The organism is Halomonas heilongjiangensis (assembly GCF_002879645.1).
Lineage (GTDB): Bacteria > Pseudomonadota > Gammaproteobacteria > Pseudomonadales > Halomonadaceae > Halomonas > Halomonas heilongjiangensis.
Genome location: NZ_PNRE01000038.1, coordinates 1 through 57,017, shown reverse-complemented (window position 1 = coordinate 57,017; position 57,017 = coordinate 1). Strand labels below are relative to the sequence as shown.

Below are 57,017 nucleotides of genomic sequence, written 5' to 3'. Positions count from 1 at the left end.
ACGATCAGTTCGGTCATGTGCGCCTCCTGCGGGGCGGTGGTCATCATGTTGGACGAGTGTGCATTATTTAAAACGCTTCGCCAAGCCCTTCCTCGTTCGCATCCCGGCGAGACGGGATATGGGCGACACGGGACGATTTCCTGATCTCCGACCATCGGCGCGGGCGTGGCTTTCCGCTACACTAGGGCGCCGAATTCCCGGTACGCCCGAGCGTGCCGGCCGTCTTTCTTGGAGTCGAGGTGAGCCTTGGTCGATACCCTGAATGCCTGGTGGGCCCAGCAGCTGGTGCTGTGTGACTGGGCCTTCGATCCGGACCCGCTGGCGGTGGACGCCGCGGCCGCGGTAGCTCGTCTGGCGGTCCTGGGCGTGTCCGATCGTGGCGAGCTCGGCTGGCGTCTGGTCGAGACGATAGGGGGCGGCGGTGCCGCCGTCGACCCGGCCCGGATGCTGGCCGGCCTCGAGCTGGTGGCCCTCGCCGGCGGCGCCGGCTGGCTCTCGCAGCCGCGGGCACGGGACTGGGCCCAGCGGCTCGCCGGCGAGATCAGCGCCCACTATTCCAGCCTCGACGTCTGGCTCGAGGCGCTGCGCCGTGTGCGCGGTGCCGAGGGCTGGGTGCGCGGCGACGACGGCTTCAGCGATGCCTGCGAGGCGCTGGCGGTGCTCGAGCACGAGGGCGACGGTATCACCTGGGAGCGGCTCGGCGAGTGGCTGGCGATCCACGACCGGCACCTGGCGCTGTGGCCGGAGGCCCCGGAAGAGCAGGTCTGGCGCCTGCGGGCCGGCTTCTCGCCGGTGGTCGAGTGGCCGGCGGGGCCTGCCGACTGGGCAGGCCTGGAGGCCTGGCTGGAGGAGGCCTGGCAGATCCAGGGGCGTGACGACCTGCTGCGCGCCCTGCTGTGGCTGGCCGGGCAGGGCGACCGCCAGGGCTGGGACCTGGAGGCCAGTCGTCTGCTGGCGCTCGACATCGCCGCTCGGCATGACTGGCTGGAGCGGTTGAGTGGTAGCGAGCACGCCTACGGACGCGTACTGCTGGCCTTCGTCGGCCATGGCGAGCCCCTGGAGTGGGCCGCCTGGGACTGGCTGCGGCTGATCGACCTGGCCTGGGCCGGTGCCTGCCTGGGCTGGCTCGACGATCGGGAGGCGACGGATTTCGCCCTGCACGGAGCCGACCTGATATTGCATCGCTACAGCGACTGGGCGGCCGTGGCCCGGGCGTACCAGCGGGGGCGCAGCCTGTTCGAAGGCCGCGACCTGCTGCCCGCGCTCGAGGCCGACTGGAAGCTGCTGCTGCAGTCACCGGTGAGTCCCTGGCACCCGGCGTTGCAGGGCCTGATCGAGTCGTCGCTTCTCGAGCGCTCTCGCCGCGCCCTGCACGACTGGCGCCGCACGCCGCGTCACTGGGTGCTGGCCCTGGCCTCGGTGCGCGAGCCCGAGCTCGCCGTGCGCCAGGGGCCGGTGGCACCGGTGCTCCCGGCGCGGCGTGACGATGCCCGCGAGTACCTGCGTGATACCCTCGACCTGCATGCCGACGAAGGCGTCGAGGCCCTCGCTCGCTACTGGCTGCCGGCCCAGGCCCACCACCTCAACCAACTGGCCGCCGATGCCGCGCATGGGGCCCTGCCTGCCGTCGAGACCCCCTTCGGCCATCCGGCGGGGGGCGATCTCGCCCAGCGCGATGGCCTGCGTACGGCCAGCCGGCACTCGGCCACCGTCCACATGGCCGAGAAGTACGCCTTCTACCTGCAGATGGCCATGGACAGTGAGGCCTTCGATGCGGCCGGCCTCGAGGTGCTGGCCGAGGCGCTGCGCGGTTCGCTGTGCCGCTTCTATCCCGATGCACGCCGGCTGCTGGAAGCCTGGGCAAGCTGGGAGTCGCTGCTGCCCGAGGAGGAGCAGCCGCCCTTGTCCGCCGAGATTCGCTGGCACCTCGAGGATCCCGGCAGTCTCTTCCACTGGCTCGACTGGTGTCCCGGCGAGTGGCAGGAGCCGGGCCGCCGGCCCAGCCTGCCGCACTTCACCGCCATGGCGCTGGTCGGGCCGCTCAACAGCGCCGCCTGGAGCCTGCCGCAGCCGGAGAGCGAGCGCGAGTGTGCCTCGATCCGCGACTGGATCGACGGCCACTACGGCCTGCATGCGGCCACCGAACTCACCGAGTTCCTCGACTTCCTGCTCGAGGCCGGCGACCGCCAGGAGTATCAGATCAACTACGCCCCCTACACCCTCAACGATGCCCGCCTGGGCTCGGAGATCGCCACCCTGGAGTCCGGCGAGTGCAGCGAGGAGGAGGCCAGCCACCTGCTGCGGCTGCGGCGGGTACGCGACAACGAGGACGGTTGCAACGACACCGACATGGCGGCCTGGGACATCGCCCAGACCGTCGACCTGGCCATCGCCGGTCGCCAACTGGGGTGGCTCGATGAGACGGCCTTCACCCGTGTCCTCGAGAGTGCCCATGCCCTCGCCGCGGCTCACTACGCCGGCTGGGAGGAGTACGCCCGGGGCCTGTATGCCGGGTTCTCCTTCTTCATGGGCGAGACGCCGGAGCGCGAGAGTTTCCTGGCCAGTTTCCGCCAGGCGCTGGTGGCCTGGCTGTCCGGGGCGCCGCCGCTGGCCGGGCCCTGGGCGAGCCTCGACTTCCCCGGTGCCCGGCCTCGCCATTGGGCGCCGTTGCACATCGATACGCTGCCGGGAGATACCCGAACGCTCCACTGACCGGGGGCCGGGACCTCTCGCGTGCCGGAAGGCCTGTCGTCGTCACATGGGACTCGCCATCGGCCGGAAGAGTGGTTTATAGTCAACGGGTTTGATGATACGGCTCCTGTTTTCGGGAGCCCCAGCCACTCAGCGAGCCGCAGTCAGGCCGCTCTGGCAGTGATACCGACGAGGGTGTCAGGCGTCACTGCCACAGCGACAACCCGGTGGTCCGAGATGCAGCCTGCGAAGTGCTGCCCGGGACGGGTGCGGCTCAGGGAATGAGGTCGTCGCAGGATGGTCGTCACGCGATCGTGTCGTGCCCTGATGGTTATCGTGTCGCTGGCCCTGCTGGCCGGCTGTGCCGCCGCCCCTCGAGAGGGCGCCTCCAAGGCCCCCGACGACTACTTCGCCCGCCAGTTGCCGGGCTTGCCCGGGGGCTGGGATCCGATGATGTCCCCGGTGGACAACCCCGTTCGCCAGGTGCGCAGCCTGCACGCTCCGCCGCCGGCACTGGTGCGCCAGGCGCTGCTGGCCCAGCACGAACGCTGGGTGGGCACCCCCTACCGCCTGGGTGGCACCACCCAGCGCGGCATCGACTGTTCGGCGCTGGTCCAGCACGTCTTCAACGACACCTTCCGCCTGGAACTGCCGCGCTCCACGGGAGAGCAGGTGCACCAGGGCACGCCCATCGCGCGTGACGAGTTGCAGGCCGGGGACCTGGTCTTCTTCCGCCCGCCGGGGGCCTATGACCATGTCGGCATCTACGTCGGCGACGGTTACTTCCTGCACGCCTCCACCTCCCAGGGCGTCAAGCTGTCGAGGCTCGAAAGCGACTACTGGCGCCGCCACTACTGGCAGGCCCGGCGGGCGCTCGAACCCACCCAGCTGGCGCAGCGGGTCGCCGCCTCCGGCGAGGGCTGAGCGCCGGGTTCACAGGGCGTCGCGATGACCCAGCACGAAGTCGACGAAGGCCTGCTCGGCGCGTGACAGGTAGGCGCCCCGTGCCCAGGCCAGTGACAGGTCGAGCCAGGCCGGGGGGTCGAACGAGACGGCGGCCAGCTCCGGCTCGTCCACCACCCGGCGCAGGAAGGTGGTGATGCCGAAGCCCTGGCGGACGATCGCCTTGGTCAGCGGGATCAGGTTCGACTGGAAGGCGACGTCTGCCGTGAGACCCGTCTGGCGCGACAGGGCGTCGACGAACTCGCGATGGAAGTAGCCGTCCTGGAACAGCACAAGCGGCTCGCGGAAGAATGCCTCGGCGGTGACCCCCGCGCGCCCGGTGAAGGGGTGCTCCCGCGGCACGCAGACCACCATCTCCTCCCGTACCAGCCGCCGCCGCTCCAGGTGATGGCTCGCCGCGTCGTCGATCACCACCCCGAGATCCAGCTCGCCGTCGGCGATCATGCGCTGCAGGCGGCGGGCGCCGGCCTCGACCACGGTCAGGCGAATGCCGGGGTGGCGGGCCTTGAAGCCCATCAGCAGGGGCGGGAAGTAGTAGGAGCCGAGCATCGAGGGAATGCCGATGCGCAGCTCGCCCTTGACCAGGCCATGCAACTCGCGCATGGCCAGGTGGGTGGCTTCGGCCCGCTCGAGCAGTTGCCGGGCATGCAGGCGCAGGTGTTCTCCTTCCGGCGTCAGGCCGATGCGCCGCTCGTGACGCTGGAAGAGCGTCAGCTCCAGGCGCTTCTCCAGGTTGGCGATGGTCTGGCTCACCGCCGACTGGGCGACGTGCAGCTCCCGGGCCGCGGCGCTGAAGCCGCCCCGGTCGGCGACGCTGAGGAAGACCCGCAGGGCGCGCAGGTCGAAGGGTAGGCTCATAAGATAATCAGATGGCTCCTATCTTGATATTCTGTTTGGCTTATCATTGTGCGCGAGCGATCATGCCTTGCCAAGCAGGAGGGCAACATGATCGAAGTGCATTCCCGCGCCTGGTGGCGCGCCACCCTGGCCCTGTGCCTGGGTTCCTTCCTCGTCTTCATCAACCTCTACGCGCCACAGCCGCTGCTGCCGGAGCTGCGTGCGACCTACGGGATCTCTACCCTGATGGCGGGCCTGGTGATGTCGGTCGCGACCCTGGCGCTGGCCGCCTCGCTGCTGGTCTTCGGCCCGCTGTCGGATGCCATCGGCCGTGCCGGCATCATGCGCCTGACGCTGCTGGCGGCGGGGGCGCTCTCGCTGGCCCTGGCGCTGGCACCGAACTTCGAGAGCCTGCTGCTGCTGCGGGCCCTGCAGGGGTTCGTGCTGGGCGGGCTGCCGGCGGTGGCGATCGCCTGGATGGGCGACGAGTTCGAGCGCCCGGCGCTGCTTTCGGCGGTGGGCCTCTACATCGGCGGCAACACCCTGGGGGGCATCAGCGGCCGGGTCGTCGGCGGGGCCGTGGCCGAGGTGGGTGGTGCCCCGGCCAGCTTCCTGGTGGTGGGCGCCATGACGCTGGCAGGCGTGGCGCTGTTCTGGAAGCTGCTGCCGCAGGCCCGGGCCTTCACTCCGCGCCCCTTCGAACTGCGCGGCGCCCTGGCCGACCTGGCGGGCCACCTGCGTAATCCGCTGCTGCTGTCGGCCTACCTGCTCGGCGGGCTCAACTTCCTGATCTTCATCAACCAGTACAGCTACATCACCTTCCGCCTGGCCGAGGCGCCCTTCGGGCTGGGAGCGAGCCTGCTGGGTCTGATCTTTCTCACCTACCTGGGCGGCACCCTGGGGTCGACGCTCTCCGGCCGGCTGGCCCGCTCGCTGTCGCAGCCGGCCTGCATGATGGCCGGCATCCTGATCCTGATGACCGGTACCCTGGTGACCCTGGTCGACTCGCTCTGGCCGATCGTCCTGGGGCTGACCCTCAACGCCTTCGGCTTCTTCCTGGCCCACTCCATGACCTCGAGCTGGGTGGGGCGCCATGCCGAACGGGCCCGCGGCAGTGCCTCGGCCCTTTACCTGGTGTTCTACTACGGCGGTGCAAGCCTCGGTGGCCTGTGGCTGGAGCCCTTCTGGCGGTTCGCCGCCTGGGAGGGCGTGGCCCTGGGCTCCTGGCTGGTGCTGACGGTGACGCTGGGCATCGCCGGCTGGTTATGGCGGCATGAGCGCTCAGCGAGCGAGCGACAGGTCGCCGCCTAAGCCTCCCGCCTCTTCGCCCCAGATCTCGTCGAGGCGCTCCTCGCGGCGACAGGCGGCCTTGTAGAAACGGTAGCGTACCGGGTTCTTGCGGTAGTAGTCCTGGTGATACTCCTCGGCCGGGTAGAAGGCCTCGAAGTCATTGATCTCGGTGGCGATCTCGCGACCGAATCGGTCGGCCAGGGCCTCCCGGCTGGCCTCGGCCAGGGCCCGCTCCTCGTCGTTCATGGGGAAGACCGCGCTGCGGTAGGAGGCTCCCGCATCGCAGAACTGGCGGTCCACGGCGAAGGGGTCGATGTTGCGCCAGAAGACGTGCAGCAGCGCCTCGTAGTCGACCACTTCGGGATCGTACTCCACTTCGACGACCTCGGTATGGCCGGTACCACCGGCGACCACCTGGTTGTAGGTGGGATTCTCCACATGGCCGCCGCTGAAGCCGGAGGTGGTCGAGAGCACACCCTCGACCGGATCGAAGGCTTCCTCGACACACCAGAAGCAGCCGCCGGCAAAGACGGCGGTGGCGGTCTGCTCTTCGGCGAGGGCCGTTCCGGTCAGGCCGAGCCCGAGCGGGAGGGTGAGCAGGGCGAGCCAGCGGGGAGTAGTGAGAACCGGCATGGGGGTGGCTCCGATGGACGGGGGTGGTAGATTGGAGGTTGTCGTACGCCAGGGGTTCCGTACAACCCCTGTTGAATTCTACCCTTGCTGTAAGGTAGTGCGAGTGGCGGCGACACAAGGGCGAACCCGTCCCACGAGCCCATTCTCACCAGGAGCCTTCCCGTGACCCGACGTCGCCTGTTGCTCGCGGCCCTGATCGCCATGATCGTCGCGGCCTATTTTCTCAGCGGGGCCGACGAGGCCTTGACCCTGCAGAATCTTCAGGCCGAGCAGTCCCGCTTCCGGGACTGGCTGGCCGCGGAGCCACTGACGGTCGTCGGCGGCTTCTTCCTGATCTACGTGGTCATGGCCGCCGTCTCGCTGCCGGGGGCGACCCTGCTCACGCTGCTGGGAGGCGCGCTGTTCGGCTTCGGCTGGGGCTTGCTGATCATCTCCTTCGCCAGCACCCTGGGCGCGACCCTGGCGGCCCTGATCGCCCGCACCCTGGTACGGGCACCGCTGGAGCGGCGCTTCGCCCCCCAGTTGGAGCGCATCAATGCCGGCATCGCGCGCGAGGGGGCCTTCTATCTCTTCACCCTGCGGCTGATCCCGCTGTTCCCCTTCTTCGTGATCAACCTGGTGCTGGGCCTGACCCGCATGCGCCTGTGGACCTTCTACTGGGTCAGCCAGGTCGGCATGCTGCCCGGCACGGCGGTGTACGTGAATGCGGGCCGCGAACTCGGCAATCTCGAGTCGCTCTCGGGCATCCTGTCCCCGGGGCTGATCGGCTCCTTCGTCCTGATCGGGCTCTTCCCCTGGCTGGCCCGGGCCGGTGTGGCGGTGGCCAAGCGCCGTCGGCTGGCGCGGCGCTATGACCGGCCCACCGCCTTCGACCATGACATCGTGGTGATCGGCGGCGGATCGGCGGGGCTGGTGGCCAGCTATATCGCCGCCGCCGTCAAGGCCAAGGTCGCGCTGGTGGAGCGCGACCGCCTGGGCGGCGACTGCCTCAATACCGGCTGCGTGCCGTCCAAGGCGCTGATCCACGCCGCGCGTGCCGCCAGCGAGATACGTGGGGCGTCGCGCTACGGCGTGCAGGCCGGTGAACCGGAGATCGACTTTGCCGCGGTGATGGGGCACGTGCACCGCGCCATCCGCGAGGTCGAGCCCCACGATAGCCGTGAGCGCTACGAAGGGCTGGGCGTTGACGTGATGGCCGGCGACGCCCGCCTCGAGGACCCCTGGCGGGTGAAGGTCTCGACGGGCCAGGGCGAGCGGGTGCTGACCGCACGCCACGTGATCATCGCCAGCGGGGCGCGGCCTCGGGTGCCCGACCTGCCGGGCCTCGAGGCGATCGAGGTGCTGACCTCGGATAATCTCTGGCGGCTCGAGGCCCTGCCCGAACGGCTGGTGGTGCTGGGCGGGGGCCCCATCGGTTGCGAGCTGGGGCAGAGTTTCGCCCGCCTGGGGAGCCGGGTCGCACTGGTGGAGATGGGGGACCAACTGCTGCCCCGCGAGGACCGGGACGTGGCGGCCGAGGTCGAGACCCGGCTCGGCGGAGAGGGGGTCGGGGTGCATCTCGCCACCCGGGCGCGACGCGTGGTGCCGGTGGACGGCGGCCATGCGCTGGAGGTCGAGCGCCCGGGCGACGATGGCGAGGCCGTCATCGAGCGGCTGGGCTTCTCGCACCTGCTGGTCGCCGTGGGGCGCCAGGCCAACGTCGAGGGGATGGGACTCGAGGCGCTCGGCGTGGAAACACGTGGGGACGGCACCCTGGCCGTGGACGAGAGCCTGCAGAGCGTGCTGCCCAATGTCTGGGCCTGCGGCGACGTGGCGGGTCCCTTCCAGCTCACCCATGCCAGCGCCCATCAGGCCTGGCATGCCACCGTCAATGCCCTGTTCGGTGAGCTCAAGCGCTTCCGGGTCAGCTATCGCGCGCTCCCGGCGGTGACCTTCACCGACCCGGAAGTGGCGCGGGTGGGGCTCAGCGAGCGCGAGGCACGGGACAGGGGCGTCGAAGTCGAGGTCACGCGCTATGATCTGCGCGAGCTGGACCGGGCCATCGCCGAGGGCGAGACCGATGGCTTCGTCAAGGTGCTGACGGTGCCTGGCAAGGACAAGATCCTGGGGGCGACCATCGTCGGTCAGGGCGCAGGGGAGATGCTGGCCGAGTTCACCCTGGCCATGACCCACGGCATCGGGCTCAACAAGCTGCTGGGGACCATCCACTCCTATCCGACCCGCAGTGAGGCGGTCAAGGCCACGGCCGGCGTCTGGAAGAACGCCCACAAGCCGGAACGGCTGCTGGGCTGGCTGGCGCGCTACTTTGCCTGGCGGCGCGGCTCGACTCGGTTGGCGGCAATGAAGACAGTCGACGAGAGCATGAGAGGGAGTTGAAATGCTGGATCGCTGGACGATGCCGTTGACCCAGGCGCCGCTGACCTGGCTGGCCAGGTGGCTGCTGGCCCGAGGGGCGCGCCCCGACCAGGTGACGGCGGGGGCCTTTGTGGTCGGGATGCTGGCCGTGCCGCTGCTGGCGCTGGAGTGGTATCTGCCGGCGCTGGCGGTCATCCTGATCAATCGGCTGGGCGACGGCCTCGACGGCGCCCTGGCCAGGCTGGCGGGGCGATCCAGCGATGCCGGGGGGTTCCTCGATATCGGCCTGGACTTCGTCTTCTATGCTGCCGTGGTGCTCGGCTTCGCGCTGGCCGACCCGGCGGCCAATGCCCTGGCGGCGGCCTTCCTGCTGTTCGCCTTCATTGGTACCGGCACCTCGTTTCTGGCCTTCGCCATCATGGCCACCCGTCATGGCCTCACGCGGCCCCGTTTCCGGCAGAAGGCCTTCTACTACCTGCATGGCCTGACCGAGGGGACCGAGACGATCCTCGCCTTCGTGGCGTTCTGCCTCTGGCCCGCGCATTTCGCGCTGCTGGCGATACTGTTCGCCGCGGCCTGCCTGGTCACCACCGCCACCCGGCTCTGGGGCGGGTATCACACCCTGCGGGCCCTCGCGGCTTCTCCCTGAATACGGACGATGGGACCCGGAAACGACGAAGGGGCAGCCGGTGGCTACCCCTTCGCGATCGAACCCGGCACGGATCTCAGTGCTCGACGCCGCCGGCGCCATGCACGTGGCCGTGCTCGATCTCTTCCTGGCTGGCCTCGCGAACCTCGGCGATCTCGACGTCGAAGTTCAGGATCTGGCCGGCCAGCGGATGGTTGCCGTCGACGGTGACGGTATCGCCTTCCACCTTGGTCACGGTGACCATCAGCGGGCCGCCCTGGGTCTGGGCCTGGAACTGCATGCCGGGCTCGACGCTTTCTACCCCCTGAAAGGCGTCACGCGGCACTTCCTGCACCAGCTGCGGCTGCTGCTCGCCGTAACCTTCCGCGGGCTGCACGGTGGCGGTGAGCTTGTCGCCGGCGGCGCGGCCCTCGAGCTCCTTCTCGAGGCCCGGAATGATGTTGCCGGCGCCGTGGAGGTAAGTCAGCGGCTCGCGGCCTTCCGAGCTGTCCAGCACTTCACCTGCGTCGTTGGTCAGGGTGTAGTGGAACGCGACAACGGAATTTTGCGCAATCTGCATTGATGAACCTTTCGGTGAGTGCATGTAGCCAACATGGTAACGCGCTGGTCGGGGGGCTGTCAGGGGGATGGGCGAATTTCAGGATGCCCGCGTCGATCCTGAGACACATTCACGCCACCCGGTTCGGCGGCGGGAGGACTCTCGAACGGTTGCGTGCCCCAGTGGGCAGGGATACCCTTGCGTGACACCCATTTCCCCACCGCATACACCATCTTCCGGAGAGAGCCCATGACCATTGCCATGATCTGGCTGATCGCCTTCGCCGCCATCCTGTTCCTCTGCTATAGCCGCTGGGAGTCCAGCGTCAGCCCCGGCCTCGACAGGTTGCTTCCGGCGGTAATGAAGACCCATGGCGACAATCGTCTGGTATGGAGCCTGGCCCTGGCGGTACTGGGTGCCACCACCCTGGTGCGCCCGGTGGACATGCTGCTGACCGCGATCATCATCGCGCTGCTGGTGCTGATTGGCAGGAAGCTGGCCGGCTGGGCCATGAACAAGGTCGATATGTAAGCAGGGCGGGGCCCGGTGCCCCGACCCTCGCGCCAGGCAGAGGGCCCGCGGATGACTTCCGCGGGCCCTCTGTTGGTGTGGGGTGGCGTGCCTCGAGCGCCGGGAGGCGATCAGTAGGGGGCCACGCTCAGGTTGCCGCCGCTGCCGATCAGGCGTACGCGCTGGCCGGTCTGGAAGTCACGATCGGCCTTCTGGACCACGACGATGTTCTGGCCGTCGTCGCGGCGGATCTCCATCTCCCAGGCGCGAACCCGGTTGGTGGCGTCCTCGACGCGCGAGCCGGCCACGCCGCCACCGATGGCACCGGCCGCGGTGGCCAGCCGGCGACCGGAACCGCCGCCCACCTGGTTGCCCAGCAGGCCACCGATCACGGCGCCGCCGGCGGTGCCGAGCAGGTTGCCGGTGGGGCTGTCGGCCTGGATCTGTACCTGGCGCAGGGCGGTGATGGTGCCGAAGGTGACCTGCTGGCCGGTCTGGGCCTGACTGCCGCGATAGACATCACCGCCATAGGGGGAGGTGTTGGCACAGCCGGCGAGCGTCAGGACGCCGAGGGCGAGAACGGGAAGAAGACGTTTCATGTGGGACCTCCTGGGGCATTCATTCGGGCTATCGTGATGACAGCCCGGTGACATCCTGTCGCGGAATCTTGTCGTTACAGAACGCTGTTTGTTAATTAGTTTACCCAGCTCTGGTTGCTTTGACCAGCCACCCGGGGGGCGAGTGCCACCAGTGTAGCGCGTGAGTTGGGCAAATAGTGTGAAAACCGCACCGACGCCGGCCACCACAAAAAAGGGGAGGCCGAGCCTCCCCAAGGGTTCCAGTCGATCTACCGCGTTCGCGTCGGCTCAGCCGAACTGATTCATGGTGTTGTCCTTGCCACCGGCCTTGAGGGCCGCCTCGCCGTGGAAGAACTCCTTGTGGTCGTCACCGATGTTGGAACCGGCCATGTCCTGGTGCTTGACGGTGGCGATGCCCTCGCGGATCTCGCGACGCTGAACGCCCGCCACGTAGGCCAGCATGCCCTCGTCGCCGAAGTAGCCCTTGGCCAGGTTGTCGGTGGACAGGGCCGCGGTGTGGTAGGTCGGCAGGGTGATCAGGTGGTGGAAGATGCCGGCCTCACGCGCCGCGTCGCGCTGGAAGTTGCGGGTCCACTCGTCGGCCAGCCGGCCGAGCTCGGTGTCGTCGTAGTCGGCGCTCATCAGGCCGGCACGGTCGTAGGCGGAGACGTCCTTGCCTTCCTGCTGCCAGGCATCGAACACCTGCTGGCGGAAGTTGAGCGTCCAGTTGAAGGAGGGCGAGTTGTTGTAGACCAGCTTGGCGTTGGGCACCACGTCGCGGATGCGGTTGACCATGCTGGCGATCTGGCCGACATGGGGCTTCTCGGTCTCGATCCACAGCAGGTCGGCGCCGTTCTGCAGGCTGGTGATGCAGTCGAGCACCACGCGGTCCTCGCCGGTACCCGGCTTGAACTGATAGAGGCCGGAGGCGAGGCGCTTGACCTTGACCAACTTGCCGTTCTGCTTGATCACCACGTCGCCGTTGTCGATGTCGGAGGCGCTCTCGATCTCGTCGCCATCGAGGTAGCTGTTGTACTGGTCGCCCAGGTCACCCGGCTCCTTGGTCACGGCGATCTTCTGGGTCAGGCCGGCCCCCAGGGAGTCGGTGCGGGCGACGATCACGCCGTCTTCCACGCCGAGCTCGAGGAAGGCGTAGCGCACGGCGTTGATCTTGGCGATGAAGTCTTCGTGGGGCACGGTGACCTTGCCGTCCTGGTGGCCGCACTGCTTCTCGTCGGAGACCTGGTTCTCGAGCTGGATGCAGCAGGCCCCCGCCTCGATCATCTTCTTGGCCAGCAGGTAGGTGGCCTCGGCGTTGCCGAAGCCGGCGTCGATGTCGGCGATGATCGGCACCACGTGGGTCTCGTGATTGTCGATGCTGGCCTCCAGCTCGGCCGCCCTGGCGCTGTCACCGGCCTCCTGAGCCGCTTCCAGGTCGCGGAACAGGTGGTTGAGTTCCCAGGCATCGGCCTGGCGCAGGAAGGTGTAGAGCTCCTCGATCAGGGCCGGCACCGAGGTCTTCTCGTGCATGGACTGGTCGGGCAGCGGGCCGAACTCCGAGCGCAGGGCGGCGACCATCCAGCCGGAGAGGTAGAGGTAGGAACGCTTGGTGGTACCGAAGTGCTTCTTGATGGAGATCAGCTTCTGCTGACCGATGAAGCCGTGCCAGCAGCCCAGCGACTGGGTGTACTGGGAGCTGTCGGCGTCGTAGGCGGCCATGTCCTCGCGCATGATCTTCGCGGTGTAGCGGGCGATGTCGAGACCGGTCTGGAAACGGTTCTGGGCCCGCATGCGGGCGGCGTGCTCGGGGTTGATGCTCGCCCACTTGCCCTGCTGGGCTTCGCGCAGTTGAGCCAGTGCCTTGATATCGTCTCTGTATGACATGGGGCCATCCTTTTGGTCTGGAATGAATCTCTGGGTGGCGACGCCGTGGCACGGCTGATGTCGTGGCCGTCGGTATCGCCGGCTGCATCACTCGGCAATGCCTTATGCTGCACCTGCGAAGTCTCATCAGGTTCGGCCAGTTGCCAAGGGTTGTCTCTACGGCCTTGGTCGAACCCTGGGCGAGAGGCGGGTCGTTGCGTCGCCGGTACTGCGAGCCGGTCGATGAACGGTCGTTTTACCCTCGCCATGGCCTCCACTATGGCGCCTTGTGACGGGCCACAGCAATTGGCACTTGGGGGTAGGGGGCGTTGTAGTTCGACTACAGGGGCGCACCGCGGGGGGGCTTTCCTGTAGTGAATTTCCGTAGAGGAGCGAGGGGGCGGTGGCTCAGCCCCGTAGGGGAAGCAGCATGTTGCGGTGCGGAATTCCGGCGTCGAGGAACTCGTCACCGAAGGCCTGGAAACCCAGGTTCTCGTAGAAGGCCAGGGCGTGGGTCTGGGCGGCCAGCGCCACGCACGGGTGTCCGTGGCGCCGGGCCGCCTCGATGGCGGCCCGCATCAGGGCCGCACCGATGCCGAGCCCGCGGGCCTCGGCGAGCACGGCGACCCGGCCGATATGGGCGTCGGGCAGCAGCCGTGCGGTGCCCACCGGGCGGTCGTCGGCGATGGCCAGGAAGTGCAGGCAGTCGGGGTCGCGGCCGTCCCACTCCTCCTCGAGGGGAACGCGCTGTTCCTCGATGAAGACGACACGCCGGATCTCGCCGGCCGCCGCCCCGAGGGTGGCCCAGTCGCCTTCGCGGATCTCGATCTCCGGCATCCGGCGTTACTCCTCTGCGAAGTCGTCGGCCCAGCCGAGGCTACCGGCATCGAGGAGCGCGGCGAGCAGCTCGGCGGCACCCGGGAGCTCGAGCAGCCCGGCATCCAGCGGGGTGTCGGAGGCCAGTGCCCGGGCCAGAGTCAGATCGCAGCCGATGCCGTCGCCGTCGGCGAAGAGCGTCGCCCGGCCGTCGCCCAGGGTGCGCCAGGCGAAGCGTGAGCCGGGGCTGCGCAGCAGCTCCTCGCCGTCCTGTAGTGCCGCGACAAGCGCCTCGACGTCGGTAGCGGTTTCGGCGGGCACCAACTGGTCGACGTACTTGGGCTGGGTCATCACCCGGCCGAACCACTGGGCCATCTGGGCCGGCTCGTCGAGGGTCGCGAGGATCAGGGCGCGCATGCGCGCCACGGCGGCATCGTCGAGCTCCGCCGGATCCGCCGGGGGCGCCATGCCGGCATCGGCGTAGCGCCGCGAGGCGGGGAGCTGCTCGCCCAGGTAGTCGGCAAAAGACGTGATCGCCTCGTCGGCGGAGGGGGCGCGAAAGCCCACCGACAGGGTCATGCAGTCGTCGGACTGGCTGACGCCGTGGTGGGCCCAGGCGGGCGGCAGGTAGAGCATGTCGCCGGGTTCCAGCACCCAGTCGTCGTCGCCCTCGACCGCGAAGCGCTCGAGGATGCGCAGGTCGATGCCGGTGATGATCGGGGCATCGTCGGCGACCCGCCCGCCGAGCTGCCAGCGCCGCGTGCCGCTGCCCTGGAGCAGGAAGACGTCGTACTGGTCGACATGGGGGCCGACGCTGCCACCCGGCGGGGCGTAGCTGATCATGATGTCGTCGAGGCGCCAGCGGGGCAGGAAGTCGAAGTGCTCGAGCAGCTCGGCGACCTCCGGCACGTAGTGATCCACCGCCTGGACCAGCAGCGTCCAGTCGCGCTCGGGCAGCTTGGCGAAGGTGCGCTCGTCGAAGGGGCCATGGCGGACCTGCCAGGGGCCGTCGGCGCCGTGCTCCTCCACCAGCCGCGCCTCGACGCCCTCCTCGCAGGCGAGCCCCGCCAGTTCGTCGGGGTCCAGTGGGCATTCGAAGTCGGCGAAGGCGCCGCGGATCAGCAGCGGCTTGCGCTGCCAGAAGTCGCGCAGGAACTCGGTGGCGGTCAGGCCGCCGAGCAGTTGCAGCGGGGTATCGTTGGACATGTTCAGAGCCTTCTGGCCTGCTGTTCGGCGTTGCCGATATAGCTGGCCGGGGTCAGCGCCTTCAGCTCTTCCTTCACCGTGTCAGGAAGGTCCAGCGTGTCGATAAAGGCCGCAAAGCCGGCCTGGTCGATGCGCTTGCCGCGGGTCAGCTCCTTGAGCTTCTCGTAGGGCTTCTCGATGCCGTAGCGCCGCATCACGGTCTGGATCGGCTCGGCGAGCACCTCCCAGCTGGCGTCGAGGTCCTCGGCCAGGCGCGCCGGGTTGGCCTCGAGCTTGCCGATGCCCTTCAGCGAGGCCTGGTAGGCGATCAGGCCGTAGGCCAGGCCCACGCCGAGGTTGCGCAGCACCGTGGAGTCGGTGAGGTCGCGCTGCCAGCGCGAGATCGGCAGCTTCTGGGCCAGGTGGCCGAGGAGGGCGTTGGACAGCCCCAGGTTACCCTCGGAGTTCTCGAAGTCGATGGGATTGACCTTGTGCGGCATGGTCGAGGAGCCGATCTCGCCGGCCACGGTGCGCTGCTTGAAGTAGCCCAGCGAGATGTAGCCCCAGACGTCGCGGTCGAAGTCGATCAGGATGGTGTTGAAGCGGCACACGGCGTCGAACAGCTCGGCGATGTAGTCGTGGGGCTCGATCTGGGTGGTGTAGGGGTTGAAGGTCAGCCCCAGGCCCTCGACGAAGGTGCGGGCGTTGGCCTCCCAGTCGACCTCCGGGTAGGTGGCGAGGTGGGCGTTGTAGTTGCCCACGGCACCGTTGATCTTGCCCAGTATCTCGACGCTCTCGATCTGCTTGAGCTGGCGGCGCAGGCGATAGGCGACGTTGGCCATCTCCTTGCCCAGGGTGGTGGGGCTCGCGGTCTGGCCATGGGTGCGCGAGAGCATCGGCACGGCGGCGTGTTCACGGGCCAGCCGGGCGATCTCGTCGGCGACCCGGTGCATCACCGGCAGCAGCGCCTGGAGGCCGTCGGTGAGCATCACGCCGTGGGAGAGGTTGTTGATGTCCTCGCTGGTGCAGGCGAAATGCACGAACTCGGTGACCGCATGCAGCTCCGGCTGGCCGGCGATCTGCTCCTTGATGAAGTACTCCACCGCCTTGACGTCGTGGTTGGTGGTGCGCTCGATCTCCTTGATGCGCTCGGCATCCGCCACCGAGAAGTCGCGGATCAGCGTCTCGAGGCAGGCGGTGGCCTCGGCGGAGAGCGGTGGGACCTCGGTGACGCCGGCCAGTTCGGCGAGGCGCTGCAGCCAGCGGATCTCGACGATGACCCGGGCGCGGATCAGCCCGAACTCGCTGAAGTGCTCGCGCAGGGCCTCGGCCTTGCTGCCGTAACGGCCGTCGACGGGGGAGAGAGCGGTAAGGGCGGAGAGGGGCAGGGAGGCGCTGTGCATGGTCGGGGTTCCGGGTCGGTGTAAAGAGACGGTTGGGCTGGGGAAGATACGTTCAACCCAGTTGGTCCAGGGCTTTCCTGAGGGCGCCGCGCTGGAAGACCAGCTTCCAGCGGCGCCCCCCTTGCTGGTGCCAGAGCAGGGCGAAGCGAATGCCGGCGAGCAGGATGGCGCGGACCCGCTCGGGCATCATGCGGCTCTGCAGCAGCGAGGGATCGCCCTGGACCACGATGCGGGTCTTGAAGGTGGAGATCGTTTCCTGATAGGCCTCGCCGAGGCTGGCGATGACGTTCTCGTGGGTCGCCTCGAAGTGCTCGGCCTGGCCCTGGATGCGGGTCAGGCGGCTGCCCAGCTCGCTCATCATGGCATCGTTGACGCGCAGCTTGTTCATCAGCAGCAACAGCGAGAAGCCGTAGCGCAGCACCACCGGGTTGGCCTGCTTGCGCCCGATCACCGCCTCGAGTACCTCGAGGCCGCGGCGCAGGTTGTTGGGGTGGCCGCCGTAGATCGCCTCGAAGCTCTCGGGGTTGGTGTCGAGGGTGGCGTGGATCAGGGTCTCCCAGGCGCGCGACTCGACCTGGCCGGTGCGGGCCAGCTCGTCGACCAGGCTGGCGGCCTGGAAGACGCCGGCCAGTGCCAGGGCCTGCCTGGCCGCCGGGGTGTCGGGGGCGCGGTGGATCGGGGTCGAAGCGGTCATGCGGAAGACTCCGTGGCGTTCCAGGTGTCGCGGATCACGCCGCCACCGAGGCAGATCTCACCGTCGTAGAGCACCAGCGACTGGCCGGGGGTGACGGCGCGCTGGGGATCGTCGAAACGGACCTCGACGCCGCCGTCCTCGCGTACGGTCATGGTGCAGGGCACGTCGGTCTGGCGGTAGCGGGTCTTGGCGGTATAGCGTCCCGCGCCGGCCGGCGGCTCGCCGGCCACCCAGTCCATGGCCTCGGTGGCCAGGCTGTCGGTGTAGAGCAGCGGGTGGTGCTTGCCCTGCACGGCGACCAGCACGTTGCGGTCGAGGTCCTTGGCGGCCACGTACCAGGGCGCTTCGGGATAGTCGGCGAGACCGCCGATGCCGAGCCCCTGGCGCTGGCCGAGGGTGTAGTACATCAGCCCCATGTGCTCGCCGATCACGTCGCCATCGGGGGTCTCGATGACCCCCGGCTGGGCCGGCAGGTACTGCTTGAGGAAGTCGCGGAAGCGCCGCTCGCCGATGAAGCAGATGCCCGTCGAATCCTTCTTGGTGGCCGTCGCCAGGCCGTGGCGATCGGCGATGGCGCGGACCTCGGGCTTCTCCAGCTCGCCGACCGGGAAGAGGGTGCGGGCGATGGCGACTTCGGGCACGGCGTGCAGGAAGTAGCTCTGGTCCTTGTTGGGGTCGAGCCCCTTGAGCAGGCGTGGTCGGAGGTCGCCATCGAGTCGGCCGCGGGCCTGCCCCTGGCGAACATAGTGGCCGGTGGCGATCCGCTCGGCGCCGAGCATTTCGGCGTACTCGAGGAATACCTTGAACTTGATCTCGCGGTTGCAGAGGATGTCCGGGTTCGGCGTGCGCCCGGCCCGGTATTCGGCCAGGAAGTGCGCGAAGACGTTGTCCCAGTACTCGGCGGCGAAGTTGGCGGTGTGCAGCGTGATGCCGAGCTTCGCGCACACGGCCTCGGCATCGGCCAGGTCGGCCCTGGCGGTGCAGTACTCGGTGCCGTCGTCCTCGTCCCAGTTCTTCATGAACAGGCCTTCCACGTCGTAGCCCTGCTCGAGCAGCAGCAGGGCGGAAACGGAGGAGTCGACGCCGCCGGACATGCCGACGATCACCTTGCCTGGGGTGGCTGTCATGGACGCTCTCGGAATGGATGGATCGCAAATGGGCGGGGATTATACCTTATCTTGGATTGATGCTTCGAGCGTCGCTCGGCGATGCCCCGCCACGCCGAGGAGGAAGGCGGGGCATGAAGCGATTATTGACCGGCCGGCCAGTTAATACTATGTTGCCGGGATGACGAATCAGACGACGACCCGAGACCCGGAACAGACCCGCCTGCGCATCATGGAGGCGGGGGCCGAACTGTTCGTGGAGCATGGCTTCTCGAGCGTGACCATGAGCCAGCTGGCGAAGTCGGCGGGGGTGACCAAGAGCCTGATCCACCACCACTTCGGCAGCAAGGAGCGGCTCTGGGAAGCGGTCAAGGAGCGCGCCTTCGAGCGCTACTTCAGCACCCAGATGGCGATGCTGGAGGAGGCGGGCGAGCCCGATGCGGCGCTGCTGGGCGCCTCGGTGGAGGCCTATTTTCGTTTCCTGCAGGCCAATCCCGAGGTCGTGCGGTTGTTCGCCTGGACGCATCTGGAAGGCGACACCTCCTGCGGTGAGCTGGATGCGCAACTGGTCGGGGCCGGTGCCGAGTGGGTCCGCCAGGCGCAGCAGCGAGGGCTGCTGCGCGACGACGTCAATCCGACCCATGTGATCGCGACCTTCGTCATGACCTGCACCCAGTGGTTCGAGGCCAAGTGTCATCACCAGCACTGGCCGGGCATGGGCAGCGACGACGCCTTCCTGGAGGACTTCCTGAGGATCTTTCTCGAAGGGCTGTTGCCACGCCGGTGAGGGCGGTTTTTTTGGGATCGATAACTGACCGGCCGGCCAGTTCATAATGGGGCGGCCAGTCAAGAAGAGGAGGGGGCATCATGGGGCGGGGAGGGCATGCGATCCTGGCACTGGGCCTGGTCATCGGGCTGGTCACGCTGCTGGCGGGCTGCGATGCGGCGCCGGCCGAGACCGAGACCGAGTCCGTGGAGGAGGGGCGGGCGGCGGTGCGCGTCATGGAGGTACGCGCCAGTGCCCCCGAGGAGTGGCTCCGCTTTCCCGGCACCGTACGAGCCCGGGAACGGGCGACGCTGGCCTTCCTGCATGCGGGCGTGCTGCGTGAGCGGCTCGTCGCGCGTGGCCAGGGCGTCGCCGAGGGCGAGCCCCTGGCGGTACTGCACAACCCGGCCCTGGTGCCGGCCCTCGCTGCCGCCGAGGGGCAGGTGAAGGAGCTCGATGCCCATCTCGCCCGACTGCGCCGGGACGTGGAGCGGGCGCGTACCCTGCGTGGCCGCAACCTGGTCGCCGAGGAGGAGCTGGATCGGCTGGAGTCGGAGCTGGAAGCCAACACCCGGGCCCGGGAGCAGGCCGAGGCGCGGCGGTCCGAGGCGCAGGCCCAGGTCGAGGAGATGACGCTGCATGCCCCCTTCGCGGCCGAGGTCACCGACCTGTTGGTCGAGCCGGGCGACTTCGTGACCGCGGGTCAGGCGGTGCTGGAACTCTCGGGCGTCGATGGCCGGGAAGTCGAGATCCGTGTCCCGGCGGCACTCGGGGAACGGCTGGCCGCGGGCATGCCCGTACAGGTGACGCCCACCCTGCGCGAGGCCCGCTTCCAGGGACGCATCGCCGGCGTCGGGCGGGCCGGTGCCGCCCTGGCACCGGCCATCGTCCGCCTCGAGGAGGACGCTCGACTGGCACCGGGCGAGCCGGTACGGGTGCACCTGGCCGTGGCCGTGGCCGCGTCCGAGTCGCTGCAGGTGCCGCTGACGGCGGTACTCGACCCCGGCGGGCACGCCCCCCATGTGCTCGCCTTGACGGAGGACGATGTGGTGCGCCGCGTGCCGGTGATGCCGGGGCGGGTGACGGACGACTGGGTGACGATCTCGGCATCGCTCGCTCCACGCCAGCGGGTGGTGACGGCCGGTCAGGGTCGCCTGGAAGAGGGTGACCGGGTACGGGTGCTGCCATGAAGTGGTTGCTCGCGAGCCTGCAGTACCGTCGACTGGTACTGACCGTCACGGGGCTGCTGGCCCTGCTGGGGCTGGCGGCCTGGGTGGCCATGGACCGTCAGGAAGATCCCTTCTTTCCCTACCGTTTCGGGCAGGTCGTGGTGCCGTACCCGGGGGCCGAGCCGGAACAGGTCGAGCGGCTGGTGCTCAACCCGCTGGAGGAGGAGCTGGCCCAGGTCGAGGAGGTCAGCGAGGTCATCGGTACGGCACGGCTGGGCCTGGCCCACGTGTCGGTCGAGATGCATGAGCACGTCTATGACACCGATGCCGCCTGGGAGCGGATCCGCCTCGCCGTGAACCGTGCCGCGCGCGAGTTCCCCGATGGCGTGGGCGAGGCCGAGGTCAGCGACCGTGACTCCGACGCCCACGCCGTCGTGCTGGCGCTCACCGGGTCGCGGGACCTGCTCGAGCTGCGCGAGGCGGCCGAACGCTTGCGACGGGACCTGTTCCGGCTCAAGGGGATCGCCCGCATCGACCTGCTGGCCGACCCGGGGCAGCAGGTCGTCATCGGCTGGGACGATGCGCTGGCCGAGTTGACCGGCCTCGACGCCCGCGGGCTCGGCGAGCAGCTGGCCGCGCGCAACCTGACGTCGCCCGGGGGCAGCCTGTCCAGCGGGGGACGCTCCGTGGTGCTCGACCCGGTGACGGAGTTCGCTTCCCTCGACGAACTGGCCGCCACGCCGATTCGCACGGACCGGGGCGACGCCCTGCCGTTGGGCGAGCTGGCCGACATCCGCCTGTCGCCGCTGGAGCCGGCCGCCGAGCGGCTCTGGCATGACGGCGAGCCAGCCGTGGCGCTGGGCGTCATCCTGTCCAACGAGCGGGTCAACGCCGTTCGCTTCGGCGAGGCGCTGCGGGATCTGCTCGACGAGCGGCGTCCCGCCTATGCGCCGCTCGAGATCCACGAGATGTTCTACCAGCCGCATTGGGTCGAACGGCGCCTGGCCGAACTCGGCCTCTCGCTGTTGCTGGGCATCACCATCCTCGGCGTCCTGCTGTTCCTGGCCATGGGCCTGCGGCTGGGCCTGGCCGTGATACTGATCGTGCCGCTGGTGACCTTCTCCGCGCTGGCCCTCTATGCCATGGGGGGCGGGGTACTGCACCAGATCGCCGTGGCCGGCATGGTGATCGCGCTGGGCATGCTGGTGGACAACGCCATCGTCATGGTCGAGAACCTCCAGTGGCACCGCGACCGGGGGTTGTCGGCCGCGGAGGCCGTGACGCGCTCGGTGAGAGAGCTCGCCGCGCCGCTGCTGGCGGCGACCGGCACGACCCTCGCGGCCTTCGTGCCGTTGCTGCTGTCCAGTGGCAATACCGCCGACTTCACGCGCGCGATTCCGGTAATGGTGATGCTGACCCTGGCGGTCAGTTATCTCTATGCCGTCTTCGTCACGCCCGTCTTCGCCGCCACCCTCCTGAAGCCGCGACCCTCGGTGGGACGACCTGGCCTGTCGCAGGCGGGGGCGTGCATCGGGCGATTCGCGGTTCGCTGGCCGGCCTGGATACTGGTCGGTGCCGGGGGGCTGCTGGTCGGGGCGCTGGCGATGCTGCCGCTGCTCGATCACGACTTCTTTCCCGATACCGACCGCAACCAACTGGTCGTGGACCTGCACTTCCCCGAGGGCACCCACCTCGACACCACCGCCCACCAGGCCGGGGTGCTGGCGGCGGATCTGCGCGAGCGGCCCGCGGTGCTCGCCGTTCACCAGTTCGTCGGTTTCAGTGGCCCGCGCTTCTACTACAACCTGGTCGAACAGCCGCGGCAGCCGCACCTCGCGCGGCTGGTGGTCGAGGCCGAGAGTGCCGATGACCTGGCCGCGTTGATGACCTGGGTGCGGACCATGGCGCCACGGCGCCTGCCCGAGGCCCAGGTGGTGGCACGGCGGCTGGGGCAGGGGCCGCCCGTGGAGGCGCCTGTCGAGATCCGGGTGTTTGGCGAGGACCGGACGAGGCTCGCCGACGCCGCCCAACGCATCCTGACGGTGGTGCGTTCCGCCGAGGGAGCCCGCGACGCCCGGCACCGCCTCGGCGAGGGGCTGGCGACGCTGCGGCTGACGGTGGACGATGCGCGCGCGGCCGAGTTCGGACTGTCGCGCCGGGACGTCGCGACGGCCGCGGCGGGGGCCAGTCGCGGTATCGAGGTCAGTACCTGGCGAGCCGGGCGTGACCCTGCCCCGCTGCTGATCCGTTCGCCGGAGGGCGAGCGCTTCCCCACCGCCGGCCTCGAGGGTCTCCGCCTGGCCGCCGGCAACGGTCAGGCGGTGCCGCTCGGCGAGATCGCCACCCTGTCCCCGATCTGGCGGCCCGCGGTGATCCAGCACCGCAGCCTGCGGCGCATGACCACGGTGCTGGCCGAGGTGGCGGACGGCCACACCTATGCCGGCGTGCTGGATGTGATCCTGCCGCGCCTGGCCGAGCTCGAGCTGCCGGCTGGCGTCACCTACAGCGTCGGCGGCGCGGCCGAGTCGGCCGGCGACGCCAATACGGCGCTGTTCCGCACCCTGCCGGCCGGCGGGTTGCTGCTGGTCGTGTTCCTGCTGGCGCAGTTCAACTCCTTCCGCCAGTTGGGCATCGTGCTGGTCACCGTGCCGCTGGCCGTGATCGGCGTGATCCCCGGGCTGTGGCTGACCGGGCAGCCGTTCGGCTTCACCGCCATGCTGGGCGTCGTGGCCCTGGTCGGCATCGTGGTCAACAATGCGATCGTGCTGATCGATGTGATGAACGCCAATCGCCGTCAGGGCATGGGCCTGGCGGAGGCGGTGACGGCCGCGGTCGCCCGGCGCACGCGGCCGGTGCTGCTCACCACGGCGACCACCGTCGCCGGTCTGGTGCCCTTGACCCTCACCCAGTCGACGCTCTGGCCGCCGATGGCCTGGGCGATCATCTCGGGGCTCGTCGCCTCGACCCTGCTCACCCTGCTGGTGATCCCGGCGCTCTACCGCCTGGTCATGAAATGGTGAGCGGCAAGGGGTGAGGAAGGGGGTCAGCGTTCGTGGATCACGTCCATGGGAAAGAACTTGCCGGCGAGGGCGTCGCGGATCCGGCGCATCACCAGGGGGCTGAGCAGTCGCCCCTGGCGCTCCAGCTCCTCCAGCTCCTCCAGGGTCAGCCAGTGCACGGCGAGGATCGCCGGGTCCAGGTCGTTGCCCCGGTGGGCCAGCGCCATGCCGAAGAAGCCGTGGCTGTGGAAGGTGTGGCCATCCGGCGCCTGGTAGACGTAGATGCCCAGGTAGTCGGTGATGCCCACCTGCCAGGCGGTCTCCTCGCCGACCTCGCGCAGGGCGGCCTCCTTGATGCGCTCGCCCGGCTCGAGATGGCCGGCCGGCTGGTTGAACAGCGTGTGGGGGCCGCCGCGGTCCTCCTCGACCATCAGGAAGCGGCCGGCGCGTTCGACCACGCAGGCCACGGTGACATGGGGGTGCCAGCGGTTCATCGGCGGCCTCCTTTGTAACGGGTCGGACGTTGCCGGTGCGATGGCGACGCGGCGGGACGCGGCGCATGCAGGGTCTCGCGGCGCCACTGTCCCGGCGCCAGATCGTCGAGGCGCCAGGGGCCGATGGCCACGCGTACCAGGCGCAGGGTGGGGTGGCCGACATGGGCGGTCATGCGCCGCACCTGGCGATTGCGCCCTTCGCTGATGGTCAGCTCCAGCCAGGTGGTGACCGGGTGGCGCTTCGGATCCAGCGGCGGGTCTCGCTCGGGCAGTCCGCTCGTCGCCAGGCGCCGGACCTTCGCCGGCCGGGTGCGGCCATCCTTCAGCCGTACGCCGTCGCGCAGCGCCTGCAGGGCGGCATCACTGGGGCGGCCTTCCACCTGCACCCGATAGGTCTTGGGCTGCTTGTGGCGCGGGTCGCTGATGCGATGGATCAGCTCACCGTCGTCGGAGAGCAGCAGCAGGCCTTCGGAATCATAATCGAGGCGTCCGGCGGCATAGATGCCGGGCACCGCGATCACGTCGGCCAGCGTCGCGCGTCGCTCTCCATCGTCATCGTCGGCTTGGCGATCGGTGAACTGGGAAAGCATGCGGTAGGGCTTGTGCAGCAGGTAGAGTGCGCTCATTCGACCAAGGTCTTGCTACCATGGATTGTCGACAAATATGGCTCCAAGCCTACTCCGATCGATCGGGTGAATGCTATACTCCGCGCTCCACTGAACAGACCAGACAGGGGAGTTCTCAATGGGGTTCCAGAAAATCGTCGTCCCTGAAGGCGGCCAGAAGATCACCGTCAACGCCGACAACACCCTGAACGTGCCGAATGAGCCGGTCATCCCGTTCATCGAGGGTGACGGCATCGGCGTCGACGTGACGCCGGCCATGAAGATCGCCATCGATTCCGCCGTGCAGAAGGCCTACAACGGCGAGCGCAAGATTCACTGGATGGAGGTCTACGCCGGTGAGAAGGCCACCCAGGTCTATGACGCCGATACCTGGCTGCCGGAAGAGACCCTGGAAGCCGTCAAGGACTACGTCGTCTCCATCAAGGGCCCGCTGACCACCCCGGTGGGCGGTGGCATCCGCTCCCTGAACGTGGCCCTGCGCCAGAAGCTCGACCTCTATGTCTGCCAGCGCCCGGTTCGCTGGTTCGAGGGCGTGCCGAGCCCGGTCAAGAAGCCCGGCGACGTGGACATGGTCATCTTCCGCGAGAACTCCGAGGACATCTACGCCGGCATCGAGTGGAAGGCCGGTACCCCGGAGGCCGACAAGGTGATCAAGTTCCTGCGCGAGGAGATGGGGGTCACCAACATCCGCTTCCCCCAGGACTGCGGCATCGGCGTCAAGCCGGTCTCCGAGGAAGGCACCAAGCGCCTCGTACGCCAGGCCCTGCAGTATACCGTGGACAACGACCGCGAGTCGCTGACCCTGGTGCACAAGGGCAACATCATGAAGTTCACCGAAGGTGCCTTCAAGGACTGGGGCTACGAGATCGCCAAGGAGGAGTTCGGTGCCGAGCTGCTCGACGGCGGCCCCTGGATGACCTTCAAGAACCCCAGGACCGGCAAGGACATCGTGGTCAAGGATGTCATCGCCGACGCCATGCTGCAGCAGATCCTGCTGCGTCCGGCCGAGTACGACGTCATCGCCACCCTGAACCTCAACGGTGACTACCTCTCCGACGCCCTGGCGGCCGAGGTGGGCGGTATCGGCATCGCGCCGGGCGCCAACCTGTCCGACGCCGTGGCGATGTTCGAGGCCACCCACGGCACCGCGCCGAAGTACGCCGGTCAGGACAAGGTCAACCCGGGCTCGCTGATTCTCTCCGCCGAGATGATGCTGCGCCACATGGGCTGGGTCGAGGCCGCCGACCTGGTGCTCAAGGGCATGGAGAAGGCGATCTCCAAGGGTGAGGTCACCTATGACTTCCATCGCCTGATGGACGATGCCAAGCTACTCAAGTGCTCCGAGTTCGGCCAGGCCGTCGCCGACAACATGTAAGTCGCGGCATCGGGCTCGGGGCCCCCGTCCGCCGCATGGCGGGCGGGGGCCTTTGCGTTGAAGCCGCTCGAGTGAACCCCGTCGGCCCCGTGGCGTCCAATCACGGTTGAGACTCACCCTGGTGGCCGGCTTGTCGAGATGGATAGTGGCTCTTATGTTCAAGACAGAAGAGGAGGCGTGGCGTGAGTGGCACGCCTCGATCCGGGGAGGCATGACCCGCCCCCCCGAGCCTGGCGAGGAGGACGACGACGACCTGGCGGTGCAGAGCGCCGATCCGGAGCTGGCCCGTCCGCCGTTGTACAAGGTGGTGTTGCATAACGACGACTTCACCCCCATGGAGTTCGTGGTGGAGGTGCTGCAGACCTTCTTTCACATGGACAGCGAGACCGCGGTGCAGGTGATGTTGACGGTGCACACCCAGGGCAAGGCGACCTGTGGCATCTTTACCCGCGATATTGCGGAAACCAAAAGCCACCAGGTCAATCAATACGCAAGAGAGTGTCAGCACCCGCTGCTGAGCGATATCGAAGCGGCGGACTGACCCCGGACATGGTCGCGAAGGGAAATGGATGTCGGCCGTTGGGCGAGGAGACTTGCAACGGCAGCGTTTGTGCCCGATGTTGATGATGCCGGACCTCGAAAGATCCGACGCAAGCCCTAGGCGGCGAGAAGGGGACTGCCATGCTGAGCAAAGAACTTGAACTGACCCTGAACACGGCCTTCACCGTGGCGCGTTCCAAGCGTCACGAGTTCATGACCGTGGAGCACCTGCTGCTGGCTCTGCTGGACAACGCCTCCGCGGCGGACGTGCTCCGGGCCTGCGGGGCCAACCTCGACAAGCTGCGGTCCGACCTGCAGGATTTCATCAACTCCACCACGCCGCTGATCCCCGAGGATCAGAGCGATCGCGAGACCCAGCCGACCCTGGGTTTCCAGCGCGTGTTGCAGCGCGCCGTCTTCCACGTCCAGTCCTCGGGCAAGAGCGAGGTCACCGGGGCCAACGTGCTGGTAGCGATCTTCTCCGAGCAGGAGAGCCAGGCGGTCTACTTCCTCAAGCAGCAGAACGTGGCCCGGGTCGATGCGGTCAACTACATCGCCCATGGCATCTCCAAGGTGGCCGGCCACGGCCAGAGCCCCGCGTCCCCGTCTCCCGACTCCGAGGAGGCCGAGGAGGGCAATGGCGAGACCGGCGGCAATCCGCTGACCGGCTATGCCACCAACCTCAACGAGCAGGCCAGGCTCGGCAAGATCGACCCCCTGATCGGTCGTGAGCACGAGCTCGAGCGGGTGGTGCAGATACTGGCGCGCCGGCGCAAGAACAACCCGCTGCTGGTGGGGGAGGCCGGCGTGGGCAAGACCGCCATCGCCGAGGGGCTCGCCAAGCGGGTCGTCGAGGAGGACGTGCCCGAGGTGATCGGCGATGCCGTGGTCTACGCCCTGGACATGGGGGCGCTGCTGGCCGGCACCAAGTACCGCGGCGACTTCGAGAAGCGCCTGAAGAACCTGCTGGCCGAGCTCAAGAAGCAGCCCAACGCCATCCTCTTCATCGACGAGATCCATACGGTGATCGGTGCGGGGGCGGCCTCGGGTGGGGTGATGGATGCCTCGAACCTGCTCAAGCCGCTGCTCTCCTCGGGTGATCTGCGCTGCATAGGGTCCACCACCTTCCAGGAGTTCCGCGGCATCTTCGAGAAGGATCGGGCGCTCGCCCGCCGCTTCCAGAAGGTCGATGTCATGGCGCCTTCGGTGGAGGACACCATCCGTATCCTCAAGGGGCTGCGGTCGCGCTTCGAGGAGCACCATCAGCTCAAGTACACCGATGCGGCGCTGGAGAGTGCGGCGCGCCTGGCGGATCGCTACATCAACGACCGCCATCTGCCCGACAAGGCCATCGACGTGATCGACGAGGCCGGTGCCCACCAGCGGCTGCTGCCGCCCGAGGTGCGGATCGACACCATCGACGTCGACCAGGTCGAGGCGGTGGTGGCCTCCATCGCGCGGATTCCGCCGAAGAGCGTCTCCAGCTCCGACCGCAAGTTGCTCGAGAACCTCGATCGCGACCTCAAGATGCTGGTGTTCGGTCAGGACGAGGCGATCGACAGCCTCTCGGCCGCCATCAAGCTGTCGCGGGCCGGGCTCAAGTCGCCGGACAAGCCGGTGGGCAGCTTCCTCTTCGCCGGCCCTACCGGGGTAGGCAAGACCGAGGTCGCTCGTCAGCTGTCGAAGATCATGGGGGTCGAGCTGGTGCGCTTCGACATGTCGGAGTACATGGAACGCCACACGGTGTCGCGGCTGATCGGGGCCCCCCCCGGTTACGTCGGCTACGACCAGGGCGGCCTGCTGACCGAGGCGATCACCAAGAATCCGCACTGCGTGCTGCTGCTCGACGAGATCGAGAAGGCCCATCCGGAGGTCTTCAACCTGCTGCTGCAGGTGATGGATCACGGTCGCCTGACCGACAACAACGGCCGTGAGGCGGACTTCCGTCACGTGATCCTGATCATGACCTCCAACGCCGGGGTCGAGCTGGCCACGCGGCGCTCCATCGGCTTCCAGACCCAGGACCATTCCACCGACGCCATGGAGGTCATTCGCAAGACCTTCTCGCCGGAGTTCCGCAACCGCCTGGATGGCATCATCCAGTTCCACGCGCTGCCGATGTCGGTGGTGCGCAGCGTGGTGGACAAGTTCCTGGTGGAACTGCAGGCGCAGCTCGACGAGAAGCGGGTCCAGCTCGACGTCGACGATGCCGCCCGGGTCTGGCTGGCCGAGAAGGGCTACGACCCCGACATGGGGGCTCGCCCCATGGCACGCCTGATCCAGGAGAAGCTCAAGAAGCCGCTGGCGGAGCTGATCCTGTTCGGCGAGCTCTCGGAGCACGGCGGGGTGGTGCACGTCAGCGTGGAGGACGGCGAACTGCACCTCTCCACCGAGTCGGAACTGGCCGACGCGCCCTGAGCGGCGTCACGTGCTTTCGCCACGACGACACGGCGCCCTGTCTCCGGACGGGGCGCTGTTCGTTTCGTGGCCGTGAGCGGAGGCGCGGTGTGCGGCGCGCCGGGCGGGCAGGGTCAGCGTGAACGGTAGACGATGCGACCCTTGGAGAGGTCGTAGGGAGTCAGCTCGACCTTGACCTTGTCGCCGGTGAGGATACGGATGTAGTTCTTGCGCATCTTGCCCGAGATATGGGCGGTCACCACGTGGCCGTTCTCCAGCTCGACGCGAAACATGGTGTTGGGAAGGGTATCGACGACGACGCCTTCCATTTCGATATGGTCTTCACGTGCCATATAGGCGGTTCCTCGCTGATGATGATGGTGCGATGCGGCACCGAGGCGCGCAGGTGACGCCCGTGCCGACAGAATAGCGCGGTATTGTGCCGCATGCCGGGCGTCATGGCAAAAAAGCCGCGGTTCGACGCGGGGTCAGACGGGGAGGGTGCGCCGCCAGTGGCGCCCGTCGAGCACCTCCAGCGGTTGGAAGGCCTGCTTGTAGTTCATCTTGCGGCACTCGCGGATCCAGTAACCCAGGTAGACGTGGGGCAGGCCCAGGTCCCGAGCCCGCTCCACCAGCGAGAGGACGGCGAAGGTGCCCAGCGAGCGGCGGTCGAGCTCCGGCTCGGGGGCGAAGAAGGTGTAGATCGCCGAGAGCCCGTGCTCCAGCTGGTCGTAGGCCGCCACGGCCACCAGCCGGCCCTCGAGGCGGAACTCCAGCAGTCGGGCATAGTCCTGATCGAGGGTCAGGAAGGTGCGGTACTGCTCGTGGCTCGGGGGGTACATGTCGCCGTCGGCGTGGCGGGTACGGATGTAATGGGCATAGAGCGTGTAGTGCTCGCTGTCGAAGATCGCCGGGCGCACGTGAAGCGAGAGGTCGGCGTTGCGCCGGGCGAGGCGGCGTTGGTTGCGGCTCGCCACGAAATCGGCCACCGGGATACGCACCGAGATGCAGGCGCTGCAGCCCTCACAATGCGGACGGTAGAGGTGACGACCGCTGCGCCGGAAGCCCAGCAACGCCAGGGCATCGTAGACGCCTCGCCCGGGCGACTCCTGGGGATCGAGGAACAGGGTGGTGGCCTCGCGCCCCTCGAGATAGCTGCAGGCATGCGGCACGGTGAGGAAGAAGCGTAGATCCCGTACCGGCTGCCGAGGTGTATTGCTGCTCACGGCTACCCCCTCTCTTGCGTCGTATGGCGCACCGCACCGAGGCGTTCGAATGACCAGCCGGGCGGGATGATCGAGGTATCATCCGCGCTGGCTTCCGGTGCCTTGCCCAGCCACTTCTCAAGATAGCCGATGAACTCGGCCCGGGCGATGTCCCGGGCACCGAGACTGGCCAGGTGGGGGGTGTGCATCTGGCAATCGATCAACCGGCCGTCGCCGTCCTGCATGGCCCTGGCCAGGTGCACCAGGGCGACCTTGGAGGCGTCCGGTTCGCGGGAAAACATCGATTCGCCGAAGAAGACGGGGCCGAGGGCCACGCCGTAGAGGCCACCGACCAGCCGCCCATCGCGCCACACTTCCACCGAGTGGGCCACACCCAGGGCATGCAGGCGGGCATAGGCCTCGCGCATGGCGTCGGTGATCCAGGTGCCGGGCTGCCCCTCACGGGGCCCGGCACAGGTCGCGATCACCTCGCCGAAGGCGGCGTCGGCGGTGACCCGGAAGCCGCCGTTGCGCAACCGCTTGGCCAGGCTCCTGCGCACGCGAATCTCGTGAGGGAACAGCACCATGCGCGGGTCGGGGCTCCACCACAGGATCGGCTGGTCGTCGCTGTACCAGGGGAAGATGCCACGGCGGTAGGCCGCGAGCAGCCAGGCCGGGCTCAGGTCGCCGCCGATGGCGAGCAGCCCGTCGGGATCGCGCAGGGCCTGCTCCACGGGGGGGAAGTGCACGGGGTAATCGGCAAGCCAGGGCAGCATCGAGAATCGAATCCTTGCGCAGCGGGGCCTCAAGTGTGACGCTCACCGCCACGCGGCTCAAGATGCTTGCGGTCTGTGCGCGGCCCCTGTGATGGCAAGCACTTGCTCGGTATGATTGGCGCGATGGAAACGGAAGACGCCAACTGTGGCGCAAGGGGGAAGGCCGCTTGAGTGTCAAGAAGAAGGTGTCGCCGCGTCGGGTGAGTGCGGCCAACGCCAGGGAGACGGCGAAGCGCTTTGGCCTGCGGCTGCAAGGGTCGGCACGGGAAGGGGTGGCGATCATGCTGCTGGCGGCCTGTGTCTTCCTGTTGCTGGCGCTGTTCAGTTTCCAGCCCGCCGACCCGGGCTGGTCGCGCAGTGGCCCCGAGACCGAGGTTGCCAACTGGATGGGGCCGATCGGGGCCTGGCTCTCCGACGTTCTCTACTCGCTGTTCGGTGCCAGCGCCCTGTGGTGGCCCGGGATGCTGGGTTTCGCCGCCTGGTGGCTGATCCGCTCCCGGCAGGTGCACCTGGAGTGGGATGCCACCGCCCTGGCGGTACGCAGCGGCGGCCTGGTCCTGCTGCTGCTCGGGACCACCACGCTCGGCGCGTTGCACTTCTACAACCCCGACAGCCTGCTGCCCTACTCCTCGGGAGGGATCCTCGGGGAGGGGCTGGTCGGTGCCCTGGTGCCACTGGTCGGCACTGGGGGGGCCGGGCTGCTGTCGCTGGCGGCGATGCTCTGCGGCTTTCCGCTGTTCACCGGGTTGTCGTGGTTCACGGTGATGGATGAGCTCGGCCACCGCGCCCTGCGGCTCTGGCAGCGGCTGGCCGAGCCTTTCGGCTTCTCGGCTGACCGGCGCGAGCGGCGCCGGGCCGAACGTGCCGAGGCCGAGGAGCAGGCGGTCCAGGTACCTGCTGCCGAGCCCGCCGAGGAGGCGTCCGAGGCGCCGCCACGGCAGCGCTGGTGGCGGCGTCTGCTGCCCGGCCGGGCCCCCGAGCTGGCGGCCGCCGGTGACACCCGTCGTGAGCCGGGCTTCGGCAACGATGGCGATACCGAGATCCCCTGGGAGGTGCCCGAGCAGACCCCCTCCGCCAAGCGCCCGGAGGCGGCCTACAGCGCCCGCACCCCGGCATCGCCACCTGGCGGTGGGGGGGGCGGTGCTGCGGCGGCAGTGGGCGCTACGGCGGCGTCTGGCACCGCTGCCGCCCCCTCCCGGGCTCCCGAGACAAGCGGCTCCCAGCGGGAGCCGGAAACGGTGCCCGACCCCGTATTGCCCGACGATGACGAGGCACCGCCGGCCTGGAGCGGGCCGTCGCTGCGTGCCAGCCGTGACGAGGATCCCCTCGCGGCACCGGCCGCCGGCGACGAGCGGCGAAAGGCGTCTTCCCCCGATGCTGCCGACCCGAAGGTCGAGACGCCGCCACCGGCGTGGGCCTCGTCGGGGTCGTCACCGCACTCGCCGGCACGCGACAGGGGCCGTCGCGAGCCGGGCCTGGTCGACTGGCAGGACGCCGACTGGGACGACGACGGCGACGAACCGCGCCTGGGCTGGGAAGACCCGCAGGAAGAGGCCGAGGTGCCGGCCCCGAAGCCTTCGATCACCGCTGCACGTGACGATCTCCCCGCGACGGAGGCCGGGGTGGACGAACCCGAGGCGGATGGCCCAGGGCGGGTTGCCACCGCCGAGCAGGGGCGCGAGGCCGCCGACCAGCCCGATGGCCCCACCCTGTGGACCGTGGAGCATCTGCAGAGCCAGCGCCCGCTGTTCGACGAGTTGCCCGATCCCGACGGCGACCTGCCGAGCCTGCGTCTGCTGACCCCACCCCAGGCCCATCAACCCAACTACACCGACGCGCAACTGGCCGAGATGGCCGAGCTGCTCGAGGTGCGGCTTCGCGAGTATGGGGTCAAGGCCGAGGTGGTCGATACCTGGCCCGGGCCGGTGATCACCCGCTTCGAAATCAAGCCCGCGGCGGGGGTGAAGGTCTCCAAGATCAGCAACCTGGCCAAGGACCTGGCGCGCTCGCTGATGGTCAAGAGCGTGCGGGTGGTGGAGGTGATCCCCGGCCGGCCCACCGTGGGCATCGAGATCCCCAACCCCAAGCGGGCGATGATCCGCCTGCGCGAGGTGATCGACTCCGACCGCTACCAGCAGGAGGCCTCGGCGCTGACCCTGGCCCTGGGCCAGGACATCGGTGGCGGGCCCGTGGTGGCCAACCTGGGCAAGATGCCCCACCTGCTGGTGGCCGGCACCACCGGCTCGGGCAAGTCGGTGGGGGTCAACGCGATGCTGATCTCCATGCTGCTCAAGGCCACCCCCGACGAGCTGCGGATGATCATGGTCGATCCCAAGATGCTCGAGCTGTCGGTCTATGACGGGATTCCGCATCTGCTGGCGCCGGTGGTCACCGACATGAAGGAGGCCGCCAACGCCCTGCGCTGGTGCGTCGCCGAGATGGAGCGCCGCTACAAGCTGATGGCCTCCATGGGCGTGCGCAACATCGCCGGCTTCAACGCCAAGCTCGACGAGGCCGAACGGGCCGGGGCCCAGGTCGCCGACCCGTTGTGGGAACCCCAGCCCTGGGAGATGCACCAGAGTCCGCCGGTGCTCGAGAAGCTGCCCTACATCGTGGTGGTGATCGACGAATTCGCCGACATGTTCATGATCGTCGGCAAGAAGGTCGAGGAACTGATCGCACGCCTGGCCCAGAAGGCCCGGGCCGCGGGTATCCACCTGATACTCGCCACCCAGCGCCCCTCGGTGGACGTGGTCACCGGCCTGATCAAGGCCAATATCCCCACGCGCATGGCCTTCCAGGTCTCCTCGCGGGTCGATTCGCGCACCATCCTCGACCAGGGCGGTGCCGAGAACCTGCTGGGCCACGGCGACATGCTCTACCTGCCGGCGGGCTCCGGGCTGCCGACCCGGGTTCACGGCGCCTTCGTCGACGACGACGAGGTGCATCGGGTGGTGGAGGACTGGAAGCGCCGCGGCGAGCCCGAGTACATCGACGAGATCCTCTCCGGCGGCGTCTCCGCCGAGGCCCTCACCGGCCTGGAGGCCGAGGGTGTCGACGGCGACGACGCCGAGCAGGACGCCCTCTACGATGAGGCGGTGCAGTTCGTGACCGACTCGCGCCGGGCCTCCATCTCGGCGGTGCAGCGTCGCTTCAAGATCGGCTACAACCGGGCCGCCCGCCTGGTCGAGGCCATGGAGATGGCCGGCGTGGTCTCGACCATGGGCACCAACGGCGCCCGCGAGGTGCTGGCGCCGCCGCCGGTGGGGAACTGATCCCTGCGGTTGCTCGATGTGCCGCTCAACCATGCAGCAATGATGAAAGCGTCGGCGGGCGTGCAACCCGCCGAGGTTCCCTTGGTCCGAGTGACAGGATTCCATGATGGACCCGTCCAGGGAGACAGAGACGATGACAGTGAAGAAGACCCTTGCCGCCTTGGCCTTGACGTTCGCCGTACCGGTGTCGGCCCTGGCCAGCGAAGGCGCCGAGCGCCTGACCCGTATGCTGGAGCCGTTACAGACCTACGAGGCCGCCTTCGAGCAGCAGATCCTCGACGGCAGCGGCGAGCGCCTGCAGCAGGCCAGCGGCCGCATGTGGCTGTCGCGCCCGGGCAAGTTCCGCTGGGAGGTCGATGCGCCCTACCAGCAGGAGGTGGTCTCCGACGGGGAGGAGGTCTATCTCCATGACCCCGACCTGGAGCAGGTCACGGTGCAGGCGCTCGACCAGCGGGTGACCCATACCCCGGCACTGCTGCTCTCCGGCAGTGCCAGCGAGCTGACCGACAGCTATGACGTCTCGCGCCAGCAGCAGGGCAGTGCCGAGACCTTCACCCTGATGCCGAAGTCCGCCGATACCCTGTTCGAGGAGCTGAGGATGACCTTCCGCGGCGAGCGCCTGGCGTTCCTGCAGATGACCGACAGCACCGGCCAGGAGACCGCCATCGAGTTCCTCGACGTGCAGATGAACGAGGCCATCGACGACAGCATGTTCGTCTTCGAGATCCCCGATGGCGCCGACGTGATCCGCGATACCCACTAGCCCGGCTTCGCCGGGAGCTGTCAGCCATAAGCTTTAAGCTGTAAGAGAATCGCCCCCGTGGTCCTGCCACGGGGGCGATTCGATTCAGGCTGTTTTCGGCGTACGCCTCGGCGCTACGCGTCGCTGCCGTTTCCGTCCGCCTCCCTGTCGAGCGCCTCCCGCCAGGCCATGAGCTGGCCATAGCGCTTCTCCTGGCCGTACGCCGTCGGCCGGTAGAAACGCGGGTGCGGGAGCTCGTCGGGCCAGCAGTCGTGGGCGCTGCCCGCCGGGTAGCCTTCCGGCTCGTTGTGGGCATAGCGGTAGCCCTGGCCGTGGCCCAGGGACGCCATCAGCTTCGTCGGCGCGTTGCGCAGGTAAGTGGGCACCTCCAGGCTCGGCTGGGCGGCGACGAAGGCCTTGGCCTCCTTCCAGGCGCGGTCGATGGCGTTGCTCTTGGGCGCCACGGCGAGGTGGATCGCCGCATGGGCGATGGCGCGCTGGCCCTCGTAGTCGCCCAGGCGCAGGTAGGCATCCCAGGCGGCCATGACCAGCGGCAGGGCGCGCGGGTCGGCGTTGCCGACGTCCTCGGAGGCGATGGCGGCGAGGCGGCGGACCACGTCCAGCGGGTCGCCGCCACCCTGAAGGAAGCGGGCTATGTAGAGCAGCGCCGCGTCGGGTCGCGAGGAACGCACCGACTTGTGGATCGCCGAGAGCAGGTCGTAGAAGTGGTCGCCCTGCTTGTCGAAGGCGCTGGCCTGGTGGCCGAGCACGTCCTCCAGCGCCTCACGACGCAGGATCTCGCCGCCGCCCTCGGCGGGCTCGGCGAAGTCACAGGCGGTTTCCAGCAGCCCCAGGGCGCGGCGGGCGTCGCCGGCCGCGGCCCGGGCCAGCAGCCCCAGTATCCCGTCGTCCACGGCGATCCGGCGATGCCCCAGGCCGCGCTCGGTATCGCCGAGCGCCTGGCGCATCACCGTGACCAGCTCCGCCTCGGACAGCGCCTTGAGCACATGGACCCGCGCCCGGGAGAGCAGCGCCGAGTTGACCTCGAAGGAGGGGTTCTCGGTGGTGGCCCCGATCAGGGTCAGCAGGCCCGACTCCACATGGGGCAGCAGGGCATCCTGCTGGCTCTTGTTGAGCCGGTGGATCTCGTCGAGAAACAGCAGGGTGGACTGTCCCTGGCCCTGGGCGGCCCGGGCGCGATCCACCGCGGCACGGATCTCCTTGACCCCGGCCATCACCGCCGACAGATGCTCGAGGTGAGCGCCGGACTCCGCGGCAAGAATCTCGGCCAGGGTGGTCTTGCCGGTGCCGGGGGGGCCCCACAGGATCATCGAACGTACCACGCCGGTCTCGGCCATGCGGCGCAGCGGCTTGTCGGGGCCCACCAGCGCCTGCTGGCCCACGTAGTCGGCAAGCCGCCGCGGTCGCATGCGGAAGGCCAGGGGTGCGGCGTCATCGCCGGTGGTCTGGTGGAACAGGTCCATGGGCGGTCTCCCTGATGAACGGCAAGAGGATGTCCTGGCGGGGGAGGTGGACAATGCGACCTTGGTCGATAGACAGCCTCGCCGCCAGGCACTAGCTTGATACAACGCCTTCGGCGTGCCCTCCGGTATCGAGTGGGTCGCTGAACCTAGGCCAGGATGGCGAATCCAAACATGAATGCCTTCCACACATCGCTGACAGGAGAGGAGGTCATGACATGACCATGCTGACCCAGCTGCGCCGGGATCATGCCAATATGGCGCGCATGTTGCACGTTCTTCAGCTCAAGCAGAAGACCCTGTCGACCGGCGAGCGCCCCAATTTCCAGCTGGTGCGGGAGGTCGTCGACTACATCCTGGACTACATGGAGGGGTTCACGCTGCCCCTCGAGCGGATCTGCACCGAGCAGTTGCAACAGAAGGCTCCCGAGAGCAGTGACGTCACCGAACAGCTGGCCAAGGACTACCGGGGGCTGCGCGCCCGCCTGAAACGCCTGTCCGGCGACATCGACATGATCCTCATGGATGCGGTCGTGCCGATGGATCGCTTCACCGACGACCTCAAGGCCTATCTGGAGAGTCACCGGGCCTACCTGCGTGACGAACACGAATTGCTCTTTCCGCTGATCCAGGAGCACTTCGACGAGGAGGAACTGCGGCATCTCGCCGAACTGCTCCCCGAAGGGGCCGCTGCCGAGCTGGAGCGTCTCCAGGAGGCCTATCCCGAGCTCTATGCCGAGCTGCGCGAGGCCCCGGAACAGGTGACCTGAGCGTTCCGGCGTCGGCCGCTTCGGGTCGTCGCCCGCCTGAGGTAGAATGCGTCCCCATGGTCGGTCCAGAGTGCTCCGTCGGGAGCGGTCGGCCGGTAACGTACCGTCGGGACCCAGAGCGATGCCAGCCAACCCGTGTCATCTCACGCCCTTCTGTCTCCTGCCCCCCGCTCCTGACCGGGCGAGGGGCTTGCCTCGCGGGGCCTGCCGATGACGGGGCCGGTGTTGGTGTTCGACTCCGGCGTGGGCGGGCTTTCGGTGGTGGCGGCCCTGCGCGAACGCCTGCCGGGAGCGGCCCTGGCCTATGCCTGCGACAACGCGATGATGCCCTATGGCATTCGCGAGGACGGCTGGCTGGTGCAGCGCATCCTCGCCGTCTGCGAGGCGGCGGTATCGGCCAGTGGCTGCTGCGTCCTGGTGGTGGCCTGCAATACCGCCAGCACCCTGGCGCTGGATGCGTTGCGGGGGCGCCTCGCGGTACCGGTGGTCGGCACCGTGCCGGCGATCAAGCCGGCGGCGCAATTCAGCCGGACGGGGCATGTCGGCTTGCTGGCCACCAGTGCCACGGTGGGCCGCCCCTACACCCTGCGGCTGATCCGCGAGTTCGCCGCCGGCTGCCGGATCACCCGGCTCGCCGCCGATGCGCTGGTGGGCGAGGCCGAGCGCTGGGTGTGCGGCGAGGCCCCGGATCGCGACGTGATCCGCGAGGCACTCGCGCCGCTGTGGAGCGATTCCGAGCTCGATACGGTGGTGCTGGGCTGTACCCACTTCCCGCTGTTGCATGACTTCCTGGTCGAGGCGGCGCCGCGCGGCGTCGCCTGGATCGATTCCGGCGATGCCATCGCCCGCCGGGTCGCCCAGGTGATCGCCGGTCCGGCCCCGTGTCGGGGGCCGGGCGAGAGCTTCGTCACCGCCCCGGAGCCGCGCCTGAGGGCGGGGCTGGCGGCATTCGGCTTCGCCGAGCCGAGCCTGCTCCACCTCGATTGAGCGTCGCAGCATTCGTCATCCTTTCATCGCTACTTTTCTCACTACAGGAGGCCCCGTGGCCGTTCCCGTCGTCGACCCCGCCCGCTACGACCAGCAGCTCGAGGCCAAGCGCGTGCGCATCAGCCACGACTTCGCCCGCTTCTCGCCGCCGACGCTGGAGGTGTTCCCCTCGCCGCCGAGCCACTATCGCCAGCGCTGCGAATTCCGGCTCTGGCACGAGGGGGACGACCTCTTCTATGCCATGTTCGAAATGCAAGGGTCCGAGGTCGACCCGAAGGACCCGAAGAAGAAGACGGTCATCCGCCTGGACGACTACCCGGTGGCCGGTCGGCGGATCAACGAGCTGATGCCGCGCCTGCTCGACGCCATTCGCGACGTTCCCTTGCTGCGGCGCAAGCTGTTCCAGGTGGAATTCCTCACCACGCTCGAGGGCGAGGCGCTGGTCACCCTGATCTACCACCGCCCGCTGGACGAGGCCTGGGAAGCCGAGGCGCGACGGCTGCAGGCGAGGCTCGATGCGATGATCATCGGCCGCTCGCGCAAGCAGCGCCTGGTGCTCGAGCGGGATCACGTCTGGGAACGTCTCGAGGTGGACGGGCGCGAGTTCGTCTACCAGCAGGTGGAGAACAGCTTCACCCAGCCCAATGCCGAGATCTGTCGCTCGATGCTGACCTGGGCCCGGGAGGTGACCCGCGACAGTCAGGACGGCGACCTGGTGGAGCTCTACTGTGGCAACGGCAACTTCACCGTGGCCCTGGCCGAGAACTTCCGCCGGGTGCTGGCCACCGAAATCTCGCGCACCTCGGTGGCCAGTGCGCGGCTCAACCTCGAGGCCAACGGCATCGACAATGCCGTGGTGGGCCGCATGTCCGCCGAGGAGTTCTCGCTGGCGCTGAAGGGCGAGAAGGGCGGGCGGCGCGTGGCCGAGTGGGCGCTGGACGACTACGATTTCACCACGGTGCTGGTCGATCCGCCCCGGGCCGGACTGGATGAGGCGAGCTGCCGACAACTCAGCGACTACTCGCGTATCGTCTATATTTCATGCAACCCGGATACACTGGCGGACAACCTCGAGACCCTGACCAGGTCCCATGACATCCGGCGTTTCGCCCTGTTCGACCAGTTCCCCTGGACCCCTCACTGCGAGTGCGGGGTGCTGCTCGAGCGGCGGACATGAGTGCGACCTTGGTCTAGGAGGCGGAGAGAAAGTCAAGCGGTGATGCGCAACCGACATGCGCCATGAGCAAGAGGGCAAGTCGGTGGGGGCGGTCCGGGGAGTGGCGTAAGATCGAGGGCAGGGCGGCCATGGGGCCGCCGTGAACTATTCCCGGCCGCCCTTCGGCGGCCGTCGGCAGCCGAGGTGACGGATGCAGCACGTTGCGCACGACGAAGTCAGGCAGGATTTTCTCAAGCAACTGGCCGAGCGGCTGGCCAGTCGGCTGGACAGGGACAAGGCCCGCGAGGTGGAGTCCTTCGCCCGCTACTTCTACGCCACGGTGCCCTTCGATGACCTCGCCGACCGCCGCCTGGACGACATCTATGGTGCCACCCTGTCGGTGTGGCATTTCATTCAGCAGTTCGATCCCGCCTCGCCCAAGGTGCGGGTCTTCAACCCGGACTTCGAGGAGCATGGCTGGCAGTCGACCCACACCTTCGTGGCGGTGCTGCACGAGGACATGCCGTTCCTGGTCGACTCGGTACGCATCGAGCTGAATCGGCGGGGCATCACCGTGCACGCGATCCACAACGCCGTGCTGGCGGTGTCGAGGGATGCCAAGGACCACCTCGAGTGGGCCGTCTCTCCCCGTGAGGCGGGCGCCCCCGAGTCGCGCGAGTCGCTGATCGCCATCGAGATCGACCGCCATACCGACCCGGCCGTCCTCGCCGATATCCAGGCCAGCCTCCACGAGGTGCTGGTCGATGTGCGCACCGCGGTGGCAGACTTCGAACCGATGCACGATCAGGTCGAGAAGGCGCTCGAGGAGATCCGAGCCGTCCGCCCGCCGTCGATCGACCCCGAGGACCACAGCGAGGCCATCGCCTTCCTCGAGTGGCTGCGCCAGGACAACTTCACCTTCCTCGGCTATGACGCCTACGAGATCGGCATGCAGGATGGCCGGGAACGGCTCGACAAGGTCGAGGGCAGTGAACTGGGGGTCTTCCGCCTGGATCAGCCGCGCTACCGCGAGCGAATCCGCACCACGCTCGGTGTCGACGGCGACCACTATGTGCTGGTGCCCCAGCTGCTGTCGTTTGCCAAGAGCGCCCACCACGCCCGGGTGCACCGGCCGACCTATCCCGACTATATCTCCATCGATCGCTACGATGAGGAGGGCCGGGTGATCGGCGAACATCGCTTCCTGGGCCTGTTCACCGCCACGGTCTACAACGAGTCGCCGCGCAACGTGCCGATCCTGCGCCGCAAGCTCAAGTCGGTGATGGAGATCGCCGGCTTCAATCCCAAGGGGCACAACGGCAAGCAGCTGTTGCAGATTCTCGAGGTCTATCCGCGCGACGACCTCTTCCAGATCGACATCGACGAGCTGGTGCAGACGGCACTGGGCATCCTCGACATCCGCGAGCGGCGCCGGGTACGGCTGTTCGTGCGCGAGGACCGCTTCGGCAAGTTCTACTCCTGCCTGGTCTTCGTGCCGCGGGACGTCTTCTCCACCGAGCTGCGATTGCGCATCCAGAACCTGCTCTGCGAGGAGCTGGGCGCCACCTTCGGCGACTTCAACACTTACCTGTCGGAGTCGGTGCTGGCGCGTATCCAGTTCATCCTGCGTTTCGAAGGCGACCATCCCGTTGCCTACGACCTCAAGCGGCTGGAGGGCAAGGTTGCCCAGCTCTCCCGCAACTGGCGTGACGACCTCCAGGCCGCCAGCATCGAGGGGTTCGGCGAGGAGCAGGCCAATCGCTTGATGGACCGCTTCCGCGACGCCTTCCCCGCCAGCTATCGCGACGACTTCAGCGCCCGCACCGCGGTCTACGACCTGCACCACATCAGCGAGCTGGACGATGGCATTCCCCTGGCGCTCTCGCTCTATCGTCTGGTCGAGGAGGAAGGCAGCGGGGTCAACCTCAAGCTCTTCCACCGCGACCGGCCGATTCCGCTCTCCGATGTGCTGCCGATGATGGAGAATCTGGGCCTGCGGGTGATCGGTGAGCGCCCCTACGGGATCCACGCCACCGATGCCACCTACTGGATCCATGACTTCGACCTGGAGCATCACACCAGTACCGAGGTCAATCTGCAGGAGATGCGCGAGCCCTTCATCGAGGCCTTCCAGCGCATCTGGGTCGGCGAGGCGGACAACGATGCCTTCAATCGCCTGATCATCGGGGCCAACCTGGGCTGGCGCGAGGTCGCGATGCTGCGCGCCTATGCCCGCTACCTGAAGCAGATCCGCTTCGGCGTTTCCCAGGATTACATGGCCACCACCCTGGCCAACCACCCGGAGATCACCCGGGAGCTGGTGACGCTGTTCGAGCTGCGATTCGACCCCGAGGAGCGCCCCGACGAGAGCGAGGTCGAGGCCTGCCAGCAGCGCATCGTGCGGCTGCTCGATGACGTGGCCAGCCTCAACGACGACCAGTTGCTGCGCCGCTACATGGAACTGATCATGGCGACCCTGCGCACCAACTACTACCAGACGGGCGCCGATGGACGCTACAAGGACTACATCGCCTGCAAGATGAACCCGTCGCAGGTCACCGGCATGCCCAAGCCACGGCCGGCCTACGAGATATTCGTCTGTTCGCCGCGTATCGAGGGGGTCCACCTGCGCGGGGGCAAGGTGGCCCGCGGTGGGCTGCGCTGGTCAGACCGCCAGGAGGACTTCCGCACCGAGGTCCTTGGCCTGGTCAAGGCCCAGCAGGTCAAGAACGCGGTGATCGTACCGGTGGGGGCCAAGGGCGGCTTCATCTGCAAGCGGCTGCCCGAGGGAGGCGATCGCGACGCCATCCAGCGGGAGGGCATCGCCTGCTACAAGACCTTCATCCGCGCCCTGCTCGACGTCACCGACAACCTGGTCGGCGGCGAGGTGGTGCCGCCCCGGAACGTGGTGCGCCACGACGACGACGATGCCTATCTGGTGGTGGCCGCCGACAAGGGGACGGCGACCTTCTCCGACATCGCCAACGAGATATCCGCCGAGTATGGCCACTGGCTGGGTGACGCCTTCGCCTCGGGCGGCGCCAACGGCTATGACCACAAGAAGATGGGCATCACCGCCAAGGGGGCCTGGGAATCGACCAAGCGCCACTTCCGTGGCCTGGGCCTGGATACCCAGCGCGACGAGTTCACCGTGGTGGGCATCGGCGACATGGGGGGCGACGTCTTCGGCAACGGCATGCTGCTCTCCGAGACGATCCGGTTGGTGGGTGCCTTCAACCACCTGCATATCTTCGTCGACCCGACCCCGGATGCCGCCGCCACCTTCGCCGAGCGCAAGCGGTTGTTCGACCTGCCGCGCTCGAGTTGGGAGGACTTCGATGCCGGCCTGATCTCCGAGGGCGGCGGGGTATTCCGGCGCAGCGCCAAGTCGATCCCGATCTCGCCGCAGATGAAGACGGTGTTCGGCATCAAGGAGGACAAACTGTCCCCCAACGAGTTGATCCGCGCCATGCTCAAGGCCGAGGTCGACCTGCTCTGGAACGGTGGCATCGGCACCTACGTCAAGGGCAGCGGCGAGACCGATGCCGACGTTGGCGACAAGGCCAACGACGCCCTGCGCATCGATGGCCGGGAACTCAACTGCCGCGTGGTCGGCGAGGGCGGCAACCTCGGGCTCACCCAGCATGGCCGCATGGAGGCCGCCGCCAAGGGGGTGCGGGTCAATACCGACTTCATCGACAACGCCGGTGGGGTGAACTGCTCCGACCACGAGGTCAATATCAAGATCCTCATCGACGAGGTGGTCAAGCGCGGCGACATGACCGGCAAGCAGCGCAACCAGCTGCTCGCGGACATGACCGACGAGGTCGCCGAGCTGGTGATCCTCGACAACTATCGCCAGACCCAGGCGCTGGATCTCTCCGAGATCCTCTCGCGCCAGGGCATCGGTCCCTTCCGCCGCTTCATCAGCGAGCTCGAGGCCGTCGGCCAGATCGATCGCGAGCTCGAGTTCCTGCCCTCCGACGAGGAGCTTCAGGAGCGGGCCGCCAACGAGCAGGGCATGCTGCTGCCCGAGCTCTCGGTGCTGATCTCCTATGCCAAGAGCGTGCTCAAGGGCGACCTGATCGCATCCGAGGTGCCGGATGACCCGACCGTCGCGCAGCATGTCGAACGCATCTTCCCGAAGGTGCTGGTCGAGCGCTTCCGCGGCGAGATGTACGACCACCGGCTGAAGCGCGAGATCGTGGCCACCCAGGTGGCCAACGACCTGGTCGACCACATGGGCATCGTCTTCGTGCGCCGGCTGATCGATTCCACCGGTGCCGGTCGTGCCGACATCGCCCGGGCCTATGTCGTCGCTCGGGAGAGCTTCCAGCTGGCGGGCGTGTGGGAGCAGATCGAGGCGCTCGACAACCAGGTGCCGAGCCAGGTGCAGTACGGCATGATGCTCGACCTGATGCGCATGCTGCGTCGGGCGACCCGCTGGTTCCTGCGTCAGCGCCTCGGCATGACTCCCCGGGATGCGATCGCCTACTTCGCCCCGCGCCTGGCCCAGCTGCAGGAGAACATCGGCAAGCGGCTGCGCGGCGAGGAGCGCGAGGCCTGGGAAGCCCGGCGCAAGGAGCTGGTGGAGGCGGGGGTGCCCGCGGGGCTGGCCGCCACGGTGGCCGCGGCGAGCAGCCTCTATACGTCCCTCGGTATCATCCAGGCGGCGCGCCAGACCGGCGAGAAGCCCCAGCGGGTGGCCGAGGCGTTCTACGAGGTCGGCGATCGCCTGGAGCTGCCGTGGCTGATCCAGAAGATCACCGACCTCAAGGTGCGCGACAGCTGGCAGGCACAGGCCCGGGATACCTTCCGTGACGACATCGACCGCCAGCAGTTGGCGCTGACGGCGGGCGTGCTCGGCATGGAAGGCGGGCCGCGGGACCCCGCGGAGCGGGTCGACCGGTGGCTGGAGCTCCACGAGGCCATGCACCAGCGCTGGTGCCGGTTGCTCGAGCAGGTGGGCAGCGGCAGCCAGGGCGGCTTCCCGCTCTTTGCGGTCGCGGTGCGCGAGCTGGTCGACCTGGCCGAAGGCAGCCGCGAAGCCTGAGGCGAGTCGATATGGCGTGAGCGACGAACCCCGCTGGCGGGGTTCGTCGTTTCCGGGCGTCCGGGCTGCTATACTCCCGCCCGCCCGCTCGACACTGCCTGGAGATACCATGTATTCGCTCGCCCGTTCGCTCCTGTTTCGCCTCGATGCCGAAACCGCCCACGGGATCGCGCTGTCGGGGCTGGACCTGGCCGGCCGGCTGGGGCTTGCCGGGCGACTGGCCGATCCCCGGGTCGACGACCCGCTGGAGCTGATGGGGTTGCGCTTCCCCAACCGGGTGGGCCTGGCGGCGGGGCTCGACAAGAACGCCGATCACCTCGACGCCCTGGGCGCGCTGGGTTTTGGCTTCGTCGAGGTGGGGACGGTGACGCCGAAACCCCAGGAGGGCAATCCCAGGCCCCGGCTGTTTCGACTGCCGGCGCAGGGAGCCATCATCAACCGCATGGGGTTCAACAATGCGGGGGTGGACCACCTGGTCGAGCGGGTCCGGAAGAGCCGTTATGACGGCGTGATCGGCATCAACATCGGCAAGAACCTGACCACGCCGGTGGAGCGAGCGGTGGACGACTACCTGACCTGCCTGCACAAGGTCCACGCCCATGCCGATTACGTGACGGTGAACGTCTCCTCGCCCAACACGCCGGGGCTGCGCAACCTGCAGTTCGGCGAGCACCTCGACCAATTGCTCGGTGCGCTGCGCGAGACGGGGCGGGTGCTCGATCGTGACAGCGGCCGGCGCGTGCCGCTGGCGGTGAAGATCGCCCCGGACATGAGCGCCGAGGAGGTGGCGCTGGTGGCCCGGGCGCTTGCGGCCAATGCCATCGATGCGGTGGTCGCCACCAACACCACGGTGTCGCGGGAGGCGGTGGCGGGGCTCGTGCATGGCGACGAGCAGGGGGGACTCTCCGGCCGGCCGGTCCTCGAGCCGTCGAATGCGGTGGTGCGTGAACTGCGCCGTCACCTGCCGACGATGCCGATCATCGGCGTGGGGGGCATCGACAGCGGAGAGGCCGCCGTGGCCAAGTGCGTGGCCGGGGCCGACCTGGTGCAGCTCTATTCGGGGTTCATCTACCGCGGACCGCGGCTGGTAGGGGAGTGTGCACGGGCACTGAAGGTTCACGCCGAGCGACACGAGGTCTCATGAATCAAGAAGCCCGTGGCATGGCCACGGGCTCTATCTGCTGGCCGTCGATGACGGCCGGTGAGGAACCTCGAAGGAGGGTAGTGGGTTCACATCACCATGGGGTTCTTGTGTATACCGGAGACACCTGTCATGCCGGACCAATGGTCGCCACGACCTTCACGCCAACCGCTCATCCAGTATTCACGAAGATTGATGTCCTGACTCGGACAATCATCGCGGGAACGACCTGAGACACCTGCCTTGTAGCCATGAATGTAGGCGCGCTGGAAGCGATCACGTTTCTGTCGTTTCATTGGACTACCTCTTGAAAAGGTACCGGATTGGGCCCGTCCTGAAAAAGGCTGAGCCCGCCCGTTTTCGATCCTCGGGCCATCCTCCACCTGCCGGCAAAAGGATGCCGACTGTGCGACGGAGGAGACCCGTTGACAGCGAACGCATGCGTTGTTCAGTAGCTACTGACTAATTGATAGCGCAACGGGGTCGACGTTGTCGACCGTTGATTTGTAACATCCCGTTCACTCGGTGGTAATGGCCACGCTCCATCCCCACCAGGGACCGATGGACCTTACATGACTGAGACACAAGTGACTGATTCACTGGTATTCCTCGCCACCTGCCCGAAGGGCATCGAGCTCCTGCTGGCCGACGAGCTCGCCGAACTCGGGGGCCAGCCGGGCAAGACCACCGTGGCCGGGGTGCATTTCCGGGCCAGCCTCGAGAGCGCCTACCGGATCTGCCTCTGGTCGCGCCTGGCCAACCGCGTGGTGTTGTGCCTGGTGCGCGAGGAGGGAATCGAGACACCGGAGCAGCTGCGTCATGCCGTCGCGGCGGTGGACTGGCGGGCCCATCTGGGGCCCGGTGGCAGTCTGGCGGTGGACTTTCACGGACGCTCCGAGGCGATACGCCACACCCGTTTCGGTGCCCAGACCGTCAAGGACGGGGTGGTGGAGCGGCTGTTCGCCGAGGGGTGCCCGCGGCCCGATGTCGACCTGCGCCACCCCGATCTGCGCCTCTACGCCAACCTGCATCGCGGCCGGCTGACCCTGGGGGTGGACTTCTCCGGCGACAGCCTGCACCGCCGGGGCTATCGTCGCGACGTCGGTCATGCGCCACTCAAGGAGAACCTGGCCGCGGCCCTGCTGGTGCGCGCCGGCTGGCCGGAACAGGCTCGGCAGGGCGCGCCGCTGGTCGACCCGCTCTGCGGCGCCGGCACCTTGCTGATCGAGGCGGCGCTGATCGCCGCCGATATCGCCCCCAACCTGGCGCGGGAGCGCTTCGGCTTCCACGGCTGGGCCGGCCATGATGAGCGGCGGTGGCGGGAGCTGCGCCGCGAGGCCGAGGCCCGGGCGAGCATCGGGCGCAAGCGCTGTCGATCACGGCTGTTCGGCTTCGACGAGAGCCCACCGGCATTGGCTGCGGCCAGGGCCAACGCCATGCGCGCCGGTATTCCGGCGCTCATCGAGTTCCATGGTGCCTCGCTGGGCCGGCTCGAGCGCCCCGCGGGGGTGCCGGACGAGACTCGGGGCCTGCTGATCACCAACCCGCCCTATGGCGAGCGCCTGGGCGAGCTGCCGGAACTGGTGACGCTCTACGGCCAGCTCGGCGAACGGGCGCGGGCGGCCTTTCCCGGCTGGCAGCTGGCGGTGTTCACCGCCAACCCCGACCTGGGCCACCGCATCGGCCTGCGCGCCCACAAGCACTACTCGCTGAAGAACGGCCCGCTGGATGCCCGGCTGCTGCTGATGGCGATTCCCGAGACCGAGGAGGGCGAGGCCCGTGCTGAGGTCGCGGCAACGCCCCGATACTCCAGGGGGGCGCAGATGTTCGCCAATCGCCTGGAGAAGAACCGCAAGCGGCTGCGCAAATGGCTCAAGCAGTCCGGCGAGAGCTGTTATCGGCTCTATGACGCCGACATGCCGGAGTACGCCCTGGCGATCGACGTCTACGGCACGCGGGTGCATGTCCAGGAGTACGCGCCGCCGAAGACCATCGACGCCGACCAGGCCCAGAGGCGCCTCTTCGATGCCCTCACGGTGCTGCCCGAAGTGCTCGGCGTGGACCCGGCGGCGATCGTGGTCAAACGCCGCGAGCGTCAGAGCGGGAAGGGCCAGTACCAGAAGCAGGCCGCCAGCGGCGAGCGCTTCGAGGTGCGCGAGGGCCGGGCACGGCTGTGGGTCAACCTGCGCGACTACCTCGACACCGGCCTGTTCCTCGACCACCGCCCGGTGCGACGGATGCTGGGCGAGATGGCCGCCGGCAAGCGCTTCCTCAACCTGTTCTGCTACACCGGCACCGCCACGGTGCAGGCGGCACTGGGGGCGCAGAGCGAGGGCGCCGAGGCGGCGGGCGGGGCCAGCGACAGCGTCAGCGTCGATCTCTCCAACACCTACCTGGAGTGGGCGCGGGACAACTTCGCCCTCAACGGCCTCGACCCGAGCCGCCACCGGGTGGTGCGCGACGACTGCCTGCGCTGGCTGGAGACCGCCCGGGCGCAGTTCGACCTGATCTTCCTGGACCCGCCGACCTTCTCCAACTCCAAGAAGATGGAGGCCACCCTGGACGTGCAGCGCGACCACGGCCGCCTGGTGCGCCTGGCCATGGCTCGCCTGGCGCCGGGCGGCACCCTGGTGTTCTCCAACAACCAGCGTCGCTTCCAGCTGGATGCCGACCTCGCCGAGCACTATGCGGTGGAGGACATTTCGAAGCGAACCTTCGATCCGGATTTCCAGCGACGCCCCGCGTTGCACCACTGTTTCCTGATCCGCCACCGGGAGGCGTCATGATAGGCGATAGAGAGCTGGGCTCTTGCGTCGAGGTCACGCCAGTGGGGTCTGACCCCGTGCCCGACAGGAGTCGGCATCATGGGCATTCCACGGCGACCTCGATGTCCCGGGGGTCAGACCCCACAGGCTTCACCAACGTCGGTAGCCCGTCATCGCAGTCAACCCCAGCGACTCTGAACCACCATCGGGAGGCGTCATGATCCGGCTGCGGCTCTATACCACCCTGGGGTGTCATCTCTGCGAGCAGTTCGAGGCGCTGTTGTTCCACCTGGCCAACGAAGCGCCGGTGCTCGACCGGGTCGAGATCAGCGAGGACGATGCCCTGGTCGAGCGCTACGGGGTGCGGATTCCGGTATTGGCGGACGCGGCCGGCGAGGAGCTCGACCGCGGCTTCGAGGCGCCACGGCTGGCGGCCTGGCTGGCCGCGCGGGGCTGGCTGGACGAGGCCGCCTGGCAGCAGCTGCAGCGGGAGCTGGGGGGAGAGCCGCCGCGCCCGGCCCGGGGCGCGGTGATACGCGGCGGCCGGCGCTACCTGGGGTGAGTGCCTCGGAACGAGGGGCTCAGGCGTTGTCGAGCAGTGACAGCTGGCTGATGGCGTCACGTCCCTCGGCGGACTCGGCCTCCACCTCCAGCACCTTGCGGAAGCCGCGGGAAGCCTGGATGGTGGCTTCGTCGCCGAGCCACATCATCGCCTGGGCGTGGTCGTCGGCCAGACGGTGCTTGAGCCCCCCGAACTGGGTGCCGATCTGCCCCCAGGCACGGCTGAAGATCCAGTCGCCGAACATGTCCTGGTGGACATGTACCAGCACATAGTCATGGTCGGTTTCCCAGCGGACGATCACGGCGACTCCCGAAAGCGCGAGGCACTGCCACACGGCAGCGCTCAAGTGTCATATGGTGGCTAGGCAGGTATTGTAAGGCCTTGAGCCGCCCGAACAAGTCGTGCCATCCAGGGAGCCAGGAGACATGCCATGAGAATCCTCGTCGATGCCAATGTACCCGCCGCAGACGCCTGTTTTGGCGGGCTCGGCGAGGTGGTCCGGCTGCCGGGCCGCGAGATCGATGCCGGGGCCGTGCGCGATGCCGATGCCCTGGTGGTGCGCTCGATCACCCGGGTCGACGAGGCGCTGATCCAGGAAGCCTCGCGGCTGCGTTTCGTCGGCACCTGCACCATCGGCACCGACCATGTCGACCAGGCCGCCCTGGCGCGCCACGGCATCGCCTTCGCCAGTGCCCCCGGCTGCAACGCCGAGGCGGTGGTCGACTACGTTCTCGGCAGCCTGCTGACCCTGGCCGAGTGCCAGGGCTGGCGGCTGGCCGACCGCCGGATCGGCGTCGTCGGGGCCGGTAACGTCGGCGGAAGGCTGCTCGGGCGGCTCGAGGCCCTGGGCATCGACTGCCTGGCCTGCGATCCGCCCCGGGCGGAGCGGGAGGGGGCCCGGGGTTTCGTCGATCTGGCGGCGCTGATCGACGCCTGTGATGTTGTCTGCCTGCATACTCCCCTGGTCACCGACGGCCCTCATGCCACCCGTCATCTGCTCGATGCCGAACGGATCGCCGAGCTGGCGCCGGGAACGGTGGTGCTCAATGCCGGCCGCGGCGGCTGCATCGACGGCCAGGCACTGCGCCAGCGGCTGGCCGGGCAGGGCGATATCACCGCCGTGCTCGACGTCTGGGAGCATGAGCCCGGCATCGATGCGGCGCTGCATGACCTGGCGGCGATCGCCACGCCGCATGTCGCCGGCCACAGCCTCGACGGCAAGTTGCGAGGCACCCACCAGGTCTACCGGGAGCTGTCCCGGCACCTCGGCCTGCCGGCACGCGTGACGCTCGCCGACCTGCTGCCGCCACCGTCGGTATCGCGCCTGGTGCTGCAGGGGAGGCTGGAGGCCGAGGAGGCGCTGCGGCTGTGTGTCCGGGCGGTCCACGACGTGCGCCGTGACCACGACAGCCTGTTGCGCGAGTCGCGCCGCCAGGGCATGGCCAGGGGCTTCGATGCCTGCCGTGCCCGCTACCCGCTGCGCCGCGAGTTCGCGACCCTGGAAGTCGAGCTGCGACAGGAGGCCCGTCGGCTCTCTTCCCTGCTGGAAGGTGCCGGCTTCATCGCTTGCGAGCACGGTGACCTGCCGGCCTGAGGGACCGGGAGACCGAGGTGGGTCAGTCGCCGCCGGCCCCGGCATGTTGCCGGGATTCGAGGGCGCGGGCGGTGGCATGCCCGAGGCGTTCGAGTCGGCTGACGGTTTCACCGAGGGAGGCGAAGTCGGCGTGCCCGGCGTCTCGCTCGAGCCTGGCGGACGCCCGGGCGAGCGCCTCGCAGCCTAGGGAGGCGGCGGCGCCCTTCAGGGAGTGAGCCGCTTCGAAGAGCGCGCGGCGATCTCGCTCGGCGATTCCTTGGGCCATGCATTGTCGCTGCTCGGGCAGCAGGTCCAGGAACAGGGCGTTGAGCTTGCCGAGGGCATGACTGCCGAGTGAGTCCCTCAGCTCCTCGAACACCCGCTGGTCCAGCAGTGGATCACCGCCTGCGGTGACATCGGCCGGAGTGTGGACCGTGTCTTTCGTCTGGCCGCCGACCGCTTCGTCACCGGGTGGCGACGAGGGCAAGGGGCCGGCGCCGGAGGAGGCGTTCAGGTAGTGGGCCAGCACCCTGTAGAGGTCGTGGCGGGTGAAGGGTTTGCAGATCACCTCATCCATGCCGGCGTCCATGCAGCGTTGCCTGTCGACGGGCATCACGTTCGCCGTTATGGCGACGATGGGCAGGCGTGTCGCCGAGAGACGGCTTTCCCGCTCGCGCCAGCACCGGGTGGTGGTCACGCCGTCCATCACCGGCATCTGCATGTCCATGAAGACCAGGTCGACGCCCTGTCGTGACAGCATGGCCAGGGCCTGTTCGCCATTTTCCGCCAACAGGACGGTCTGTCCCAGGCTCTCGAGCATGGCGCAGACGATATCGCGATTGATGACCTGATCCTCGACCACGAGCACGCGACCACGGGGCAGCGGCGGTAGCTCCCGGACGGCACAGGTGGCAAGGCTCGAGACCAGGGGGATGGCATCGGCAGCGGGAAGGGGCACTTCGAACCAGAAGTGGCTGCCCCGATGCGGATGGCTCTCGACCCCGATGCGGCCCTTCATGGCCGCCACCAGCCGATCACAGATGGCCAGCCCCAGGCCGGAGCCCCCATGGCGGCGTGCGATGGAGCTGTCGACCTGGGAGAACGGCTTGAACAGCGCCTCCTGGCGGTCTTCCGGGATACCGCAGCCGGAGTCTTCCACCGAAAAGCGGATGCCATCCGCGTCGGCGAGTGCCACCGTCAGGCTGACGCTGCCTTCATCGGTGAACTTGAAGGCATTGTTCAGCAGATTCATCAAGATCTGGCGCAGGCGGTTGATGTCGCCTTCGAGGTAGGCGGGCACGTCGTCCTCCACCCGACAGCGGAAGCGGATGGCGTGCTTCTCGCTGCGCAGCCGGTAGCCGCGACAGAGTTGCTCGATGAAGGCGCGAATGTCGAAGGGCTCGGTCTCCAGGTCGAGGGAACCGGCTTCGAACTTCGTGTAGTCGATCACGTCGTTGATGACGGCCTGCAGGCTCAGGACGCTATCGTTGAGTGACGCGATGAGTACCCGTCCGCGTTCGCTCTGCGGCTCATCGGTCAGCAGGTCGGCGACGCCCGCCACGCCATTGAGCGGCGTACGGATTTCATGGCTCATCACTGCCATGAACTCCGATTTCGCCTGGCTGGCCTGCTCGGCCCGGCTCGCTGTGTCGTCCAGTTCGCGGGCCTGGTTCTCCAGCATGCGCGTCTTGTGGGCATGCTCGCGGCCCTCTCGGATCAGCGAGACCACCAGCACGATGCCGGAGAGCAGCAGCAGCAAGGTCAGGGTGAGCATCACGCCGTAGAGCTTCAGCAGGCCGTTGCGTTCGGCGGTGCGCAGCCTGCCGGCATAGGTGTTGGTATCGAGCAGCAGGGCCGAGGTGATCTGCTGGAGCTCGACGAGTCGTGCGCCTATCCGCTGGCGCTGCTGGCTGTCGAGTGGCTGTTCTCCGGTGGTGATGGTCGCGAGGAGGGGGGCCAGGGCCTGGATATGTTGGTTGGCGGCTTGCAGGCCTTCGGTCAGGGGGGTGCCGGCTATCGCTTGACGAAGCTCGCCCTGACCGAAGAGGTTGGCGCGGCTGACGAGAATCTCGTAGCGAAGCTGCAGGTCCTCGCCCCGCGCGTCGGGGATGTCGCTCAGGGCCAACCTCAGATCGCGCACCTCCCGGTCGAACTGGTAGGTCGCCCAGGTCAGGTTCCCGAGCATCTTGTTCTCGATTTGCTGCTGCCGCTGGTGGACGGCCCCGGCCGTGACCAGGGCGGAGAGAAACAGCAGGATGGCGGCAAAGGTCGCGATCCTGTATCGCAGCATGCTGGCGGGTAGAAGCCGGCTCATGGGGTCAGTCGCGCCGTACGTCGATGCGGTTGACCTGCCATACCGAGCGGGCCATGACCCCTTCGGTGAGCAGGTGGGGGTGTTCGTCGAAGGGGTAGATGACGAACAGCGGTCCCTGGTCCCTGACCCTGAGCGGCTCCCCGTTCATGAACATGGCCAGGATGACGTCATGTTCCATCAGGTCCTGCACCGGTACGCTGGCGGCGTAGTCGTTAAGCGCCGTGATCCGCAGCATCTCGCCCTCAGCCCCCACGGCGTCCAGCAGCGCACGGCCGAGGGGCCCGGAGAAGGTGACGGTCTCGTCGTGCCAGGGGGTCTGGGTGGTGGTGACGCGCTGGGGCAGGGCCAGCAGCATCTCACGGTCGAAGTGGGCTTCATCGCCGGCGTTGGTGTGCGCGATGTGGCCGGTCACGGTCAGCAGGACCGGCCCCTGGGGGGCTTCCAGTGCCACTGCCGGGCCGGCTGCGAGCCAGGGCAGTAGCGAGACGATCAAGAGGAGCTGGCGCATTGTGTCGTCCGTGGCTGGGGGGAACACCTAGTATAAGGTGGCTCACGCACCTGGGCGTCAACGCTCGCCGGGTGGGTGGCCGAAAGGGATCGGGCCCACCGGATTGGCGGGCCCGAGGCCTCGTCGTGGGCGGGCGTCACTGCCGATAGGCCGCTTCCTTCAGCGCCCGGATGCGGTCATCCAGGGGAGGGTGGCTGGCGAAGAGCCGCTCCATGATCTTGCGCGTCTGGCCGGTGGTGATGGCGAAGGCCGTCAGGGTGTCCGGCATCTGGTCGGGCATCTCGGTCTCGGCCTTGAGGCGTGCCAGGGCGTTGATCATGGCACCCGAGCCGGCGAGCTTCGCGCCGGCGGCGTCGGCGCGGTATTCGCGGAAGCGCGAGAACCAGGCGACGATGGCCGAGGCGACGATGCCGAAGACGATCTCGGCGACGATCACCACCGCGAAGTAGCCCATGAAACCGAGCCCGCCGGCGCCATCGCTGCGGCTGCGCAGGAAGTTGTCGACCAGATGAGCGACCACCCGCGCGAAGAACATCACGAAGGTGTTCACCACGCCCTGGATCAGCGCCAGGGTGACCATGTCGCCGTTGGCCACGTGGCCGATCTCGTGGGCCAGCACCGCGCGTACCTCTTCCGGGCGCATGCGGTTGAGCAGGCCGGCCGAGACCGCCACCAGGGCGTCGTCCTTGTTCCAGCCGGTGGCGAAGGCGTTGGATTGCTGGGCGGGGAAGATACCCACCTCGGGGGTCTTGATGCCGGCATCACGGGCGAGTTCCGCCACGGTGTCGAGCAGCCACTTCTCGGTGGCATTGGAGGGCGTCTCGATCACCATGGTGCCGGTGGCGCGCTTGGCCATCCACTTGGAGATGAACAGCGAGACCATGGAGCCGGCCATGCCGAACACGAAGCAGAAGATCAGCAGGGCGTTGAAATTCATGCCCTGGCCGCGCAGGTAGCCCTCGACCCCCAGCAGGCGCAGGGTGATGCTGGCGACGAGTATCACTGCCAGGTTGGTGCCCAGGAAGAGCAGGATTCGCATCATGGGGTGGGTTCTCCATCAGTCGTCAAGGGGGAGGTGTCGCCCGCGGGCGGCGTCCAGAAGCTGTTGCTTAGATACGGGCTCGGTCGTCGGGTTTCAAGCGCGGCACAGGCGATGGCCTGTCGCGTTCACTGACGGTAGCGCGACAGGAAGCGGGCGAAACGGTCCAAGGCATCCTCGAGCTGGTCGGCCCAGGGCAGGGTGACGATGCGCACGTGGTCGGGGTCCGGCCAGTTGAAGGCGGTGCCCTGGACCAGCAGGATCTTCTCCTGCAGCAGCAGGTCGAGCACCAGTTGCTGGTCGTCGCGGATGTTGAACACCTTGGGGTCGAGCCGTGGGAAGGCGTAGAGCGCGCCCTTCGGCTTGACGCAGGAGACCCCGGGAATGGCGTTGAGCTTCTCGAAGGTGATGTCGCGCTGGGCCAGCAGGCGCCCGCCGGGCAGGATCAGGTCGTTGATCGACTGGTAGCCGCCGAGTGCCGTCTGGATGGCGTGCTGGGCCGGTACGTTGGCGCACAGGCGCATCGAGGCGAGCATGGTCAACCCCTGGATGAAGTCGGCGGCGCGCTGCTTGGCGATATGCCCCGACAGGATCATCCAGCCGGAGCGGAAGCCGGCACAGCGGTAGCTCTTGGAGAGCCCGTTCATGGTCACCACCAGTTGGTCCTCCGAGGCCAGCGCCCCGGTGGAGACGTGTTCGACGTCATCGTAGAGGATCTTGTCGTAGATCTCGTCGGAGAACACCACCAGGTCGTGCTCGCGGGCGATATCCAGCAGCTCGCTCACCACCTCCGGCGCATAGACGGCACCGGTGGGGTTGTTGGGATTGATGATCACGATGGCCCGGGTGTGGGCGGTCACCTTGGCGCGGATGTCGGCGAGGTCCGGCGCCCAGTCGGCCTGCTCGTCGCACAGGTAGTGCACGGCGTGGCCGCCGGAGAGGTTGGCGGCGGCGGTCCACAGCGGGTAGTCGGGGGCCGGGATCAGCACCTCGTCGCCGTCGTTGAGCAGTGCCTGCATGGTCATCACGATCAGCTCGGAGACGCCGTTGCCGATGTAGATATCCTCGATGCCGACGTTGGGTATGTTCTTGCGCTGGCACTCCTGCATGATCGCCTTGCGCGCCGAGTAGAGCCCCTTGGAATCGCAGTAGCCCTGGGCGGTGGGCAGGTTACGCATCACGTCCTGGAGGATCTCCTCCGGGGCCTCGAAGCCGAACGGGGCGGGGTTGCCGATGTTCAGCTTGAGGATGCGCTGGCCTTCCTCTTCCAGGCGCTTGGCGTGGTCGAGCACCGGGCCGCGGATGTCGTAGCAGACGTTGTGCAGCTTGTGCGATTTCCGGATCGGGGTGGTGTCCATGTCTTCCAGTGTCCATGCAGGCAATGGCGGGTGCGAGCGTGTGATTATGCGGGGTTGCCGGGCCGGGGGCCATCCTCCTCGACGCCGGCCGGCTCGTCTTCCGGTTCGGCGGTGATATCCGCCGGGGTCTCCAGGGTCAGCCGGCCGAGCTTGCCGTCGCGCAGCTCGTGCAGCAGCACTTCGGCGCCGCGGTGCAGGTCGACCTCGCCACCGGGGCGCAGGCCGCCGCGCCGGGCGGCGATCTCGGCCAGTATCGCATGGCCGTCGAAGCCGGCCAGCGCCAGCAGGTCGACGCGCGCCGGGCCGTCGGCCTCGACACGCTCGGCCTCGGGGTTGGGCGTATAGGCCGGCAGCGCCTTGAGCTTGTAGCGCGCCTTGAGCGCCTCGGGATAGCGCCGCGCGAGTTCGGCGGCGGTGACCACGGCCACGTCCACATAGTCGATGGCGGTGTCGCGAATGGCGCCGCTGGCGGCCAGGCGGTAGGCGCTGGCCTGGTCCTCGATCTTGGGCCACAGCACCCCGGGGGTGTCGATCAGCGCCACCCGGCCGGCGATGCGCACCTTCTGCTGGCGCTTGGTCACCGCCGGCTCGTTGCCGGTCTTGGCGATGGTGCGCCCGGCCAGGCCGTTGATCAGGGTCGACTTGCCGACGTTGGGGATGCCCATGACCATCACCCGCACGTCGCGATCGACGCGCACCTGCCCCGCCAGTTCGTGGCACAGCCTGGGGATGCGCTTGAGCTCCCGGGCGTTGGTGGTGGTCACCGGCAGGGCCCGGGTATCGGCCTGGGCATCGAAGTGGGCGGTCCACTCGCGGGTGCGCTCGGGGTCGGCCAGGTCGGCGCGGGAGAGCACCTTCAGCACCGGCTTGTGGCGGGTCAGCTCGGCGAGCATGGGGTTGGCGCTGGAGTAGGGCAGCCGGGCGTCGAGGACCTCGATCACCACGTCGATCTCCGGCAGCGCCTCGGTGATCTGCCGGCGCGCCTTGTTCATGTGTCCCGGGTACCAGCCGAGCATCGGAGCCACTCCTGCGAGCCTGAAAATGAAAAGGGCGACCATCATACCAGACGGTCGCCCGTTTCAGGTCAGGCCAGTCGCCTACTCGCCGGCATGGAACTGGATCGCCACCGAGTTGATGCAGTAGCGCAGTCCGGTGGTCTCGGCCGGGCCGTCGGGGAAGACATGGCCCAGGTGGGCGTTGCACCGGGCGCAGGTCACCTCGGTGCGCTGCATGCCCTGGGTGGTGTCGGGGTGCTCCTCGACGCAGCCCGATACCAGGGGGCGGTCGAAGCTGGGCCAGCCGCAGCCGGCATCGAACTTGTGCTCGTTCTCGAACAGCGGGGCGTTACAGCAGACGCAGTGGTAGATGCCGTGCTCGTCGGTGACCCGGTGGTCTCCGCTGAAGGGGCGCTCGGTGCCTTTCTCGCGGGTCACGTGGTACTGCTCGGGTGTCAGCTGCGCACGCCACTCGGCGTCACTCTTCTCGATCTTCCTTCGCATGACGTCTCTCCTGGTCTGGCCTGTCAGGGGCGGCATCGGCCACCGGGCCGATGCCTACATTGTGGCACCATCTACCCACCGCCATGCCAGGGGATTTCCGTCTTCGGTCACGCCCGTTCAACGACGGCCGGCACCAGGCTTGACAGCTTTCAGGGTGCTCAGTAACATACGCGCCACCTCGACGAGCCGAGACATGTGTCCCATTCGTCTAGTGGTCCAGGACACCGCCCTTTCACGGCGGGAACAGGGGTTCGAACCCCCTATGGGACGCCACTCGACTCATCAGGTGCCGGAGTGCGGGAATAGCTCAGTGGTAGAGCATCGCCTTGCCAAGGC

General features: G+C 68.1%; 47 protein-coding genes and 1 tRNA gene (1 of these 48 running past the window's edge). 23 read left to right on the top strand and 25 right to left on the bottom strand.

Features of this window, described 5'->3' with window-relative positions; genetic code table 11:
- Positions 1 to 17, bottom strand: the start of a protein-coding gene (locus C1H66_RS09055) for an NAD-dependent succinate-semialdehyde dehydrogenase (protein ID WP_102627563.1). 1,420 nt of this gene lie to the left of the window's left edge; 17 of the gene's 1,437 nt are visible here — the first part of the coding sequence; its start codon is at positions 15 to 17; its stop codon lies off the left edge, out of view.
- 229 nt (positions 18 to 246) lie between these two features.
- Between C1H66_RS09055 and C1H66_RS09050 the strand changes: the two genes are divergently transcribed.
- Together C1H66_RS09050 and C1H66_RS09045 are read left to right on the top strand one after the other, a co-directional pair.
- Positions 247 to 2,712 carry a YbeU/YbeR family protein gene (locus C1H66_RS09050; RefSeq protein WP_102627562.1) on the top strand — a complete coding sequence of 822 codons (2,466 nt, stop codon included), beginning with the start codon at positions 247 to 249 and terminating at the stop codon, positions 2,710 to 2,712.
- Between the two features lie 306 nt (positions 2,713 to 3,018).
- The gene (locus tag C1H66_RS09045) at positions 3,019 to 3,615 is read left to right on the top strand and encodes a C40 family peptidase (protein ID WP_102627561.1); all 597 of its coding nucleotides are present in this window, start codon (positions 3,019 to 3,021) and stop codon (positions 3,613 to 3,615) included.
- Between the two features lie 9 nt (positions 3,616 to 3,624).
- Here the strand turns inward: C1H66_RS09045 and C1H66_RS09040 are convergent, their stop codons facing one another.
- Positions 3,625 to 4,512: a LysR family transcriptional regulator gene (locus tag C1H66_RS09040; protein WP_102627560.1), complete on the bottom strand. Its 888-nt coding sequence runs from the start codon at positions 4,510 to 4,512 to the stop codon at positions 3,625 to 3,627.
- A gap of 87 nt (positions 4,513 to 4,599) precedes the next feature.
- On the opposite strand from C1H66_RS09040, the gene C1H66_RS09035 reads away from it, so the two are divergent.
- A complete protein-coding gene (locus tag C1H66_RS09035; RefSeq protein ID WP_102627559.1) occupies positions 4,600 to 5,802 on the top strand; it encodes an MFS transporter in 1,203 nt (400 codons plus the stop codon).
- Here C1H66_RS09035 and msrA read toward each other — a convergent pair.
- Positions 5,773 to 6,414, bottom strand: coding sequence for a peptide-methionine (S)-S-oxide reductase MsrA (gene msrA, locus C1H66_RS09030; RefSeq protein WP_102627558.1), 642 nt, complete (start codon positions 6,412 to 6,414; stop codon positions 5,773 to 5,775). The genes C1H66_RS09035 and msrA overlap by 30 nt on opposite strands.
- Positions 6,415 to 6,576: 162 nt before the next feature.
- Between msrA and C1H66_RS09025 the strand changes: the two genes are divergently transcribed.
- A complete protein-coding gene (locus tag C1H66_RS09025) occupies positions 6,577 to 8,790 on the top strand; it encodes an FAD-dependent oxidoreductase (RefSeq protein ID WP_102627557.1) in 2,214 nt (737 codons plus the stop codon).
- A 1-nt stretch (position 8,791) separates the two neighbouring features.
- The gene (locus C1H66_RS09020; RefSeq protein ID WP_102627556.1) at positions 8,792 to 9,418 is read left to right on the top strand and encodes a CDP-alcohol phosphatidyltransferase family protein; all 627 of its coding nucleotides are present in this window, start codon (positions 8,792 to 8,794) and stop codon (positions 9,416 to 9,418) included.
- A 76-nt stretch (positions 9,419 to 9,494) separates the two neighbouring features.
- Here C1H66_RS09020 and C1H66_RS09015 read toward each other — a convergent pair whose 3' ends face one another.
- Positions 9,495 to 9,977 carry an FKBP-type peptidyl-prolyl cis-trans isomerase gene (locus C1H66_RS09015; protein WP_102627555.1) on the bottom strand — a complete coding sequence of 161 codons (483 nt, stop codon included), beginning with the start codon at positions 9,975 to 9,977 and terminating at the stop codon, positions 9,495 to 9,497.
- Positions 9,978 to 10,205: 228 nt separating this feature from the next.
- Here C1H66_RS09015 and C1H66_RS09010 point away from each other — a divergent pair, with 228 nt between their 5' ends.
- Positions 10,206 to 10,487, top strand: coding sequence for a hypothetical protein (locus C1H66_RS09010; RefSeq protein WP_102627554.1), 282 nt, complete (start codon positions 10,206 to 10,208; stop codon positions 10,485 to 10,487).
- 110 nt (positions 10,488 to 10,597) lie between these two features.
- Here C1H66_RS09010 and C1H66_RS09005 read toward each other — a convergent pair whose 3' ends face one another.
- From C1H66_RS09005 to mnmA, 7 genes are all read right to left on the bottom strand, one after another.
- Positions 10,598 to 11,065: an outer membrane lipoprotein gene (locus tag C1H66_RS09005; RefSeq protein ID WP_102627553.1), complete on the bottom strand. Its 468-nt coding sequence runs from the start codon at positions 11,063 to 11,065 to the stop codon at positions 10,598 to 10,600.
- A gap of 267 nt (positions 11,066 to 11,332) precedes the next feature.
- Entirely contained in the window at positions 11,333 to 12,928 is a 1,596-nt protein-coding gene (locus C1H66_RS09000) for an isocitrate lyase (protein ID WP_102627552.1), read from the bottom strand.
- A 387-nt stretch (positions 12,929 to 13,315) separates the two neighbouring features.
- Positions 13,316 to 13,744 carry a GNAT family N-acetyltransferase gene (locus tag C1H66_RS08995; RefSeq protein ID WP_102627551.1) on the bottom strand — a complete coding sequence of 143 codons (429 nt, stop codon included), beginning with the start codon at positions 13,742 to 13,744 and terminating at the stop codon, positions 13,316 to 13,318.
- Positions 13,745 to 13,750: 6 nt separating this feature from the next.
- A complete protein-coding gene (locus C1H66_RS08990) occupies positions 13,751 to 14,929 on the bottom strand; it encodes a cupin domain-containing protein (protein ID WP_102627550.1) in 1,179 nt (392 codons plus the stop codon).
- A gap of 2 nt (positions 14,930 to 14,931) precedes the next feature.
- Positions 14,932 to 16,296, bottom strand: coding sequence for an adenylosuccinate lyase (purB, locus tag C1H66_RS08985; RefSeq protein ID WP_102627575.1), 1,365 nt, complete (start codon positions 16,294 to 16,296; stop codon positions 14,932 to 14,934).
- Positions 16,297 to 16,363: 67 nt separating this feature from the next.
- Positions 16,364 to 17,005: a high frequency lysogenization protein HflD gene (gene hflD / locus C1H66_RS08980; RefSeq protein WP_102627549.1), complete on the bottom strand. Its 642-nt coding sequence runs from the start codon at positions 17,003 to 17,005 to the stop codon at positions 16,364 to 16,366.
- Positions 17,002 to 18,132, bottom strand: a complete 1,131-nt coding sequence (gene mnmA / locus C1H66_RS08975) for a tRNA 2-thiouridine(34) synthase MnmA (protein ID WP_102627548.1) — start codon at positions 18,130 to 18,132, stop codon at positions 17,002 to 17,004. The genes hflD and mnmA overlap by 4 nt, the downstream gene beginning before the upstream one ends.
- Before the next feature lie 160 nt (positions 18,133 to 18,292).
- On the opposite strand from mnmA, the gene C1H66_RS08970 reads away from it, so the two are divergent.
- The 3 genes from C1H66_RS08970 (at position 18,293) to C1H66_RS08960 (ending at position 23,066) form a co-directional block, all read left to right on the top strand.
- Complete coding sequence (locus C1H66_RS08970; RefSeq protein WP_102627547.1) at positions 18,293 to 18,898, top strand: TetR/AcrR family transcriptional regulator; 606 nt, start codon at positions 18,293 to 18,295, stop codon at positions 18,896 to 18,898.
- A gap of 80 nt (positions 18,899 to 18,978) precedes the next feature.
- The gene (locus tag C1H66_RS08965) at positions 18,979 to 20,067 is read left to right on the top strand and encodes an efflux RND transporter periplasmic adaptor subunit (protein WP_102627546.1); all 1,089 of its coding nucleotides are present in this window, start codon (positions 18,979 to 18,981) and stop codon (positions 20,065 to 20,067) included.
- The gene (locus C1H66_RS08960; protein WP_102627545.1) at positions 20,064 to 23,066 is read left to right on the top strand and encodes an efflux RND transporter permease subunit; all 3,003 of its coding nucleotides are present in this window, start codon (positions 20,064 to 20,066) and stop codon (positions 23,064 to 23,066) included. The genes C1H66_RS08965 and C1H66_RS08960 overlap by 4 nt, the downstream gene beginning before the upstream one ends.
- 23 nt (positions 23,067 to 23,089) lie before the next feature.
- On the opposite strand, the gene C1H66_RS08955 is transcribed toward C1H66_RS08960, so the two are convergent.
- Together C1H66_RS08955 and C1H66_RS08950 are read right to left on the bottom strand one after the other, a co-directional pair.
- Entirely contained in the window at positions 23,090 to 23,539 is a 450-nt protein-coding gene (locus C1H66_RS08955) for an NUDIX domain-containing protein (RefSeq protein ID WP_102627544.1), read from the bottom strand.
- The gene (locus tag C1H66_RS08950; protein ID WP_102627543.1) at positions 23,536 to 24,165 is read right to left on the bottom strand and encodes a pseudouridine synthase; all 630 of its coding nucleotides are present in this window, start codon (positions 24,163 to 24,165) and stop codon (positions 23,536 to 23,538) included. Before C1H66_RS08950 ends, C1H66_RS08955 begins: the two co-directional genes overlap by 4 nt.
- A gap of 118 nt (positions 24,166 to 24,283) precedes the next feature.
- Between C1H66_RS08950 and icd the strand changes: the two genes are divergently transcribed.
- The 3 genes from icd to clpA all read left to right on the top strand — a co-directional run bounded on the left by icd (position 24,284) and on the right by clpA (position 28,498).
- Positions 24,284 to 25,540, top strand: coding sequence for an NADP-dependent isocitrate dehydrogenase (gene icd, locus C1H66_RS08945; RefSeq protein ID WP_102627542.1), 1,257 nt, complete (start codon positions 24,284 to 24,286; stop codon positions 25,538 to 25,540).
- A 211-nt stretch (positions 25,541 to 25,751) separates the two neighbouring features.
- The gene (gene clpS / locus C1H66_RS08940; protein ID WP_102627574.1) at positions 25,752 to 26,081 is read left to right on the top strand and encodes an ATP-dependent Clp protease adapter ClpS; all 330 of its coding nucleotides are present in this window, start codon (positions 25,752 to 25,754) and stop codon (positions 26,079 to 26,081) included.
- 140 nt (positions 26,082 to 26,221) lie between these two features.
- Positions 26,222 to 28,498, top strand: coding sequence for an ATP-dependent Clp protease ATP-binding subunit ClpA (gene clpA / locus C1H66_RS08935; protein ID WP_102627541.1), 2,277 nt, complete (start codon positions 26,222 to 26,224; stop codon positions 28,496 to 28,498).
- 113 nt (positions 28,499 to 28,611) lie between these two features.
- Here the strand turns inward: clpA and infA are convergent, their stop codons facing one another.
- The 3 genes from infA to aat form a co-directional block, all read right to left on the bottom strand.
- A complete protein-coding gene (gene infA / locus C1H66_RS08930) occupies positions 28,612 to 28,830 on the bottom strand; it encodes a translation initiation factor IF-1 (protein ID WP_013332816.1) in 219 nt (72 codons plus the stop codon).
- Positions 28,831 to 28,965: 135 nt separating this feature from the next.
- Positions 28,966 to 29,703 (bottom strand): arginyltransferase, encoded by a 738-nt coding sequence (locus C1H66_RS08925; RefSeq protein WP_102627540.1) that lies wholly within the window; start codon positions 29,701 to 29,703, stop codon positions 28,966 to 28,968.
- A 2-nt stretch (positions 29,704 to 29,705) separates the two neighbouring features.
- The gene (aat, locus tag C1H66_RS08920) at positions 29,706 to 30,458 is read right to left on the bottom strand and encodes a leucyl/phenylalanyl-tRNA--protein transferase (RefSeq protein WP_102627539.1); all 753 of its coding nucleotides are present in this window, start codon (positions 30,456 to 30,458) and stop codon (positions 29,706 to 29,708) included.
- Between the two features lie 281 nt (positions 30,459 to 30,739).
- Here aat and C1H66_RS08915 point away from each other — a divergent pair, with 281 nt between their 5' ends.
- Both C1H66_RS08915 and lolA read left to right on the top strand, forming a co-directional pair.
- Positions 30,740 to 33,733 (top strand): DNA translocase FtsK 4TM domain-containing protein, encoded by a 2,994-nt coding sequence (locus C1H66_RS08915; protein WP_423133085.1) that lies wholly within the window; start codon positions 30,740 to 30,742, stop codon positions 33,731 to 33,733.
- Positions 33,734 to 33,866: 133 nt separating this feature from the next.
- A complete protein-coding gene (gene lolA / locus C1H66_RS08910; protein WP_102627538.1) occupies positions 33,867 to 34,496 on the top strand; it encodes an outer membrane lipoprotein periplasmic chaperone LolA in 630 nt (209 codons plus the stop codon).
- A gap of 113 nt (positions 34,497 to 34,609) precedes the next feature.
- On the opposite strand, the gene C1H66_RS08905 is transcribed toward lolA, so the two are convergent.
- Positions 34,610 to 35,959, bottom strand: coding sequence for a replication-associated recombination protein A (locus C1H66_RS08905; protein WP_102627537.1), 1,350 nt, complete (start codon positions 35,957 to 35,959; stop codon positions 34,610 to 34,612).
- A gap of 221 nt (positions 35,960 to 36,180) precedes the next feature.
- On the opposite strand from C1H66_RS08905, the gene C1H66_RS08900 reads away from it, so the two are divergent.
- From C1H66_RS08900 to C1H66_RS08880, 5 genes are all read left to right on the top strand, one after another.
- On the top strand, positions 36,181 to 36,726 hold the full coding sequence (locus C1H66_RS08900; RefSeq protein WP_102627572.1) for a hemerythrin domain-containing protein: 546 nt from the start codon (positions 36,181 to 36,183) through the stop codon (positions 36,724 to 36,726).
- Between the two features lie 210 nt (positions 36,727 to 36,936).
- Positions 36,937 to 37,713 carry a glutamate racemase gene (gene murI, locus C1H66_RS08895; protein ID WP_102627536.1) on the top strand — a complete coding sequence of 259 codons (777 nt, stop codon included), beginning with the start codon at positions 36,937 to 36,939 and terminating at the stop codon, positions 37,711 to 37,713.
- 55 nt (positions 37,714 to 37,768) lie between these two features.
- A complete protein-coding gene (trmA, locus tag C1H66_RS08890; RefSeq protein WP_102627535.1) occupies positions 37,769 to 38,890 on the top strand; it encodes a tRNA (uridine(54)-C5)-methyltransferase TrmA in 1,122 nt (373 codons plus the stop codon).
- 190 nt (positions 38,891 to 39,080) lie between these two features.
- Complete coding sequence (locus tag C1H66_RS08885; RefSeq protein ID WP_102627534.1) at positions 39,081 to 43,922, top strand: NAD-glutamate dehydrogenase; 4,842 nt, start codon at positions 39,081 to 39,083, stop codon at positions 43,920 to 43,922.
- Between the two features lie 109 nt (positions 43,923 to 44,031).
- Positions 44,032 to 45,066 (top strand): quinone-dependent dihydroorotate dehydrogenase, encoded by a 1,035-nt coding sequence (locus C1H66_RS08880; protein WP_102627533.1) that lies wholly within the window; start codon positions 44,032 to 44,034, stop codon positions 45,064 to 45,066.
- Between the two features lie 86 nt (positions 45,067 to 45,152).
- Here the strand turns inward: C1H66_RS08880 and rmf are convergent, their stop codons facing one another.
- Positions 45,153 to 45,359, bottom strand: coding sequence for a ribosome modulation factor (gene rmf / locus C1H66_RS08875; protein WP_102627532.1), 207 nt, complete (start codon positions 45,357 to 45,359; stop codon positions 45,153 to 45,155).
- Between the two features lie 276 nt (positions 45,360 to 45,635).
- Here rmf and rlmKL point away from each other — a divergent pair, with 276 nt between their 5' ends.
- Both rlmKL and C1H66_RS08865 read left to right on the top strand, forming a co-directional pair.
- The gene (gene rlmKL / locus C1H66_RS08870) at positions 45,636 to 47,849 is read left to right on the top strand and encodes a bifunctional 23S rRNA (guanine(2069)-N(7))-methyltransferase RlmK/23S rRNA (guanine(2445)-N(2))-methyltransferase RlmL (protein WP_102627531.1); all 2,214 of its coding nucleotides are present in this window, start codon (positions 45,636 to 45,638) and stop codon (positions 47,847 to 47,849) included.
- A gap of 196 nt (positions 47,850 to 48,045) precedes the next feature.
- Positions 48,046 to 48,390 carry a glutaredoxin family protein gene (locus C1H66_RS08865; protein WP_102627530.1) on the top strand — a complete coding sequence of 115 codons (345 nt, stop codon included), beginning with the start codon at positions 48,046 to 48,048 and terminating at the stop codon, positions 48,388 to 48,390.
- Positions 48,391 to 48,409: 19 nt separating this feature from the next.
- Here C1H66_RS08865 and C1H66_RS08860 read toward each other — a convergent pair whose 3' ends face one another.
- A complete protein-coding gene (locus C1H66_RS08860) occupies positions 48,410 to 48,691 on the bottom strand; it encodes a hypothetical protein (protein ID WP_102627529.1) in 282 nt (93 codons plus the stop codon).
- Positions 48,692 to 48,820: 129 nt separating this feature from the next.
- Between C1H66_RS08860 and pdxB the strand changes: the two genes are divergently transcribed.
- Positions 48,821 to 49,984 (top strand): 4-phosphoerythronate dehydrogenase PdxB, encoded by a 1,164-nt coding sequence (pdxB, locus tag C1H66_RS08855; RefSeq protein ID WP_102627528.1) that lies wholly within the window; start codon positions 48,821 to 48,823, stop codon positions 49,982 to 49,984.
- 22 nt (positions 49,985 to 50,006) lie between these two features.
- Here the strand turns inward: pdxB and C1H66_RS08850 are convergent, their stop codons facing one another.
- The 6 genes from C1H66_RS08850 to msrB form a co-directional block, all read right to left on the bottom strand.
- Entirely contained in the window at positions 50,007 to 52,277 is a 2,271-nt protein-coding gene (locus tag C1H66_RS08850; protein ID WP_102627527.1) for an ATP-binding protein, read from the bottom strand.
- Between the two features lie 4 nt (positions 52,278 to 52,281).
- On the bottom strand, positions 52,282 to 52,785 hold the full coding sequence (locus tag C1H66_RS08845) for a putative pterin-binding protein (protein ID WP_102627526.1): 504 nt from the start codon (positions 52,783 to 52,785) through the stop codon (positions 52,282 to 52,284).
- A 136-nt stretch (positions 52,786 to 52,921) separates the two neighbouring features.
- A complete protein-coding gene (gene htpX / locus C1H66_RS08840) occupies positions 52,922 to 53,827 on the bottom strand; it encodes a protease HtpX (protein WP_102627525.1) in 906 nt (301 codons plus the stop codon).
- 125 nt (positions 53,828 to 53,952) lie between these two features.
- A complete protein-coding gene (locus C1H66_RS08835) occupies positions 53,953 to 55,182 on the bottom strand; it encodes a pyridoxal phosphate-dependent aminotransferase (RefSeq protein ID WP_102627524.1) in 1,230 nt (409 codons plus the stop codon).
- A 44-nt stretch (positions 55,183 to 55,226) separates the two neighbouring features.
- Complete coding sequence (gene ylqF, locus C1H66_RS08830) at positions 55,227 to 56,198, bottom strand: ribosome biogenesis GTPase YlqF (RefSeq protein WP_102627523.1); 972 nt, start codon at positions 56,196 to 56,198, stop codon at positions 55,227 to 55,229.
- An 81-nt stretch (positions 56,199 to 56,279) separates the two neighbouring features.
- Positions 56,280 to 56,681 (bottom strand): peptide-methionine (R)-S-oxide reductase MsrB, encoded by a 402-nt coding sequence (msrB, locus tag C1H66_RS08825; RefSeq protein WP_102627522.1) that lies wholly within the window; start codon positions 56,679 to 56,681, stop codon positions 56,280 to 56,282.
- Between the two features lie 197 nt (positions 56,682 to 56,878).
- On the opposite strand from msrB, the gene C1H66_RS08820 reads away from it, so the two are divergent.
- Positions 56,879 to 56,954, top strand: a tRNA-Glu gene (locus C1H66_RS08820).
- The last annotated feature ends 63 nt before the right edge of the window (positions 56,955 to 57,017 follow it).

Coding starts and splice junctions, on each gene's coding strand:
- C1H66_RS09045 (WP_102627561.1), top strand. CDS start 3,019: ATGGTTATCGTGTCGCTGGCCCTGCTGGCCGGCTGTGCCGCCGCCCCT.
- C1H66_RS09040 (WP_102627560.1), bottom strand. CDS start 4,512: ATGAGCCTACCCTTCGACCTGCGCGCCCTGCGGGTCTTCCTCAGCGTC.
- C1H66_RS09035 (WP_102627559.1), top strand. CDS start 4,600: ATGATCGAAGTGCATTCCCGCGCCTGGTGGCGCGCCACCCTGGCCCTG.
- msrA (WP_102627558.1), bottom strand. CDS start 6,414: ATGCCGGTTCTCACTACTCCCCGCTGGCTCGCCCTGCTCACCCTCCCG.
- C1H66_RS09020 (WP_102627556.1), top strand. CDS start 8,792: ATGCTGGATCGCTGGACGATGCCGTTGACCCAGGCGCCGCTGACCTGG.
- C1H66_RS09015 (WP_102627555.1), bottom strand. CDS start 9,977: ATGCAGATTGCGCAAAATTCCGTTGTCGCGTTCCACTACACCCTGACC.
- C1H66_RS09010 (WP_102627554.1), top strand. CDS start 10,206: ATGACCATTGCCATGATCTGGCTGATCGCCTTCGCCGCCATCCTGTTC.
- C1H66_RS09005 (WP_102627553.1), bottom strand. CDS start 11,065: ATGAAACGTCTTCTTCCCGTTCTCGCCCTCGGCGTCCTGACGCTCGCC.
- C1H66_RS09000 (WP_102627552.1), bottom strand. CDS start 12,928: ATGTCATACAGAGACGATATCAAGGCACTGGCTCAACTGCGCGAAGCC.
- C1H66_RS08995 (WP_102627551.1), bottom strand. CDS start 13,744: ATGCCGGAGATCGAGATCCGCGAAGGCGACTGGGCCACCCTCGGGGCG.
- C1H66_RS08990 (WP_102627550.1), bottom strand. CDS start 14,929: ATGTCCAACGATACCCCGCTGCAACTGCTCGGCGGCCTGACCGCCACC.
- hflD (WP_102627549.1), bottom strand. CDS start 17,005: ATGACCGCTTCGACCCCGATCCACCGCGCCCCCGACACCCCGGCGGCC.
- mnmA (WP_102627548.1), bottom strand. CDS start 18,132: ATGACAGCCACCCCAGGCAAGGTGATCGTCGGCATGTCCGGCGGCGTC.
- C1H66_RS08970 (WP_102627547.1), top strand. CDS start 18,293: ATGACGAATCAGACGACGACCCGAGACCCGGAACAGACCCGCCTGCGC.
- C1H66_RS08965 (WP_102627546.1), top strand. CDS start 18,979: ATGGGGCGGGGAGGGCATGCGATCCTGGCACTGGGCCTGGTCATCGGG.
- C1H66_RS08960 (WP_102627545.1), top strand. CDS start 20,064: ATGAAGTGGTTGCTCGCGAGCCTGCAGTACCGTCGACTGGTACTGACC.
- C1H66_RS08955 (WP_102627544.1), bottom strand. CDS start 23,539: ATGAACCGCTGGCACCCCCATGTCACCGTGGCCTGCGTGGTCGAACGC.
- C1H66_RS08950 (WP_102627543.1), bottom strand. CDS start 24,165: ATGAGCGCACTCTACCTGCTGCACAAGCCCTACCGCATGCTTTCCCAG.
- icd (WP_102627542.1), top strand. CDS start 24,284: ATGGGGTTCCAGAAAATCGTCGTCCCTGAAGGCGGCCAGAAGATCACC.
- clpS (WP_102627574.1), top strand. CDS start 25,752: ATGACCCGCCCCCCCGAGCCTGGCGAGGAGGACGACGACGACCTGGCG.
- clpA (WP_102627541.1), top strand. CDS start 26,222: ATGCTGAGCAAAGAACTTGAACTGACCCTGAACACGGCCTTCACCGTG.
- infA (WP_013332816.1), bottom strand. CDS start 28,830: ATGGCACGTGAAGACCATATCGAAATGGAAGGCGTCGTCGTCGATACC.
- aat (WP_102627539.1), bottom strand. CDS start 30,458: ATGCTGCCCTGGCTTGCCGATTACCCCGTGCACTTCCCCCCCGTGGAG.
- C1H66_RS08915 (WP_423133085.1), top strand. CDS start 30,740: ATGCTGCTGGCGGCCTGTGTCTTCCTGTTGCTGGCGCTGTTCAGTTTC.
- lolA (WP_102627538.1), top strand. CDS start 33,867: ATGACAGTGAAGAAGACCCTTGCCGCCTTGGCCTTGACGTTCGCCGTA.
- C1H66_RS08905 (WP_102627537.1), bottom strand. CDS start 35,959: ATGGACCTGTTCCACCAGACCACCGGCGATGACGCCGCACCCCTGGCC.
- C1H66_RS08900 (WP_102627572.1), top strand. CDS start 36,181: ATGCTGACCCAGCTGCGCCGGGATCATGCCAATATGGCGCGCATGTTG.
- murI (WP_102627536.1), top strand. CDS start 36,937: ATGACGGGGCCGGTGTTGGTGTTCGACTCCGGCGTGGGCGGGCTTTCG.
- C1H66_RS08885 (WP_102627534.1), top strand. CDS start 39,081: ATGCAGCACGTTGCGCACGACGAAGTCAGGCAGGATTTTCTCAAGCAA.
- C1H66_RS08880 (WP_102627533.1), top strand. CDS start 44,032: ATGTATTCGCTCGCCCGTTCGCTCCTGTTTCGCCTCGATGCCGAAACC.
- rmf (WP_102627532.1), bottom strand. CDS start 45,359: ATGAAACGACAGAAACGTGATCGCTTCCAGCGCGCCTACATTCATGGC.
- rlmKL (WP_102627531.1), top strand. CDS start 45,636: ATGACTGAGACACAAGTGACTGATTCACTGGTATTCCTCGCCACCTGC.
- C1H66_RS08865 (WP_102627530.1), top strand. CDS start 48,046: ATGATCCGGCTGCGGCTCTATACCACCCTGGGGTGTCATCTCTGCGAG.
- pdxB (WP_102627528.1), top strand. CDS start 48,821: ATGAGAATCCTCGTCGATGCCAATGTACCCGCCGCAGACGCCTGTTTT.
- C1H66_RS08850 (WP_102627527.1), bottom strand. CDS start 52,277: ATGAGCCGGCTTCTACCCGCCAGCATGCTGCGATACAGGATCGCGACC.
- C1H66_RS08845 (WP_102627526.1), bottom strand. CDS start 52,785: ATGCGCCAGCTCCTCTTGATCGTCTCGCTACTGCCCTGGCTCGCAGCC.
- htpX (WP_102627525.1), bottom strand. CDS start 53,827: ATGATGCGAATCCTGCTCTTCCTGGGCACCAACCTGGCAGTGATACTC.
- C1H66_RS08835 (WP_102627524.1), bottom strand. CDS start 55,182: ATGGACACCACCCCGATCCGGAAATCGCACAAGCTGCACAACGTCTGC.
- ylqF (WP_102627523.1), bottom strand. CDS start 56,198: ATGCTCGGCTGGTACCCGGGACACATGAACAAGGCGCGCCGGCAGATC.
- msrB (WP_102627522.1), bottom strand. CDS start 56,681: ATGCGAAGGAAGATCGAGAAGAGTGACGCCGAGTGGCGTGCGCAGCTG.